The 57,671-nt window shown below is 43.6% G+C and carries 53 protein-coding genes (2 of these 53 only partly in view); 25 read left to right on the top strand and 28 right to left on the bottom strand.

The window, feature by feature from the left end:
- The 4 genes from ZOBGAL_RS08930 to ZOBGAL_RS08915 form a co-directional block, all read right to left on the bottom strand.
- Positions 1-357, bottom strand: partial view of a S41 family peptidase gene (locus ZOBGAL_RS08930; RefSeq protein ID WP_013993250.1) — the start only. Its footprint begins 1,269 nt before the window's first position; the window shows 357 of its 1,626 coding nt (coding positions 1-357); its start codon is at positions 355-357; the stop codon falls past the left edge of the window.
- A 3-nt stretch (positions 358-360) separates the two neighbouring features.
- The gene (locus tag ZOBGAL_RS08925; RefSeq protein WP_013993249.1) at positions 361-810 is read right to left on the bottom strand and encodes a deoxycytidylate deaminase; all 450 of its coding nucleotides are present in this window, start codon (positions 808-810) and stop codon (positions 361-363) included.
- A gap of 124 nt (positions 811-934) precedes the next feature.
- On the bottom strand, positions 935-1,519 hold the full coding sequence (locus ZOBGAL_RS08920; RefSeq protein WP_013993248.1) for a HupE/UreJ family protein: 585 nt from the start codon (positions 1,517-1,519) through the stop codon (positions 935-937).
- 45 nt (positions 1,520-1,564) lie between these two features.
- Positions 1,565-2,302 carry a tellurite resistance TerB family protein gene (locus ZOBGAL_RS08915; RefSeq protein WP_013993247.1) on the bottom strand — a complete coding sequence of 246 codons (738 nt, stop codon included), beginning with the start codon at positions 2,300-2,302 and terminating at the stop codon, positions 1,565-1,567.
- 208 nt (positions 2,303-2,510) lie between these two features.
- Between ZOBGAL_RS08915 and ZOBGAL_RS08905 the strand changes: the two genes are divergently transcribed.
- The 4 genes from ZOBGAL_RS08905 (at position 2,511) to ZOBGAL_RS08890 (ending at position 5,942) form a co-directional block, all read left to right on the top strand.
- Complete coding sequence (locus tag ZOBGAL_RS08905; protein ID WP_013993245.1) at positions 2,511-2,921, top strand: BrxA/BrxB family bacilliredoxin; 411 nt, start codon at positions 2,511-2,513, stop codon at positions 2,919-2,921.
- Positions 2,922-3,007: 86 nt separating this feature from the next.
- Positions 3,008-3,748, top strand: coding sequence for a lysophospholipid acyltransferase family protein (locus tag ZOBGAL_RS08900; RefSeq protein WP_046287417.1), 741 nt, complete (start codon positions 3,008-3,010; stop codon positions 3,746-3,748).
- Position 3,749: 1 nt separating this feature from the next.
- Positions 3,750-4,442 (top strand): HD domain-containing protein, encoded by a 693-nt coding sequence (locus tag ZOBGAL_RS08895; RefSeq protein WP_013993243.1) that lies wholly within the window; start codon positions 3,750-3,752, stop codon positions 4,440-4,442.
- Positions 4,443-4,517: 75 nt separating this feature from the next.
- A complete protein-coding gene (locus ZOBGAL_RS08890; protein ID WP_013993242.1) occupies positions 4,518-5,942 on the top strand; it encodes a Gfo/Idh/MocA family protein in 1,425 nt (474 codons plus the stop codon).
- A 94-nt stretch (positions 5,943-6,036) separates the two neighbouring features.
- On the opposite strand, the gene ZOBGAL_RS08885 is transcribed toward ZOBGAL_RS08890, so the two are convergent.
- The 6 genes from ZOBGAL_RS08885 to ZOBGAL_RS08860 form a co-directional block, all read right to left on the bottom strand.
- Complete coding sequence (locus ZOBGAL_RS08885) at positions 6,037-6,597, bottom strand: porin family protein (protein WP_013993241.1); 561 nt, start codon at positions 6,595-6,597, stop codon at positions 6,037-6,039.
- A gap of 66 nt (positions 6,598-6,663) precedes the next feature.
- Positions 6,664-7,737, bottom strand: coding sequence for a PA0069 family radical SAM protein (locus ZOBGAL_RS08880; RefSeq protein ID WP_046287416.1), 1,074 nt, complete (start codon positions 7,735-7,737; stop codon positions 6,664-6,666).
- A 58-nt stretch (positions 7,738-7,795) separates the two neighbouring features.
- Complete coding sequence (locus tag ZOBGAL_RS08875; RefSeq protein WP_013993239.1) at positions 7,796-9,346, bottom strand: hypothetical protein; 1,551 nt, start codon at positions 9,344-9,346, stop codon at positions 7,796-7,798.
- 35 nt (positions 9,347-9,381) lie between these two features.
- The gene (locus ZOBGAL_RS08870; protein ID WP_013993238.1) at positions 9,382-10,161 is read right to left on the bottom strand and encodes an enoyl-CoA hydratase/isomerase family protein; all 780 of its coding nucleotides are present in this window, start codon (positions 10,159-10,161) and stop codon (positions 9,382-9,384) included.
- Between the two features lie 61 nt (positions 10,162-10,222).
- On the bottom strand, positions 10,223-11,632 hold the full coding sequence (locus ZOBGAL_RS08865; protein WP_046287415.1) for a sensor histidine kinase: 1,410 nt from the start codon (positions 11,630-11,632) through the stop codon (positions 10,223-10,225).
- A 147-nt stretch (positions 11,633-11,779) separates the two neighbouring features.
- Positions 11,780-12,322 (bottom strand): CopD family protein, encoded by a 543-nt coding sequence (locus ZOBGAL_RS08860; protein WP_046287414.1) that lies wholly within the window; start codon positions 12,320-12,322, stop codon positions 11,780-11,782.
- A 230-nt stretch (positions 12,323-12,552) separates the two neighbouring features.
- Between ZOBGAL_RS08860 and ZOBGAL_RS08855 the strand changes: the two genes are divergently transcribed.
- Together ZOBGAL_RS08855 and ZOBGAL_RS08850 are read left to right on the top strand one after the other, a co-directional pair.
- A complete protein-coding gene (locus ZOBGAL_RS08855) occupies positions 12,553-13,368 on the top strand; it encodes an EcsC family protein (RefSeq protein WP_052725663.1) in 816 nt (271 codons plus the stop codon).
- Positions 13,369-13,427: 59 nt separating this feature from the next.
- Positions 13,428-14,756 carry an alpha/beta hydrolase family protein gene (locus ZOBGAL_RS08850; RefSeq protein WP_013993234.1) on the top strand — a complete coding sequence of 443 codons (1,329 nt, stop codon included), beginning with the start codon at positions 13,428-13,430 and terminating at the stop codon, positions 14,754-14,756.
- A gap of 32 nt (positions 14,757-14,788) precedes the next feature.
- Here ZOBGAL_RS08850 and ZOBGAL_RS08845 read toward each other — a convergent pair whose 3' ends face one another.
- Both ZOBGAL_RS08845 and hemH read right to left on the bottom strand, forming a co-directional pair.
- Entirely contained in the window at positions 14,789-16,177 is a 1,389-nt protein-coding gene (locus tag ZOBGAL_RS08845; protein WP_013993233.1) for an MATE family efflux transporter, read from the bottom strand.
- Positions 16,178-16,207: 30 nt separating this feature from the next.
- Positions 16,208-17,239, bottom strand: a complete 1,032-nt coding sequence (hemH, locus tag ZOBGAL_RS08840) for a ferrochelatase (protein WP_013993232.1) — start codon at positions 17,237-17,239, stop codon at positions 16,208-16,210.
- 261 nt (positions 17,240-17,500) lie between these two features.
- Between hemH and ZOBGAL_RS08835 the strand changes: the two genes are divergently transcribed.
- The 3 genes from ZOBGAL_RS08835 to ZOBGAL_RS08825 all read left to right on the top strand — a co-directional run bounded on the left by ZOBGAL_RS08835 (position 17,501) and on the right by ZOBGAL_RS08825 (position 23,104).
- A complete protein-coding gene (locus ZOBGAL_RS08835) occupies positions 17,501-18,577 on the top strand; it encodes a mechanosensitive ion channel family protein (RefSeq protein ID WP_013993231.1) in 1,077 nt (358 codons plus the stop codon).
- Positions 18,578-18,717: 140 nt separating this feature from the next.
- The gene (locus ZOBGAL_RS08830; protein ID WP_013993230.1) at positions 18,718-22,242 is read left to right on the top strand and encodes a TraB/GumN family protein; all 3,525 of its coding nucleotides are present in this window, start codon (positions 18,718-18,720) and stop codon (positions 22,240-22,242) included.
- A 16-nt stretch (positions 22,243-22,258) separates the two neighbouring features.
- Positions 22,259-23,104, top strand: coding sequence for an N-acetylmuramoyl-L-alanine amidase-like domain-containing protein (locus tag ZOBGAL_RS08825; protein WP_013993229.1), 846 nt, complete (start codon positions 22,259-22,261; stop codon positions 23,102-23,104).
- Positions 23,105-23,295: 191 nt separating this feature from the next.
- Here ZOBGAL_RS08825 and ZOBGAL_RS23040 read toward each other — a convergent pair whose 3' ends face one another.
- Together ZOBGAL_RS23040 and ZOBGAL_RS08815 are read right to left on the bottom strand one after the other, a co-directional pair.
- Entirely contained in the window at positions 23,296-26,103 is a 2,808-nt protein-coding gene (locus ZOBGAL_RS23040) for a ThuA domain-containing protein (RefSeq protein WP_013993227.1), read from the bottom strand.
- Between the two features lie 165 nt (positions 26,104-26,268).
- Entirely contained in the window at positions 26,269-27,162 is an 894-nt protein-coding gene (locus ZOBGAL_RS08815) for a helix-turn-helix transcriptional regulator (RefSeq protein WP_013993225.1), read from the bottom strand.
- A 205-nt stretch (positions 27,163-27,367) separates the two neighbouring features.
- Between ZOBGAL_RS08815 and hemA the strand changes: the two genes are divergently transcribed.
- From hemA to ZOBGAL_RS08785, 7 genes are all read left to right on the top strand, one after another.
- Positions 27,368-28,624, top strand: a complete 1,257-nt coding sequence (gene hemA / locus ZOBGAL_RS08810; RefSeq protein ID WP_013993224.1) for a glutamyl-tRNA reductase — start codon at positions 27,368-27,370, stop codon at positions 28,622-28,624.
- Positions 28,621-30,207, top strand: a complete 1,587-nt coding sequence (hemC, locus tag ZOBGAL_RS08805) for a hydroxymethylbilane synthase (protein ID WP_013993223.1) — start codon at positions 28,621-28,623, stop codon at positions 30,205-30,207. Before hemA ends, hemC begins: the two co-directional genes overlap by 4 nt.
- Positions 30,208-30,268: 61 nt before the next feature.
- Positions 30,269-31,303, top strand: coding sequence for a uroporphyrinogen decarboxylase (hemE, locus tag ZOBGAL_RS08800; protein WP_013993222.1), 1,035 nt, complete (start codon positions 30,269-30,271; stop codon positions 31,301-31,303).
- A gap of 13 nt (positions 31,304-31,316) precedes the next feature.
- Positions 31,317-31,868 (top strand): GNAT family N-acetyltransferase, encoded by a 552-nt coding sequence (locus ZOBGAL_RS08795; protein ID WP_013993221.1) that lies wholly within the window; start codon positions 31,317-31,319, stop codon positions 31,866-31,868.
- A gap of 105 nt (positions 31,869-31,973) precedes the next feature.
- Positions 31,974-32,876: an oxygen-dependent coproporphyrinogen oxidase gene (gene hemF / locus ZOBGAL_RS08790; protein ID WP_013993220.1), complete on the top strand. Its 903-nt coding sequence runs from the start codon at positions 31,974-31,976 to the stop codon at positions 32,874-32,876.
- 17 nt (positions 32,877-32,893) lie between these two features.
- Positions 32,894-33,064: a hypothetical protein gene (locus tag ZOBGAL_RS23675; RefSeq protein ID WP_013993219.1), complete on the top strand. Its 171-nt coding sequence runs from the start codon at positions 32,894-32,896 to the stop codon at positions 33,062-33,064.
- Positions 33,057-33,707 carry a hypothetical protein gene (locus ZOBGAL_RS08785; RefSeq protein ID WP_013993218.1) on the top strand — a complete coding sequence of 217 codons (651 nt, stop codon included), beginning with the start codon at positions 33,057-33,059 and terminating at the stop codon, positions 33,705-33,707. The genes ZOBGAL_RS23675 and ZOBGAL_RS08785 overlap by 8 nt, the downstream gene beginning before the upstream one ends.
- Here the strand turns inward: ZOBGAL_RS08785 and ZOBGAL_RS08780 are convergent.
- Complete coding sequence (locus tag ZOBGAL_RS08780; RefSeq protein ID WP_013993217.1) at positions 33,694-36,336, bottom strand: DEAD/DEAH box helicase family protein; 2,643 nt, start codon at positions 36,334-36,336, stop codon at positions 33,694-33,696. The two genes, ZOBGAL_RS08785 and ZOBGAL_RS08780, sit on opposite strands and share 14 nt — an antisense overlap.
- A gap of 72 nt (positions 36,337-36,408) precedes the next feature.
- On the opposite strand from ZOBGAL_RS08780, the gene hemB reads away from it, so the two are divergent.
- From hemB to ZOBGAL_RS08760, 4 genes are read left to right on the top strand one after another with little or no spacing between them, the layout of a single operon-like run.
- Complete coding sequence (gene hemB, locus ZOBGAL_RS08775; RefSeq protein WP_013993216.1) at positions 36,409-37,398, top strand: porphobilinogen synthase; 990 nt, start codon at positions 36,409-36,411, stop codon at positions 37,396-37,398.
- 24 nt (positions 37,399-37,422) lie between these two features.
- Positions 37,423-38,757 (top strand): serine hydrolase domain-containing protein, encoded by a 1,335-nt coding sequence (locus ZOBGAL_RS08770; RefSeq protein ID WP_231854806.1) that lies wholly within the window; start codon positions 37,423-37,425, stop codon positions 38,755-38,757.
- Positions 38,758-38,807: 50 nt separating this feature from the next.
- Positions 38,808-39,914, top strand: a complete 1,107-nt coding sequence (locus ZOBGAL_RS08765) for a CNNM domain-containing protein (RefSeq protein WP_013993214.1) — start codon at positions 38,808-38,810, stop codon at positions 39,912-39,914.
- A 49-nt stretch (positions 39,915-39,963) separates the two neighbouring features.
- On the top strand, positions 39,964-40,437 hold the full coding sequence (locus ZOBGAL_RS08760) for a methylated-DNA--[protein]-cysteine S-methyltransferase (protein ID WP_013993213.1): 474 nt from the start codon (positions 39,964-39,966) through the stop codon (positions 40,435-40,437).
- 177 nt (positions 40,438-40,614) lie between these two features.
- Here the strand turns inward: ZOBGAL_RS08760 and ZOBGAL_RS08755 are convergent, their stop codons facing one another.
- Positions 40,615-41,457: a hypothetical protein gene (locus tag ZOBGAL_RS08755; protein ID WP_013993212.1), complete on the bottom strand. Its 843-nt coding sequence runs from the start codon at positions 41,455-41,457 to the stop codon at positions 40,615-40,617.
- A 184-nt stretch (positions 41,458-41,641) separates the two neighbouring features.
- On the opposite strand from ZOBGAL_RS08755, the gene ZOBGAL_RS08750 reads away from it, so the two are divergent.
- Entirely contained in the window at positions 41,642-42,355 is a 714-nt protein-coding gene (locus ZOBGAL_RS08750) for a 3'-5' exonuclease (RefSeq protein ID WP_013993211.1), read from the top strand.
- 6 nt (positions 42,356-42,361) lie between these two features.
- Here the strand turns inward: ZOBGAL_RS08750 and ZOBGAL_RS08745 are convergent, their stop codons facing one another.
- Positions 42,362-43,336 (bottom strand): endonuclease/exonuclease/phosphatase family protein, encoded by a 975-nt coding sequence (locus ZOBGAL_RS08745; RefSeq protein ID WP_013993210.1) that lies wholly within the window; start codon positions 43,334-43,336, stop codon positions 42,362-42,364.
- 76 nt (positions 43,337-43,412) lie between these two features.
- Between ZOBGAL_RS08745 and hflX the strand changes: the two genes are divergently transcribed.
- A complete protein-coding gene (gene hflX, locus ZOBGAL_RS08740; protein WP_013993209.1) occupies positions 43,413-44,624 on the top strand; it encodes a GTPase HflX in 1,212 nt (403 codons plus the stop codon).
- A gap of 896 nt (positions 44,625-45,520) precedes the next feature.
- Here the strand turns inward: hflX and ZOBGAL_RS08735 are convergent.
- The 10 genes from ZOBGAL_RS08735 to ZOBGAL_RS08690 all read right to left on the bottom strand — a co-directional run bounded on the left by ZOBGAL_RS08735 (position 45,521) and on the right by ZOBGAL_RS08690 (position 53,973).
- Complete coding sequence (locus ZOBGAL_RS08735) at positions 45,521-46,453, bottom strand: DUF3078 domain-containing protein (protein ID WP_013993207.1); 933 nt, start codon at positions 46,451-46,453, stop codon at positions 45,521-45,523.
- A 66-nt stretch (positions 46,454-46,519) separates the two neighbouring features.
- Positions 46,520-47,026, bottom strand: a complete 507-nt coding sequence (locus tag ZOBGAL_RS08730; protein ID WP_013993206.1) for a DUF2480 family protein — start codon at positions 47,024-47,026, stop codon at positions 46,520-46,522.
- Between the two features lie 9 nt (positions 47,027-47,035).
- Positions 47,036-47,365, bottom strand: a complete 330-nt coding sequence (locus tag ZOBGAL_RS08725) for an SUF system Fe-S cluster assembly protein (protein ID WP_013993205.1) — start codon at positions 47,363-47,365, stop codon at positions 47,036-47,038.
- Between the two features lie 54 nt (positions 47,366-47,419).
- Positions 47,420-47,842 carry a SufE family protein gene (locus ZOBGAL_RS08720; protein WP_013993204.1) on the bottom strand — a complete coding sequence of 141 codons (423 nt, stop codon included), beginning with the start codon at positions 47,840-47,842 and terminating at the stop codon, positions 47,420-47,422.
- 74 nt (positions 47,843-47,916) lie between these two features.
- A complete protein-coding gene (locus ZOBGAL_RS08715; protein ID WP_013993203.1) occupies positions 47,917-49,131 on the bottom strand; it encodes an aminotransferase class V-fold PLP-dependent enzyme in 1,215 nt (404 codons plus the stop codon).
- Positions 49,132-49,210: 79 nt separating this feature from the next.
- Entirely contained in the window at positions 49,211-49,801 is a 591-nt protein-coding gene (locus tag ZOBGAL_RS08710; protein ID WP_013993202.1) for an outer membrane beta-barrel protein, read from the bottom strand.
- Positions 49,802-49,943: 142 nt separating this feature from the next.
- Positions 49,944-51,260 carry a Fe-S cluster assembly protein SufD gene (gene sufD / locus ZOBGAL_RS08705; protein ID WP_013993201.1) on the bottom strand — a complete coding sequence of 439 codons (1,317 nt, stop codon included), beginning with the start codon at positions 51,258-51,260 and terminating at the stop codon, positions 49,944-49,946.
- 73 nt (positions 51,261-51,333) lie between these two features.
- On the bottom strand, positions 51,334-52,086 hold the full coding sequence (gene sufC, locus ZOBGAL_RS08700; RefSeq protein WP_013993200.1) for a Fe-S cluster assembly ATPase SufC: 753 nt from the start codon (positions 52,084-52,086) through the stop codon (positions 51,334-51,336).
- A gap of 48 nt (positions 52,087-52,134) precedes the next feature.
- On the bottom strand, positions 52,135-53,580 hold the full coding sequence (gene sufB, locus ZOBGAL_RS08695) for a Fe-S cluster assembly protein SufB (protein ID WP_013993199.1): 1,446 nt from the start codon (positions 53,578-53,580) through the stop codon (positions 52,135-52,137).
- A gap of 63 nt (positions 53,581-53,643) precedes the next feature.
- Positions 53,644-53,973: a HesB/IscA family protein gene (locus ZOBGAL_RS08690; RefSeq protein ID WP_046287834.1), complete on the bottom strand. Its 330-nt coding sequence runs from the start codon at positions 53,971-53,973 to the stop codon at positions 53,644-53,646.
- Positions 53,974-54,317: 344 nt separating this feature from the next.
- Here ZOBGAL_RS08690 and thiL point away from each other — a divergent pair, with 344 nt between their 5' ends.
- A complete protein-coding gene (gene thiL / locus ZOBGAL_RS08685) occupies positions 54,318-55,367 on the top strand; it encodes a thiamine-phosphate kinase (protein WP_013993197.1) in 1,050 nt (349 codons plus the stop codon).
- 6 nt (positions 55,368-55,373) lie between these two features.
- Positions 55,374-56,405 carry an alpha/beta fold hydrolase gene (locus ZOBGAL_RS08680; protein ID WP_013993196.1) on the top strand — a complete coding sequence of 344 codons (1,032 nt, stop codon included), beginning with the start codon at positions 55,374-55,376 and terminating at the stop codon, positions 56,403-56,405.
- A gap of 204 nt (positions 56,406-56,609) precedes the next feature.
- Here ZOBGAL_RS08680 and ZOBGAL_RS08675 read toward each other — a convergent pair whose 3' ends face one another.
- The gene (locus tag ZOBGAL_RS08675; protein ID WP_038236978.1) at positions 56,610-56,828 is read right to left on the bottom strand and encodes a hypothetical protein; all 219 of its coding nucleotides are present in this window, start codon (positions 56,826-56,828) and stop codon (positions 56,610-56,612) included.
- A 379-nt stretch (positions 56,829-57,207) separates the two neighbouring features.
- Here ZOBGAL_RS08675 and brnQ point away from each other — a divergent pair, with 379 nt between their 5' ends.
- On the top strand, positions 57,208-57,671 hold the 5' portion of the coding sequence (brnQ, locus tag ZOBGAL_RS08670) for a branched-chain amino acid transport system II carrier protein (RefSeq protein ID WP_013993192.1). 823 nt of this gene lie beyond the right edge of the window; the window shows 464 of its 1,287 coding nt (coding positions 1-464); its start codon is at positions 57,208-57,210; its stop codon lies beyond the right edge, outside the window.

Below are 57,671 nucleotides of genomic sequence, written 5' to 3'. Positions count from 1 at the left end.
TCGTATGACCGAAATGGTATCTTTATAAGGGTAGAAATTGATGCCTATTCCCACAAAATCCCCCTTCATATTCTCCGAAACGCGATCCATCTCATTTTTAGGGATATAGACCGAATGCGGATCTAATTTTTCGAGAATTTGATTTACGGTAACATCAACAATACTATCGGTATCAACATCATCTACATACTCATAGTCGATATAATCGATCAAGCGGTTAAGCTTGTCTTTTTTTGAGTTGGTAGTGAACAGCCTTTCGGGGGTATCGGCAAAATGCAACTTTCCCCCAACAAAAATGCCCAAGGCAAGTGCCGCCGCTATAACCGTTGGCCATATATAGTTTTGCTTTCGCTTCATAAATTAGATTGTCTGGTCTACCTCGACCTCTATTTCGGGCATATGTACCAGTTCGACATTGGCACGTTCTAAAAAATCCAAGCCCGAATTGTCTTTGTAGGCCGTTTTGTATACAACACGTTTTATGCCAGACTGGTGGATCAACTTGCTGCATTCGCGACAGGGCGATAATGTAATATACAGGGTAGCCCCTTCACACGACTGGGTGGAAGACGCCACTTTACTGATGGCATTGGCCTCGGCGTGCAAAACATACCATTTGGTATATCCTTCGTCGTCTTCACAAATATTGTCAAAGCCCGTTGGTGTGCCATTATAACCATCGGAAATGATCATTCTATCCTTTACAATAATGGCGCCTACTTGTTTGCGTTGGCAGTACGACAACTTTCCCCATTCTTGGGCCATACGCAAATAAGCCTTGTCGTATTTGGTCTGTTTTGATTTTTCCATCTAATGCGAAGATACAACACTCTGTATCACTAGCTTTTATCTATTTGTAAGACTACTAAGATACCCGCTTTGAAAAAGACCGACAATAATTGGCGGTTAATTTTTAGTGAAAATAAATTAGTGACTATATCGGAAACGTACGAACCAGCATCGGTATTGTCAAGAGAAGGATTAAAATAGACGTAATACCCACATAGTACACTTTTTTAAGTTTTGCTCCGGAAACAACGGCCCAACCCAATACCAAAACGGACAGAACAACGGTAACCTGTGAAAGTTCAATGCCCGTGGCAAAGCCTAAAAGGGGCACCAACTTGTCGTCTACCTCGGCCATCAACATCCTAAAGTAATTACTGAAACCAAAACCGTGTATCAGACCGAACACAACTGTGGCAATGGCATGCCAGACTATGCTTTTTTGGGCCGTTTGGACCTTGAGATACACCAAATTAAACATAGCCGTAGCCATAATCGTCACGGGAATCAAGAACTCGATAAGGGCTACATCAACCCTAGCGACCCCATAAGCACTCAATGCTAAGGATAGGCAGTGCGCAATGGTGAAGACGGTAGCCAACAAGACCACTTTTTTCCATGTTTTGAATGAGAAGGGAACGGCCAATGCCGCCAAAAAAAGAATATGGTCGTACGCGTTAAAATCAAGTACATGCTCCAGACCCATCTTTATGTAAAACAGAAATTCTTGCATTTTCTACAATTTTATATGACTATGGGAAGAACAAAAATAGCAGGCCTACAAACCTCTTTCGGCCTGAATCTCCTCATAGGCTTTTTGCACTTCCTTAAATTTCTCCTCGGCACCCTTTTTAATGGCCTCATTCTGCGTGTTTACGCGATCGGGGTGATATTTTTTGGCCATCGTACGATATGCCTTCTTTACCTCGTCGTTAGTGGCAGACTTGTCGATCTCAAGAATTTTATAGGCATTGTTGACCGATTTTATGAACATGGCCTTGATGCTTTCAAAATCGCGCAAGTTTACCCTCAAATAACCCGCAATTTCACGGATCTTATCTATCTCCGGATTACTGACGGAACCGTCGGCCTGGGCAATTCCAAAAAGAAAGTGAAGCAACTGCAAGCGAACCTCGTAACGCGTTCTTTGATTTAAAAACGTACAAATACGTTCCGCCGATATCTCGTGTTTTTTGTTGATATCATTGAACGTCCTGAAAATGGCATTGGCCTTATCCTTTCCATAGGTGCTGACAAAATATTGCCGAACATAATCCAATTCACGTTGACTTACCGTACCGTCTGCCTTGATCACAATGGAACACAAAGACAACAAATTGAGCTCAAAATCGGCCGGCGACACTTTCTGTCTCGCCATATCCCCAAAAATGGCCTGCCCCCCTGCACTACCACTTATCTTAAAACCATCGATCAGACTTCCTACCAAGTAGCCCAAAATAGCGCCCGGAAACCGAAAGAAATAATACCCTATGATGGCCGCTAACCATTTGATCATGCCTTTTCTAAATTTGGGCAAAGATATTAAAAGGAGGCAGAACTAAGGCATCAAAAAAGCCGTGAGTCATCTTTGTTTCGGCAAAGAATGCCATTGCCCCACGGCCATAATCCCTCCCAAGATGCTTTTTCTCAAAGGAAACGTTAAGTCTATCAACAAAATGCGACAAATTAAGTATCTTTGTTAACCACATTAAAATTAAAGATTTATGTATCCTCCAGAATTGGTAAAACCTATGAGAGACGACTTGGCTTCCGCCGGGTTTGAAGAATTATATACGGCCGAAGCGGTCGAAAATGCAATTAAAAAAGAAGGTACCACCTTGGTAGTAGTAAACTCCGTGTGCGGTTGTGCAGCGGCCAATGCAAGACCGGCAGCAAAGTTGAGTCTTCGCAATGCCAAAAAGCCCGACCATGCGGTAACTGTCTTTGCAGGTGTAGATATCGAAGCAGTTAATGCGGCAAGAAACCTTATGGTTCCTTTTCCTCCATCATCGCCTAGTATGGCACTTTTTAAAGATGGCGAATTGGTTCATATGATAGAACGCCACCATATTGAAGGTAGACCGGCAGAATTGATTGCCGAAAACCTAATTAGTGCTTACGACGAGTTTTGCTAAGACTTTAATTTATTGCCCTTCCCTCGTAAAAGGGAAATAAAATAAAAAAACCGTTTCACAAAGAAGCGGTTTTTTATTTTTGCACCATGCAAAAGCTATTCGCATATCCGCTTACCTTACTCTACATGATTTTCTTCGGATTGTGTCTGTTGGTGTTTCACCCTATTCAGTGGATCTGCTTCAATCTTTTTGGATACAATGCCCACAGGGCCAGCGTTGCCTTGCTCAACCTCTCGCTAATGCGCTGTACCCATATTCTGGGAACTACCTATTCATTCAAAAACCCCTATAATATTCCCACGGACCGGCCCTTGATCATAGTGCCGAACCACCAGAGCATGCACGACATCCCTCCCATCATCTGGTTCATGCGGAAGCACCACCCTAAATTTGTCAGCAAAAAAGAACTCGGCAGGGGCATTCCTAGTGTTTCCTATAATCTAAGACACGGAGGCTCCGTACTGATCGACAGAAAAGACAGTCGCCAATCACTGACCGAAATCGCCAAGCTCGGACGCTACATAGAAAAGCACAAGCGAAGTGCCGTCATATTCCCCGAGGGCACCCGAAGCCGTACCGGGCACCCCAAACCCTTTAAGGCCACCGGTTTGAAACTTCTTATGAAAAATGCCCCTTCGGCCTTAGTGGTCCCGATAAGCATCAACAATTCATGGAAGATGCTCAAATACGGTAAATTTCCCAACGGTATTGGAAACCATATTAGCTTTCAAGTACACGAACCCATTGAAGTCACTTCTGATTTCGATTCCGTTTTGGCCGAAGCCGAACGGAAAGTCGTATCGGGCGTAACTTCCTTTAAATCATAAGATGAGCGACCCTGAAATTATAGAACAGACCATTGCTTTTGCAAAAGAGACTTTACAAGGGGCCGAAGGCGGTCACGATTGGTTCCATATCCAACGTGTTTTTAAGAACAGCTTGCTTATTGCCAAAGAAGAAAACGTAGACGTTCTTGTCGTTGGTCTTGGCGCCCTTTTACACGATATTGCCGATGCCAAATTCAACAGTGGTGACGAAAGTGTGGGACCAAAACTCGCCCAGCAATTTTTGGCCGAGCTCAAAGTAGACCCAAAAATCGTTGACCACGTGGTCAAGATTATCGAAAATATCAGCTTTAAAAATTCACTTGAATCACAACAGGGCCAAAAATTCGACTCCTTGGAGCTACAAGTGGTGCAAGATGCCGACCGCTTAGATGCCCTAGGTGCCATTGGTATCGCCAGGGCCTTTAATTATGGTGGGTTTAAAAACAGGGAACTCTACAACCCCGATATTGCCCCAAATCTAAAAATGACCAAGGAGGAATATAAAAAATCAAAAGCCCCTACCCTCAACCATTTTTACGAAAAGCTTCTTTTGCTAAAAGACAAAATGAATACGAAAACCGGCAAAAAACTGGCCGAAAGGCGACATCAATTTATGTTGGACTACCTTGAGGAATTCTATAAAGAATGGGACCCACTGGTCGCTACAACACCATTTAACAATGTAAACGCATAGGAAAGCCCTGCATTCCCTTTCTCTTTTACATTTTTTTGTACCTTCAATTCCAGAACCATAATCCAATTATTGAAGATGCAAAGAAGAAAGTTTATCAAGAATGCCGCTGCGGCCTCTACCGTATTTTCCATCGTACCCAGTTTTGTTATGGGCAAGAACCACGTTGCCCCAAGTGACACGCTCTATATGGGCGCCTTTGGAGTAGGAGGGCGAGGAGCAGGAGTAATCAGGGGTTTAAACGACACCGGAAAAGTAAAGTTCGTAACACTATGCGATGTTGATGACCGAAGGGCGGCAGGTACCTACGAGAAATACCCTAAAGCTAAAAAGTACAAAGATTATAGAAAGGTATACGATAAGCATCTTAAGGACATCGATGCCATTATGGTGGCCACTCCCGACCATATGCATGCCTCTATAGCATTACCGTTCATGCGCGCCAAAAAGCACGCTTATGTAGAGAAACCCTTGACGCATAACATCAATGAAGCACGTCTGATGACCAAAGTGGCCCAAGAACACGGAATCGTTACCCAAATGGGAAACCAAGGAGCTTCAAGTGATGGCAGCCGTGAGGCCAAAGAATGGATAGACTCCGGTATTATTGGAAAAGTATACAAAGTAGACTGCTGGACAAACCGCCCCGTATGGCCGCAAGGCGTTCCTGCGCCTACCGAAAAACAACGTGTTCCAAAAGGTCTTGATTGGGACCTTTGGCTAGGTGTAGCCGCACAACGTGATTACAACGCCGCCTACCTTCCCTTTAAATGGAGAGGTTTCTGGGACTTTGGAACCGGAGCCCTTGGCGATATGGGATGCCATATTATGGAAACGCCATTTAGCGTACTTGGCCTAGGTTACCCTACTGAAGCGGAAGCTAGCTGTACTACGAACTGGGTAGGCGATTTTATTGAAGCTGATTATAGCGAATCTTGCCCCGCTTCCTCCATAGTAAGATTAAAATTCAATACGGAACAGCATGGCGATATTGCCTTGAACTGGTACGATGGCGGACTTATGCCCGACCTACCGGATGAATTGGCCGATGGCGAAACTATCGGCGATGGCGGAGGAGGCTCGGTGTTCTATGGAACCAAAGGTATTTTGGTAACAGACACCTATTCCCGAAATGCCCGATTGCTCCCCAGCAAGAACATGGATATGTTCAAAGCGCCCGCACCCTACCTAAAACGAATTGATGGGGATGTAGAAGGCCACCAAAGAAACTTTGTAGAGGGTTGTTTAAACGGAAGCGAAACCTCATCGGACTTTAAAAAGTCAGGACCCTTGACCGAAGCTGTATTAATGGGCAATTTGGCCATTAAGGCATTCCAGTACAAGAAACTGAAAGAAGGTAAAAAACTCGGTGATTGGGATCCTTTCGATTATCCCGGAAGAAGAAAAATCCTATGGGACGGTGCCAACATGAAAGTCACCAACTGGGACTTGGCCAATGAATGGGTAAAGGGCAAGTACCGCAAAGGCTGGGAATTAAAATAGGAAATAAAAAACTTAACAAATAGTAATAAGCGCAATAAGGAAACCTCTCAAAAAGGAATCACTATTGCGCTTCTTCTATTTTACCTGAACCTGATTAAAAGGCGTAACCGGCCGAAAGCTGAAATACGTTGTTCTGGCTATTGCCCCCCGTATACGAATCGCCATTGATGTTGGCAATACCTTTGTTGTACCGAAGGCTGAAAAAGATATGGTCGTTCAGTTTGTACGAAGCCCCAATAGCAAAAGCAACGTCCAACTTATTAAAACGATCATCGTCATCTTCGTTTGTAGCTATCAAAAAGCCCACCAATGGCCCAGCTTCGGCACTAAGTCCCTCTAAAAAGTAATACTTCCCTAAAATCGGCAGGTTGATATAATCTAAATTCAGGTTATTATCTCCAGTACCATAACTCCAATTCGTTCCTTGGGAAGAGAACAAAAGTTCTGGTTGTACCGCCATTTTTTCCGATATAGAAAACTCGGCGACCCCTCCTAAATGAAAACTCACCTTAGTACCCAAACTACCTAGGCCCGAATAGGCGCTTCCGCCTATGGAAGCCACGTTAATACCTCCTTTTACCCCAATACCGAAATCTTGGGCATGGCCAATGGTCAAAGCGAAAAGTGCGGTCAATAAGAATCCTAGTTTTTTCATAATTTACATATTTTATTTAACTGTTTCCCTTGTTAGTGCCGCACAGATAAAAAGGTTAACATGAACTCAAAACAATTTTAACTGCCCATCTTTAAATTGCTCGTGCAATTCATGGTTTAGGGGAGGAAAAGACTTGTTTTTAAAATACGTATGACGCGCCAAACGCATCAAATCATGAATTTGCGTCGCTATCTTGCCCTCGCCCCGACTGCGAATTCCGAAACGACTATCGTTCAACGTGCCCCCGTGACATTCCTCGATTTGATGCAATACCTTATCAGCTTTATCAGGTAAGGTTTTACGGATCCAGTCCGTAAAGACCTCACCTATGGCGCCGTTTAAACGAACTACGGTAAAACCGAATGATTTTGCACCATTGTCGGAAACCGCCTTGGCCAAGTTCATGATTTCATGACTGTTGATTCCAGGAATAATCGGCGCCAGCATGGCGTTTACAGGAATGTTGTTTTCAGATAATACACGAATGGTCTCCAAGCGTTTTTTAATGGTGGTCGTCCTTGGCTCTAGAATGCGTCTTGTTTCCTCAGACAACGAAGTGACCGAAACATTAACGGCAATTAACCGGTCTTTCGCCAGTTCCTTCAGTACATCTAGGTCACGCAGGACCAAAGCGTTCTTGGTAATAATACCAACGGGATGTCTGTATTTCAGGAAGATTTTGAGGCAGGCACGGGTAATTTCAAACTTTTTCTCTGCGGGTTGATAGCAATCCGTATTGCCGGAAAGTACAATGGTCCTCGCTTGCCAGCGCTTGTTTCTCAATTGGGCCTCTAGCAGTTTTGGGGCATCCTTCTTAATTAAGATTTTCCGTTCAAAATCAAGTCCTGCACTATACCCCCAAAACTCATGGGTATTTCGGGCATAGCAATAAATACAACCATGCTCACAACCTTGATAAGGATTCATGGAATAGGCCATTCCCACATCGGGACTGTTGACCTTATTGACTATGGTCTTCGGAAAGATAGGAATGTATTGGGTCTTGTTCTTATCGGCTTCTTCTCCTTCTATCCGACAAAATTCAAGAAAATCATCTCGGGTTTCATAAATGTTCTGAAGAAATTTATTGGGCACATTCTGTTGTGCACCCCTCCCTTTAATATAGGATTTGGATTTCAATATAATTGGATTTACTCCAAATTTATGGAATAAATCCAATTATTGTTTATCCTTGTCCCTATTTAACAGTTACTTCCACCAATTGCTTTTTGGTACCGCGCTTGGCGTAGAACAACAGGTGATTTGAAGCCTCGCCAACAAAGGGCCTTGACACCATAATGGGCAATCGCACCTCTTTATCGTCTACCAATTTTTTATAGGAAAGGTCTCCTTCGGCATCTACCTTAATGACAAACATATTGGGGTTTCTGCTAAATCCTTGTTTGAACAGGATACGTTCTTTGCTCATTTTCTGTGGATTTTCCCCCGAATTGATAAAGAAGTACATGTCTTCCCCATGACCATACGCCGTGTAGGAAGCATAAGAGGCATCTCCTTGGGTCACCTCGGCCTTATTGATGTTACGGGCCCACTCCATTGTACCGGAGGCATCGAGTTTGGCCAATACAATATCGTTGTAATGGTAGCGATCTACTTTTTTGGTAGCCCCGGTACCGATATCTTCTCCCGCCGTTACAAAATACTCCTCGGCACTAAAGAGAATATCGTTGTTGGGGGTTATGTGCACACTCTTAAAAATAAGGTTCTTGATTTCCGCATCGACCTCACGACCGAATTTATCGAGCATAAACTGATCTGAAAACGGATTGTATTTTTTGGCCTTGATCACCAAAGAATTGGCATCTAAATTAAAATAGACCAAACCGTTGTACCGATTGTCTTTTCTATCGGCATAGAAACCGACAACTTTGAGGTCATTGCCCAACAATACCGGCTTCAACGATTCGGGAAATCTTCCGGCATCGGCAAATTCTTGGGTTTTGCTTCCTCCTTTGACCACACGCACCAGCTCATACTGAAACCTTCTTTCTTTGACATCGAACCTTCTTTTCTTGAAAAAAGCCTTCCCCATCAAATACAGTTCCTTAAGATCTTTGGACACCGCAATATTTTCGAAGGCATAGTTCTTTTCCTCTATATAATTGCTAAAGTCATAATCTAACTGAAGTTTTAAGTCGGTTCCGAAAAGATAAATATGGTATTTCTCATTTTTCCCTTCACGATGGTGCACGGTAACGGCAAAAGCCGATCGATCATCGGTAAAATGCGTGGCCGTGGAAAAACCGTTGCCAAAGCTCCGGTTGTACTTATTGACCGCAAGTGGGTTCAAAACCTCTTTGGAAGGAATGGAAAGCAGTTTTCTTTCGGTAAAGTTAAACTCGTCTAAGGGACTCTGGTGTACCACATAGTTATAGGCTTCGTCATTATGGTCGTACACCAATTCCAACAAATAAAGCTGACCGTTCTTTACAAAGCCGTCGACCATATGTTTGCCGGCATATTTGTAATTGTAGTCCGCCACCAAATTTAAATCGGTATCGTATACCTCGATAAAATGGCCCTTGGGCCTCAAGGGCATGCCGCCGAAATAGGTACGCACCAATACGGTCTGTTCTTGGGCGGAACGGTCGATTGTCAATACGGTAGAATATTTATACCTATCGGAATAATTCTCGCCAAGTCTATAGTCAACAGGAATCTCCTGTGCTTTTGAAAAAGTTAGGGCTGCCAAAAACAGCAGTACGGTCAAGCTTCTTCGCGTTCGCATAAGTAGGTTTTAATAAGTAGGGTTAAGGGGATATGCTACTCTCCAGGAAAATCGGCCTTCCGCTTTTCCAAAAAGGCGGAGGTACCTTCCTTAAAGTCCTCGGTTCCAAAACAGGCACCGAAAGCCTTTATTTCTTCGTCATATCCGTTACTGTTCTTAAAACCCGCATTTACCGCTTTTATTGCATAACTCAAGGCAACGGGTGAGTTATTCGATATCTTGCTCGCCAGCTTTTGGCAGAACTCGATCAATTGTTCTTGAGAAACGACATGGTTTACCAATCCGTAACCCAAGGCACGATCGACATCGATCATACTGGCGGTCATAATGAGTTCCATTGCCCTGCCCTTTCCGATAAGTTGTGGCAAACGCTGGGTTCCCCCATACCCTGGAATAACACCGAGTGACACCTCGGGAAGGCCCATTCTTGCGTTGTGGCTAGCCACCCTAAAGTGACAGGCCATGGCCAACTCCAATCCCCCTCCCAAGGCAAAACCGTTAACTGCGGCAATTACCGGTTTCGAAAGGTTTTCCACAAAATCGAAAAGTAGTTTATGACCCTTGGCCGACAACTTACCTCCCTCCTTTTCTGAAAAATCCGCAAATTCGGAAATATCGGCTCCTGCAACAAATGCCTTTTCCCCACTTCCCGTTAAAATTATGACTTTGACCCCTTTATCTTTTTCCAAGGCCTCGAACGCATCGTGCAGCTCTTGAATGGTCTCGCGGTTCAGGGCATTCAGTTTTGTAGGGCGATTAATGGTTACTATCGCCGTTGCCTCCTTATCATTTACCAAGATGTTATTGAATTTCATGAAGTGGGTTTTTGAGTGTTATGCTTGTTTAAAATTTCATTTTTTCGCTACAGCACCAAGGTTATTTTACCTGCGGGAATTTAACCGTAAATACCGTTCCTTTTCCGGGTTTTGAGGTAAATCCGATATAGCCGTTATAGGTTTCGACTATATTTTTGACCATGCCCAGGCCTAGGCCCATTCCACTTGATTTTGTGGTAAACTTTGGTTCGAATATTTTCTCCTTGAAGCCGTCTTCAATACCTATACCGTTATCTGCCACACTAATTTCAGCATATTTTCCATCTGAGACCACCGAGACCAAAATTCGGGGCGCTTCTACTTCCGGAACGGCCTGAATGGCATTTTTCACCAAATTGGTCACCACACGTATCAACTGGGTGCGGTCTAATTTCGTGATAATTTCTTCCTCCTGAGAAATAAAATGAATGTAATCTTCATTAAAAATATCCAAGGCCAAGCGTACTATTTCAACGATGTTCACCGTTTCGTTCTGCTGGGCAGGCATTTCGGCAAAGTTGGAAAAGGCCGAGGCTATACTGCTCATGGTATCGATTTGCTGTATTAGCGATTTTGAAAACTCGGCCACCTTGCTAGCAATGTTAGGATCTTTAGGGTCGAACTTGCGTTCGAAACTCTGTACCGTTAAGCGCATCGGGGTCAACGGATTCTTTATTTCATGGGCCACCTGCTTGGCCATCTCACGCCAGGCCTGCTCCCTTTCACTACGCGCCAATTTTACAGCACTTTGTTCCAGCTCATCTATCATGGCATTATAGGCCGTAACCAACTTCTCAATTTCCTCGCTGGGGTTGTCGATCAATATTTTTTGGTTTCTTTTCCGCAGCTCGGTCTTGCCCAACATATCTGAAATCGTCTGGAGCGAACGGGTAATATATGTAGATATAAAATAGGCCAAGCCAATGGCAATAAGCAACATCAGAAAATAAACCCCGGCCAAACGCAGCAAGAACTCCCTGAGTTCCATATTGTTGAACGAATCGTCTTCGTAATAGGGCAAGTTTAAAATACCAATCGGTTTAAACCGTTTGTCATTGATATAAGTATAGGAAGCCTTATAGTTGTCTCCGGCCAAGGCTTTTTGGTCTACGAAGCGTTTGGTCGGACTGGTCTCCAAACGCTCTAGGATATAAGGGTCTAAACAATTGGCTATCGAGTCTACCTCAAATATGGCACGGGAGCTTTTGATCAATTGCCCGTCTAGGTCGTATATGTTGAGCCTTTGGTTCTGGACATTGGCGATTTGATAAATCTCTTCGTTGAAAATCATTCCCAAGTTTTCCGTAGTAACCGGATAAGTTGTCTTCTTCAGCACGTAATCAACGCTTTGGCGTACCTGTTCCTCTTTACGCTCCAATCGGTCCCTGTGGTAATCTTCCGATTGTTCCTTATACTGATACACGGTAACGCCGGCAATCAGAATAGAAGCTACGACCACAAGTAGGATCATAGATAAGAAGATGCGCGACCTTAGCGATAGTTTTGTAAACAAAAGTCTGGAGTTTATATCAAAGGTAGCAAATATCACGCCATTCTATACACAATTTCAGGCCCGTAAAACGACTCCCCCGACCTGGGTCTTATAGAATTTACATCCCTATGCTTTCGGATTTTTAGCCCTGATACGCTTATACAACCGAATACCGAGCATCAACAAAATACCAAGTACGATAATGCCAACCACACCGAATACCCAATTAAAGGCATTCTTCAATATCACCAAGAAGACTATGGCGAACAAAATAAGGGTGGCCCCTTCATTGAATATACGCATGAACTTTGAACTGTACTTGACCTCATCGCGTTGCAGCTGCTTAAAAATTTGGTGCGTCTTCAGGTGGTATACAATCAACAAAAGCACAAAGGCGAGCTTTACGTGCATCCAAGGTTGCTGTAACCATGCCGGGACCAAAATCAATAACCATACGGCAAAACATACGGCCAATACGGCCGAGGGCCAGGTTATAATATACCAAAGGCGTTTGGCCATAAGCTGCAACTGCTTGGTCAGAATTTCCCTTTCGGGCGATGCTTTTTCCGAGGCTTCGATATGATAGATAAATAATCGAGGTATATAGAAAAGACCTGCGAACCATGTAATCACAAAAATCAGATGTAAGGCTTTAACGTATTCGTACAAAGGGCAGGGATTTAGTATTATCGACCAAAGTTAGGCAAAACTGCAAACACCGTTCATATAAGCATACAAGGTTTTTACATTAGGTTAGGTACCGCACCAAGCCCAAACCATAAGAAGGGAAGTTTTGTCAAGGCCGTGAAAAATATACAGTGGCAAAAAACACCTTATACCCCCCAATAAACTTCGGGAATGCTTATTTTAGTTCTGCCCGAACCCAAAATATAGACGCTTTGAAAATAGAGAACAAAAAATTGGCTCCTGATGACCTGCTCACCCTCCATAAGGCCAAGCAAAAAATGGAGCAAATCGGCTGGGCCATGCAAGGCCTCAACAAAATGGGCAACCTTATAGAAAGCCGCATTCAACTCCTTCCCCAAAAGCAACGTGACCGAATACAGCAAATTACCTACAAAGTGCTGCACACGGTGGTGAAGAGCAATCTGATCTCAATGGACAAAAACGCCAAAACCACGCCTTCGAACAAATTGTACAAGGCATTGGTGACCTCATCGGGCGCCATAGGAGGGGCCCTAGGCGTAACGGCCTTTGCGGTCGACCTTACACTGGCCACCAAGCTTATGATGCGTTCCATTATGGATATTGCCCGTAGTGAAGGCGAAGACCTGAACTCCCTCGATTCGCAATTAGCCTGCCTACAGGTTTTTGCCTTAGGAGGAAAAAGCAAACACGACGACCACCTTGACACCGGATATTACGCCACAAGAATAGCGATTAGCTCCACTGTTAAAGGAGCTAGTGGAATTGCCGGAAAAACACTGACCTCTCTTTTAAACACAACAGGAAACCCGCTTCTTCAATTGATTGCACAGGTCGCATCCCGTTTTAGTGTACAGGTCTCGGAAAAGTTCGTGGCACAAGCCATACCTATTGTAGGGGCGGCCGGTGGCGCTACGATCAACCTGGCATTTATCGACCACTTTCAAAATATGGCCCATGCCCATTTTAGTATCAGGCGGTTAGAGCGCAAATACGGGGAAGACCAAATTCGGTTAGCCTATGAAGAACTATCGATTACAAAAATTTAACACCGTATCGTCTTCTTGTGAAATTTCATTACATTTAGGTCTCAACCAATTGTAACACTATGAAAAACCCAGTTCCCGTTTTCTTGAAAAACACCTGTACGATTACAGCCCTACTCCTGTTTTTATGCGCGACCCTTAGCTTACAAGCACAGGACTTTCTATACGGCGATGCCCTCCCCGATGCCCCACAACTGGCGGAAAGGGGCGATTATACCGTTGGCGTACGCACCCTTGAGCTGATCCATAAGGACCAGGTCGATATCTTAAATTCAAAAGGAGGAAAAGACCCTTTGTACGACCGACCGCTCACCATAGAGGTTTGGTACCCTTCAGAAGCTCCTGACAAGAAAGGAAATACGGTAATCTATGAAGATGTAATGGGTACCCGTGGTGATTCTTTACGCCCCTTGATCCCTTTCTCCTTTAAAGGTAAGGCCTATCGTGATGCGACACCCAAGGCCACGACCGAGGGCTATCCCCTAATTGTAGTATCGCACGGCTATGTCGGATCTCGCTACCTGATGACCTATTTGACCGAAAACTTGGCTTCAAAAGGCTACGTTGTGGTCTCCATAGACCATACCGATTCTACCTTTAAAGATGCGAATGCTTTTCAAAGCACCTTGCTCAACCGGGCCAAAGACATCCAATTTGTCATCAATACGATTGCCGATAAGGGAAGCTCCTCGTCAAAGGACCAACTTTCTGGAATGGTAGATTCAGAAAATATAGGTATTGTGGGCTACTCCATGGGAGGTTACGGCGTGCTCAATGTGGCCGGTGCCGGTTATAGCGACGGCCTTACCGCCTTTTTCGGTCAGATGACCGGTGGAAGCACGGCCATATCGGCATTGGCGGCCAGCAACGCATCCTATCAAAAACAAATCGACCCCAGGATCAAGGCCGTAGTCGCCTTTGCCCCTTGGGGAATGGAACGCGGGGTTTGGGATGCCAATGGATTGGGCGGCCTAAAGAAACCCACACTATTTGTTGCGGGTGACCAAGACGACATATCAGGTTACGAAAAAGGAATCAAGGCTATTTACAAGGGAGCGGTCAATGCTGACCGATATTTGCTCACCTATAAGAATGCACGCCATAACGTAGCGCCCAATCCCCCTCCGGCCGAAGCATTACAACCCGGTTTGCATATCGATGAGTATTACCGATACGCAGAACCTTCTTGGGACCAACGCAAGATCAATAACATCAACCAACACTTTCTTACGGCTTTCTTGGGCATCTATCTAAAAAATGCCGATTACAGTGCGTATTTGAGCCTCCCCAAAGAATCGAACGACCAAGATTGGCACGGGTTCAAACCAAGGTCTTCAACAGGTATGCAGTTGTTGCACGCCAAGGCCTCGGAAGCCAACATGAAACAATAGGGACATTGCCCCTATCAGGTCTAAAAAAGAGCTTAAGCTCCCTTGGCGACCAAGGTATTCTTGATTTCCTTTCTCAGATAAAATCCGGTTACTATGGTAGCCAAAACATCCGCTATGGGAAAGGAAAGCCAGACCCCCAGTTCCCCGAAGTAATTCGGTAAAACCAATATAAGCGGGATAAAGAAGAAGCCTTGTCGCGATAGTGTTAGCAGTAAGGCCGGTATGGCCTTTCCGATGGCCTGAAAATAGGCCGCACCTATCAATTGTAAGGCTATAATGGGAGTTGCGGCGAACACCAATCGCATGGCCAAGGGAATATGTTCCAAAACATAGGCATTGGCCGCCAAATCATGTGCCGATTGGCCGGCCCTATCGCTCAAGAACAAAGAGGCTATTTCCTTTGGAAAGCCCATAAGACCGATAAAAACGATAGCCGCCAATAGCGATGCGTATTTGATGGCCGTGTTGATCGACTCTCGTACCCTTTGGTATTTTTTTGCGCCGTAGTTGAAACCGGCAATGGGCAGAAAACCTTGGGTAACCCCGAATATTGGAAATAGGGCAAACATCAGCATACGGCCAACGATGGCATAGACCGCAACCATAGCTTCACCTCCAAGGCCGAACAATATATTGTTCATCAAGAGATAAACCACACTTGTAGTAGCCTGGCGGGACAAGGTCACAAAACCCAAAGAACCTATTTCCTTGATTATGGGCAAATCCAACCGAAAACAGGCCGGTGTCAGTTTCAATTCCGATTTTTTCGATAGAAAAAAGTAAAAGATATAGGCTGCGCAAAGTACATTACCGATAGTGGTGGCCCAAGCCGCACCTTCCATACCCCAATCGAATATATAGATGAATACGTAGTCCATCACAAGATTACCCACAGAAGGAATGATCATGGCGATCATGGCAAACTTTGGTTTTCCTTCGGCACGGATAACCGTGTTTCCCATCATACAAAACGCCAAAAACGGCACCCCGTACAAGACAATGGTATAGTAAATTTTAGCGGGTTCAAAAATCGCTCCTTTTCCTCCGAAAGCCGGTATGAGCGAATCGACATAATAAAGCCCCAGTGCTACCATTGCAACGGTAATCAAAAGGGTTAGGGTAATCTGGTTTCCGAAAGTCTTAATGGCCTTTGCGTAATTGTCCGCCCCAAGCGCCCTAGAGATAATACTCGCACCACCGATGCCGATAGCCATACCCAATGCACCGATAAAAAAGGAAACCGGAAGTACCACATTGATGGCCGCAATGGCAATGGAACCGATCCAGTTGCCCACAAAAATCGAATCGACCAGTATATTGAGCGACATTACCAAGATACCAATAGAAGCAGGTAAAGCCTGTCTCACCAATAGTTTCCCTATTGGCTCCAATCCTAACTGTTCTGCCGATACTTTAGCCATCTATAGTCGATTATCCAATAGGCCAAAGATTTATGCGGGTAAGGCCCCCGTTTCTTGCCAATCTTTGATCCAAGAAGCCATAACCTTGACCCAAGAATCACTTTCGTTCAAACAGGGAATATGCTTGTAACCCTCACCACCAGCTTCCTGAAATTGATGTTGGCCCTCCATGGCGATTTCCTCCAAGGTCTCTAAACAATCGGCAACAAAGGCCGGTGTGATAACCGCCAAATTCTTTATTCCTTCCTTAGGAAAACGTTCAAATTCAAAATCGGTATACGGTTTTAACCAAGGGTCGTTCGGAAGACGCGATTGGAACGAGTTACTGACCTTGTCGGCCGGAAGGTTCAAATACGCCTTGACCGATTCGGTGGTATCAAAACACTGATGGCGGTAACAGGTGTTGTGTGCCACGGAATTCGTTTGGCAGCACTTCCCGTCTATTTTGCAATGAAAACGGGTAGGGTCAGACTTACGAATATGTCGTTCGGGAATACCGTGGTACGAAAACAGAATATGATCGTAGTCGAAGCCCTCAAGGCTTTCGGCAATTTTTTCTGAAAGCACACGAATGTACTCGGGATTTTTATAAAAAGGAGGAAGCGTGGTCAGCTTCATGTCGGGGAAAAACCGTTCTTGCTCTTCCATTACCTTAACCACGACCGTTTCATAAGATGACATGGCATAGTGCGGATATAAAGGAACCAACAATACCTCATCTACCCCTTTATCATTCAGCTCTTTCAAGGCATTTTTTATGGTCATACTGCCATAGCGCATTCCCAAAGCTATCGGCATATCGGAATGCTCCTTTAATTTCTCGGTAAATCTTTCCGAAATAACGATCAAAGGGGACCCTTCTTCCCACCATATTTTAGCGTAAGCCTCCGCCGATTTCTTCGGACGGGTCTGCAAAATAATTCCGCGCACCAAGATGTTTCGCAACCAATTGGGCACGTCAATAACACGTTCGTCCATTAAAAACTCGTCGAGATAAGGCTTTACATCTTTTGCCGTGGGACTGTCGGGAGAACCCAAATTGACCAATAAAACTCCTTTCATAGTTTAGCTACGCTTTTTTTTGGTTTCAAGATGCCCATTATGCCTTAAAGAACTTTCGGCTTTGAACAAATATGGCTATCTTCAAGTGCCCGTTTAAAGGGAAAAACCAATAATTTTTACAAAAATACGCCTTGAAACCTATCTAAAGTGCATGTTATCAAAATACTTTTTGATGCAGCTATAGATTCCGTCGATCTTACAAGCGATGTAGATATGCCGATTTGAAAAAACAACCTATTATTACTCTTTGAACGACTTCCTATGATAAATGATTTTTTCAACGAAAACTATCAATCGCTCCTTCTACTTTTAGGAACCCTGACCATCTTGATGGTGGCCTATTTCCTATTGATCAAAGTACTTCGGAAATTGGGGAAAAATCCAAAATATCTCATCCCGCCATCTTCGGTAAAGCAGGTAAGTAAACCTATTTTTCTCATTCTATTTTCCATATTGCTCAGAATGGGTTCCTTAAGGCAATTGCTCAACCTAACCCACCTCGAATTTTATTTTCGAAAGGCCAGCACCCTCCTTTTTATTTTCGCTTTTACATGGCTTGTGATCAAAGTAATCAAGATCGTCAAGCAACATGTCATGCACACCTACGACATGAATACCACCAATAACCTCAGGGCCCGAAAGGTCGCTACGCAATTCAACATACTGGAGCGCATCGTGATTTTTATCATCATTATTCTTGCGGTGGGTATCGCCCTTATGAGCTTTGACGGCATCCGTGAAATTGGGGTAAGTATATTTGCATCGGCAGGACTTGCAGGGATTATCATTGGTTTTTCCGCCCAAAAAATGATTGGTACTATTCTAGCGGGGATTCAAATCGCCATCGCCCAACCCATTAAATTAGACGATGTTGTTGTGGTCGAAGGCGAATGGGGACGTATAGAGGAAATTATGTTGACCTATGTGGTCGTGAAGATTTGGGACAAAAGGCGACTGATATTGCCGACTACCTATTTTATAGAAACTCCCTTTCAGAACTGGACCAAGTCCTCCGCCGACATTTTAGGTTCCGTTTTTTTATACACCGATTATTCGGTGCCTTTTGATGCCTTACGGGAAGAACTCACCCGGATCCTCAAAAACACAGAGCTTTGGGACGGGGAGGTCAACAATATCCAGGTTACCGATTCTAAGCCCAACCACATTGAAATCAGGGCCCTTATGAGTGCCAAGGATTCTTCCACAGCATGGGACCTTCGTGTCCTCGTTCGCGAAAAATTGATTACCTTCTTACAGCAAAATTACCCTGACAGTCTGGCCCGTACACGCCTGCAAATAGAAAATATGGAGGGCCGGGAAAATACAACCCGCGAATAGTCGTTATACCTTAAAACCAACATTTTTTAACGGTTTGTAGGGATATACCGCGCAAGGCGCTTTTCTATTTTTGTAACAAACGCCAGTTTTTTCGGCGTAAATTGAAGCTATTGCACATACCCCTCATCAAAAAAGCATTTATGCGGTTCGTATCGATTTTTCTATTGCTTATTTCTTTTTCGGTCAAGGCCCAGGAAGAAAACAGTCTCCTTTGGGAAATTTCAGGAAACGGCTTAGAGAAAACATCGTACCTATATGGCACCATGCACGTCAGTAAAAAGATTGCCTTTCGTCTAGACGATGTCTTTTTCGACGCCTTGGACAAAAGTGATATGGTCGCCTTGGAATCGGATCCGGGACTTTGGCTCGAAAAGGAAAACCTCATAGGCGGGAGTCCCTATGGCGCGGAAGCGGGATTTGTAACCAAAGGCTTCTACGCCCGATCGTTTAAAGTGGAAAACCCTAGAAAAGAAGTGTTGGGGGCCTACTTGGCCTACGAAGACCGCATTGTAAACAACATTCTCTATCGCACCAATGAACTTTCTCAAAACTTTGAAGAAGAAACCTATCTTGATATGTTCATTTATCAAGCGGGCAAAAAGTTCAACAAACCCATCATCGCCCTTGAAGATATGGAGGAATCCGCCGCCTTGGTAGGGCGGGCCAGTTTAAACGCCATAAAACAGAAACCCGACGAGTGGCTTCAAAAAAAGATGCAGCAATCCGACCCCATGTTTCTGCTTCAAGATGCCTACAGAACCCGAAACATAGCTTTATTGGACTCTATTGACCATGCCATGTATACCTCGCACTACATGAAGAACATGCTGTACATCCGCAATGCCAACATGGCCGAAAGAATGGATTCCATAATGCAAAAAGGAAAGGTGTTTGCCGGTATCGGTGCAGCACATCTGCCCGGGGAAGAAGGGGTTATTTCACTTTTAAGAAAAAAAGGATATACCGTAAAACCCTTGGTTTCGAAGGCTACTTCCAAAGGAAAGAGACTAAAACTGAAGTTTGAACAGAAGAAAAGAGAAAACCAATACAGCACTTACGGCCCGGAAGACGATTTTTTCAGCGTTGACCTGCCCAACAAATTATATCCGGTTTCCGATATCGGAAAAACTACCTATGTCTCTCCAGACTTGGCCAACGGGAGTTTTGTGGTTATCAACCGCATTCCTACCTATTCTTTTTTAAAGAAGGACGCCCTTTTCTCTTTAGAAGAGATCGACAAGCTGCTATTCGAGAACATTCCCGGAAAAATACTGGAAAAAAAACCGATCAAGAGGGGTCCGTTTGCCGGGCTTGACATCAAAAACTTGTTAAAAAACGGAGACCACCAACGTTATCAGATTTTCGAAACCCCTTTAGAACTGGTCATCATAAAAATGGGCGGGGAAGGCGATTACGTCACCCAATTTTCAGATCGGATTTTCAATAGTCTAGAATTTAGGGCCGATTCCATTCCGGATTCTAAAACGGTTTCCTCGGTCTACGACGATTTTGAAGTACGAATGCCCTCGCTGTACAGCTTTACCAATCGCAGTAGAAACGGTGACCGCTGGATAGAAGGCTATGACTCGATTGCGGACAACTACTACTTTCTCCATAAATCAGTTTTAAACGATTTCAATTTTATCGAAGTAGATACCTTTGAACTCAAGCAAATACAGAAACGCTTTTACCAAGACTTAGAGCTAAAACCCGACTACGGTCCGTTTGAAGGCAGGAAGCTCCTCTCATCGGCCGAAATTGACGCCATCCCTAAAAAACGCCTATATCTTATGACCACCTTGCGCCAGGGCGAATATTACCTTTTAGGCATGGTCGGTCGGACCCAAAAAGAGGCCGATGCATTTTTTGAATCCTTCAAACTCAAAGAAGGCAAAAGCACAAAACCTTTTGAAACCGTTATAGATACCGCCCTATACTTTAGTACAAAAAGCACGGTAAAACCACCTAAATTCGTAGAGAGCAGCACCAAGTATTACAGTGGCGCGCCCCAAGTAAAACCCTATGACCCCTTTTACAAAAAGACGGTCTACCAAAACGAAAATGGGGAAGCCGTGTCCGTAGAACTGAATAAATCGCACGATTTTTTAATGTTCAAGAATATAGATTCGGTCTGGGCCCTGCGTAAAAAGCTATACGCACATAAAAAATACAATATCATTGGAGAAGAGACCAAAACTTCCCCTAAAGGATATCACGAACTGCAAATGATCTTGACCGACACGGCCAGCACTAGGGGCATTTTGGTCAAGAACATCATCAACAACGGACTCCTTTACGAACTAAAGGCCGTAGTGGATACCATGGGTCAACCGAGTGCCTTCGTCAACGAGTTCTTTAACAACTTTGTGCCGAAAGACACCCTAATCGGACGGGATTTGCTTGAAGACAAAGTACCCGAGTTCTTTAAGGCCTTGAGCGAAAATGACAGTATAGCCCTTGACGGATACCGATTTATAAAATTCGAGCCCAAACATGCCGATTTACTCAAAAAGCACATTTCGGAATATGACCTAAACCGGGAAGACCGACACATCCAGCTGTACCTGATTCGGAAATTGGCCCAACTAAAAGGCCTTGACCTTACCGATTTCTACAAAACTTTCTATGCCAAATCATATAATAACTCCACAGCACAGGCCGTGCTCCTTCAAGAAATTGCCAAAAAGACCGATGAGGCCTCCACAAAACTACTGTTAGAATTAATGGAGACCGATTTGCCGTTGCTATCGAACACCTTCAACATCAGTCTTATATTCAAACCTTATAGAGAAAATTTGGAGCTGGCCAAAAAGTTGTACCCCAAACTATTGGATTATAGCTCCATCCCAGAATACAAGGCCCCTATTTTTTCCTTATTGGCCGAATTGCTCACCCAAAATACCATCAAACCCAAATTATACAAAAAGTACAAAACCCAGATTCTAAACGATGCCAAAACCCTTATCAAAAGACAACTGGGAAGCGACCTTGCACATATCAACGATGACTTCTACAAACTGGGTGCGAGTAAGGCCAATACAATTCTGTTAGAAAATTATATCACCTTGCTCTATCCCTTCCATACGGACAAATCGGTGGCACATTTCTTTGACCAACTCGAACTTGTAGAAGAACCTAGCGTACAAGCGACCTACCTTGCCTTATTACTGAAAAACGGGCAGCAGGTATCTCCCGAACGCTTATCGGACCTGGCTTCCGATATAAACGGCAGGCTCCCTTTGTTCAAAAAACTTAAGGAATCGCGAATGCTGCGTTATTTTCCCGCCGACTATAACTCCCAACAGCACTTGGCCGAAGCCCTACTATACGAAGACACAAAATATAACAAGGCTAAAGACTCGGTCGTCTTTACAGCCCATAAAACTTTACAGTTTCAGGGAAAAACATATGTTGGATACTACTTTAAAAAACGCACCAACGAAGATTACGACAAGAATTTCTCCATGCACTTATTGGTCTTTGAAGATGAAAAGGAATTACAGACCCAACCTTTTTATGAAAGTGAAGCCATGCGCATTGAAGATACCGACACCGAAGAAGAGGTCATTGGCTATATCACCGAAGCCTTTGAATTAAAGGACCGAAGACGTGCCGATATCTACAGACCTAATGGTTATGGACTCTTTGGCCATCACGGGTTTTAATTTGTATTTTTATACTATGTCTAGATGTATCTTTTTTTTATGCTGTATTCTAAGCCCTATTCTAGGTATAGCCCAACAAATCACCTGTTCGCCGGCCGATAAGCAAGCCGTAGAGAACAAACTCATTGCTATTGACGGTCTATTGGAAAAGGACTTTGGAAAAACCATTGTGGCCATTGGCAAAACGTTTATGGATACACCCTACGTTGCCAAAACTTTAGAGATCGGAGAAACGGAAACCCTAGTGATCAACCTGCAGGGCCTAGACTGCACCACTTATGTCGAAAACGTCTTGGCCTTTGGCCTTATGCTAAAAAAGCAAAAAACAGGCTTCCATGATTTTACGGAAACCCTTGAAAACATTCGATATAAAGATGGTAAGCTTGATGGCTACGCTTCACGGCTCCATTACTTTTCGGAGTGGATCGCCAATAACGAAAAGAAAGTCTTATTAAGGGATATTACCTCTGAAATTGGCGGGAAGGAAATCACCAAACCCATCAATTTTATGAGTACGCATCGCGACCTTTATCCGTTTTTAAGCGATGATAAGAATTTTGAAAAAGTAAAGGCTTCCGAAAACTACCTTAACCATCAACCGATTTGCATTCTGCCCCAAGATGAAATTGAGGCCAACGAACATTTGATCCAAACCGGAGATATCATCGCCTTGACCACATCCATTAACGGATTGGACGTTACCCATACCGGAATTGCTACACGGGAAAAAGACGGACGCATTCATTTGCTACACGCCTCAACAGGGTCGATGAAAGTAGAGATCTCCGAAAAACCCCTTGCCGAATACCTCAAGAAAATCAAGAAAAATACGGGAATTATGGTGGCTAGACCTACCAAATAATGCCCTTAAGACCCCAACACAAACCGACCGATCAGTTTGTTGTTGGTAAGACAGAACCCAAAATACCCTTCTATTTACCTTTTGACGAAAGTTTAACAACGCTCATCGCCCCGTTGACCGTAGCCGTTTAGGAAAATTCATCACAACACCGACTCTCCGGTCGGTTGTAGCTTTTCGCCCCTTTTAAAGCATTATCGACCCAAACAGTAAATGAGCCCCCCAAGTAAATGTTGTTTAAACTCCGGTTCGTCGTAAGATGCATTGGAATGACCGCCCGCTGTATAGAAAGCCCTTCCCCCATCATAAACATGGTACCAAGAGAACGGATGATACGCACCATTGGTCCCTCCTTTATAAGTAGACTCGTCCAATTGTATCAACGGAGTTATATCGGTATTGATGTCTTTAAAGTTATACCACTCTTCCGTTCGCACCCAATTGCTTGGCAAATGACTAGTAGAACCATGGTTGTGATCGATTACGTTCAAGCTAGCTTCCTGTATGCTAGGGTGACCATTAAAATAAGCACCTACCAGCTTGCCATACCAAGGCCAATCATATTCGGTATCGGTTGCCGCATGTACCCCCATAAAACTACCCCCAGATCGAATGTAATTTTCAAAAGCCTTTTGTTGAACGTCGTTTAAAACATCGCCCGTAGTATTTAAGAAGACCACGGTCTTGTATCGCCTTAAGTTGTTAAGGGTAAAATCGTCTCCATTTTCGGTTTGGTCCACTTCAAAATCATTGGCATCGCCCAAAGCCTTTAAGGTAGCGACCCCTTTATCTATCGAACCATGACGGAAAACGCTCGTTTTGGTAAACACCAAGACCCTGTCCGTTGTTTCAGGTATTGGCAAGGTAGTAACACGAATCGCCTCACTTTGCCGCGATTCATTTTGTGCGGCATCAACGGCCGAAACGGTAAAACCATATAAGGTAGCCGGTGCGAGTCCGTTTATAGATGTGCCCGTAGCGGTAGCCGTCTGGATCTTTTGTCCGTCTTGGTAAATGATATATTCGGTGATACCGATATTATCGGTAGCGGTACTCCATGAAAGGGCAACACTGCCCTCGGTGATATCTTCCGCCCTTAAATCGCCCGGCGCCGAGGGAGGCACGTCATCAACGTACACCTCTGCCTCAGTCGTCACTTTCAAAAGTCCACTTTGTTGAGATTCGTTTTCAGCCACGTCAAAAGCTGAAACGGAAAACGCATATTCCGTTCCGGGGGTCAAGTTCAACACTCGGTACCGCGTCTGGGTTACTGTCGCAAAAAACTCCCCGTTCATATACAACTTATAGCCCGACACGCCCACACTATCCGATGCCTCATCCCAACTCAAATCTATCGCAACCTGACCAATTGTATCGGCAGTCAAAGAGCCTGGCACCGTGGGAGCGGTGGTATCCTCCTCTTCTTGAGCTTCTTCTTTTTCGGTTCTTACGGAAAAGGGCACGCTCGCCGGCGATTCGTTTTCGGCGGCATCTAGTGCCGATATCGTATACACATACTCCGTATCGGCATCAAGCCCCGTTATGGCGTAATGGGTATCAACCACCAATGTTATAGGTTTTCCATCTTGAAAAATTCTATAATTGACCACACCGACACTATCGGTCGATGCCGCCCAATTCAATTTTAAAGAAGAGGACGTAAGGGCTTCTACACTAATATTTTTGGGTACCGTAGGAGCGATCGTATCTTTCGACACCACTCTTTCACTTAAGGTCGTAAAACTTAAGGGATCACTTTTTTCCGATGTATTGCCTGAATTATCATTAGCCACCACCGAAATGGCATATGCCGTATTAGGACTTAGTTCTTTGGCCATATATTCGGGTTCGGGCGTCTTGGCCACAAGAGCTGCATCTAGATAGACCGAATAGCCCGAAATGGGTATGCTATCATTGGTCTCCGACCATGTAAAACTCGCCGTAGTAGCTCCCAATTCGGCAAGGCGTACATCTTTGGGCGCCCTTAATACGATGCTATCGGTTTTGGTATCCTCCAAGGTTTTGACCATAAGAGCTTCACTGCTTTGGGATTCATTTTCGGCAGCATCTAAAGCACTTACCCTAAAATGGTATTCCGTGCCCCCCTCTAAATTATCAAGCAACAAAAGCGTATCACCAACCTTACCGACCAAGGTAGTATCCTTATAGACCGAATAGGAAGTAACTCCCACATTGTCGGTAGCGACCTGCCAGTATAGTTTCAGACCGTTCTTCTTTACCTCGGCCACGCCAAGCCCAACAGGAACGGAAGGCGATATGGTATCTTTCTGCGGAAGCTCTTCGAGAGGAAGCTCGACTTCCACCACATTACTCGGTTTTGAAGCCTTACCGATCAAATCGATCGCCGCCACGCTAAAACTATACGTATCACCGGCATTAAGCTGGGGCACTTGATACCACTTTCTATCAACACTGGCGATTTGGACCGTATCTTGAAACACCCTGTATTCCTTGACCGCCGAGGCATTAATATCTAGGGCCCACTTGAGCCTGACCATATTTGACGATACACTATCGACCGACAGTATTGGCGCCATGAGCACGGAACTATAATCGTTAAGGGTATCGTTTTTTATCAAGGTATCTTCTTGTACGGCCGCCTCGGTAAGCACTTTTATTTTCTCACTGAACTTAGAACTGTTACCTGCGGCATCGGCAGCACGAACGGCGAAAATATACTCGGTAGCTGCCTTCAGGTTTTTGGCATGATAGGTAGTAATAGAATCGCGAGACACCTCAACACTATCTAGATAGACCACGTATTGTACCACCTTAACATTGTCTTTTGAAGCTTGCCACGCCACGGTGACGGAAGAATCGGTAACATGAACAGGTTCTAGGTTTTTGGGAGGATGGGGGGCCTCTACATCGGTTGCCACGGTAACGGCATCGTCACTCTTGTCCTTTTCACAGGCAACAAAGAAGAAATATATACATACAAACAATGCGGAAAGCAGGCCTACAAAGGGTCTTTCTTTCATTTTCAAAGGGAAGTGTTTAAGATGAATTAGCGACTATAGTTTCTCTAAATACAAAATTCAGGAATTTCATCGATAAAAATATGCGTTTTATCGAAGGTTATTAACAAAATCGCCAACATTTGAAATCGGAGCACCGGTTTTAAGGAAGAAGTAAACCCATAAAAATTATCCATTGTTGGCCAAAGCCATCAAATATTTTTTAGGGGTGGTACCGTATTTCTTTTTAAAAGCCGAAATAAAGTGACTTGCCGTGCTATAGCCAACTTTTAGTCCCACTTCATTTACATTGTGCTGACCCGTTTCCAGCATTTTACGGGCATATTCCATTTTATAGTCGAACAAGAAGCTAAACACCGAGTCGCCATATATTTGCTTAAAACCCTCTTTCAATTTTTTGAGCGACAAACCTATTTCTTCGGAAAGTTCCGTAAGCGTAGGTGGTTCCGCCATACGTGCAATGATTATTTCCTTGGCCTTTCGAATACGCCTCACGTTATCTTCATCTACCAAAAACGGACACTGTTCAATATCGGCATCATCACTTTTGTTGAAGTATAAGGAAATCAGCTCGTAAACCTTACCCTTGATATAGAGTTCTTTAATGGAAGGATGAAGATTGTAATTCATCATCTGGCTTAAGATTACAGCTATGGCCGGGCTCACCCCTTCTTGGGCATAGTACTTTTTATCTTTGTTCTCCGCACTTAAAAACGGTATGTAATCCGCCTCTTTCGAAAACAGGGAATGGAACTTCCGGATCGTCATGACTACCGAGACCAACCACGAATTCGGCTCCAATTTCAAATCCATGGGCAAATCGATCTGCGTATTGTAAAGCAGTAATGAATTCTCTTCAGAAACCTCAAGATGGTAATTGCCCTGATTGAATACAAATCGGGCCTTTCCCTTCAAACAAAAATGAAACTGAATATAACTACTGTCGATATCACGCACTACATGTTGGGTTTCAGCGGTATCGTTTTGAATTTTAAGCACATAAAACCCGTCTTCGATAAGCACTTCCTGAAATGAACCTTGAGCGATATTTTTTCCTTCCATATAAAACAAGAATTGGCAGGTTTCTATTTAGAAACGTTCTAAATAGATGCACCGTAAAGCGCAGTGTTTCCTACAAAATTACTGGTTTTCAACGGATTTATATCCATATACAACTAAAAAAACCCTAAACGACACTTATTGTTCCTCTAGCGTTACTTTTATAAGCATAAGCCTCTTATTTTTGTGTGCGCTTTGAAAAGCTTTCATGAAAGATTACCATATTTCAAAAAACAACTCGTTCTATACCATTGGCCTTAGCTACTTAAAAGCTGACGCCGAGGTACGTGGCAAATTCAGCCTAAACGATGCTGCCATGGAGAACATTTTGGTGGAAGCCAAAAAATTGGGCATTGACGGCCTCTTAGTAACTTCCACTTGTAACCGCACCGAACTTAACGGTTTTGCCCAGCACCCCTTTCAACTGATCAAATTACTTTGCGATAACACCTCCGGCTCCGTCGAGGAGTTTCAAGAGGTAGCCTACATCTACAAGAACAACGATGCCATCAATCATCTGTTTCGGGTAGGTACCGGTTTAGATAGCCAGATTTTGGGCGATTTTGAAATCATCAGTCAATTGAGGGCCAGCTTCAACCGCTCTAAAAAATACGGCATTGCAAACCCGTTCGTCGAACGCCTTTGCAATTCGGTCATTCAAGCCAGCAAGCGCATCAAGAACGAAACCGAAATTTCTTCGGGCGCCACATCGGTCTCCTTTGCATCGGTACGCTATATTATGGAGAACGTTGCCGACATCTCGGCGAAGAACATCTTGCTTTTCGGTACGGGTAAAATTGGCCGGAACACCTGTGAGAACCTGATCAAGCATACGAAAAATACACATATTACCCTTATTAACCGTACCAAGGACAAGGCGGAAAAAATTGCGGGTAAATTTCATTTGGTGGTCAAGGATTACGGAGACCTACAAACCGAGATTCGTTCTACCGACGTGCTTATCGTAGCAACAGGTGCGCAATCGCCCACCATATCAAAAGAGCTCATCCATACCAAGAAGCCCCTTTTGATCTTAGACCTTTCCATTCCGAAGAATGTTTCCGACAATGTAGAGGATTTTGACAATGTTACTTTGGTACACTTAGATCAGCTTTCCCGAATTACCGACGACACCTTAGAGCGCAGAAAGCAATTTATTCCCGAAGCGGAAATTATTATAGACGAGGTGAAAGGTGATTTCATCCAATGGCTTGAAACCCGTAAATTCGCCCCCGTCATCAAGGCCTTGAAAAAGAAGCTCAAAACAATGAAAGACGAAGAAATGGACTATCAGTCCAAAAAATTATCGGACTTCAACGAGCAACAGGCCGACGTAATATCCAATAGAATCATTCAAAAAATAACAAAGCAGTTCGCTAATCATCTCAAAGACGACAATGTCGATTCTGACACCAGTCTAGAACTCATTCAAAAAGTCTTCCAACTCGAACTCGACACTCCATGAGCAAGGTCATACGAATCGGTACACGCGATAGCGAATTAGCGCTATGGCAGGCAAATACCGTTAAAAACAAACTTGAAGCTTTAGGTCATAAAACTACATTGGTTCCCGTAAAATCTACAGGAGACTTGGTTCTTGACAAACCACTGTACGAACTGGGCATTACCGGTATTTTTACCAAAACCCTTGACGTGGCCATGCTTAATGGCGATATCGATATAGCCGTACACAGTATGAAAGATGTTCCGACGGCCCTTCCAAAAGGCATCGTACAGGCCGCCGTATTGGAGCGCGCCAACTTTCTTGACATACTGGCCTTTAAAAAGAACGAAGAGTTCATGGGCGAAAGGGATGCTATAATCGCTACCGGAAGCCTTCGCCGAAAGGCACAATGGCTCAACCGCTACCCGACCCATACAGTGGTCGACCTTAGGGGCAACATCAATAGCCGGTACGAAAAACTCGAGAACAACGATTGGAACGGTGCCATTTTTGCCGCCGCCGGGCTTGAACGCATCGGTCTCGAACCCGAAAACACCATTGGCCTCACCTGGATGGTGCCAGCACCCGCACAAGGTGCCATAATGGTCGTAGCCAAAGAAGATGACGAGTTTATTCGCGAAGCCTGTGCCGAAATCAACCATGAGCCAACGGAAATATGTACCAAACTCGAACGTGAGTTCCTTCGTATTTTAGAAGGAGGCTGTTCGGCTCCCATAGGGGCATTGGCGACCATTAGCAAAGAAAACGAAGTAACCCTTAAAGGGGTGCTCCTGACCGTTGATGGCAAGAAAAAACTAGAGGCCGAGTTCACGGCCCCCTTGGGCAAGCATTCCTACTTGGCCAAAGACTGTGCGAACAGCATCCTTAGCCGCGGAGGGAAGTTACTTATGACTTACGCAACGGACATTGTTGAAAACACCAAAATATTTTCAACGAGAACCCTCACCCCTGATCAAATCAACCTTTTTGACCAAGACATCAAGGTGAAATCGGAAGATTTTATCAAAATCAGTCCCAACCGAATTTCCAGTCTTATCCTAAAGAAAGAAATTCAAAACGTAATCATCACGAGCCAGAATACGGTAGAGGCGATTTTAAAAAGCGTATCCCCCGAAGAATTAAAGTTTAAGAATATCTATTGTGTAGGCGGAAAGACCAAACGCATGATCAAGCGTTATATCGGCCCTGTAAAGCACCAAGAAAAAGACGCTAAAAATTTGGCCAATTATTTGGTGGAGTACATGGAAGGAACCGAGGTTACTTATTTCTGTAGCAACCTTAGACTTGACCACCTGCCCACTGTCTTGGCCGAGAACAATATTAAGGTAAGGGAAATCGAAGCCTATACCACCAAACACGCTCCCGCAGAAGTGGAGGATAGTGTTGAAGGTATTATGTTTTACAGCCCCTCGACCATTACCAGCTATTTGCTAAAGAACAGCCCTGACAACAGAGTGGCTTACTGCATTGGGGATACCACGGCCGAGGAGGCAAGAAAACACTTTGAAACGGTTTATGTAGCCAAAATTCCTACGGTAGAGAGCGTTATCGAGTTGGTGAACCAGACCTACGGTAAGGATTAATTTGTTTTACGATTGGAATAAAAAAACGGACTTCCCCTTCTAAGGGAATCAAAATACACCTATGTCACTAAAGAACGACCTTTTTCTTAGGGCCCTAAAGGGCGAAACGGTTGATCGTCCACCGGTTTGGATGATGCGCCAAGCCGGAAGATTTCTTCCCGAGTTTATGGAAATCAGAAAGAAATACGATTTCTTTACGCGCTGCCAGACCCCTGAATTGGCTTCGGAAATTACCGTACAGCCGATTCGCAGGTTCGGTATGGACGCCGCGATTCTTTTTAGCGACATCCTGGTCATACCCCAGGCCATGAATATCGAAGTAGAGATGAAGCCGAACTTTGGCCCCTACCTACCCAACCCTATTCGCTCTCAAAAAGATCTTGATAGCGTTATCGTTCCCGATGTGAACGAGGCTTTGGGCTATGTAATGGACGCCATAAAGCTTACTAAGGAAAAACTGAACAACGAAGTACCTCTAATCGGTTTTGCTGGATCACCCTGGACCATTCTGTGCTATTGTGTACAAGGACAAGGAAGCAAGACCTTCGACAAGGCCAAAGAACTTTGCTTTACCCAACCGGTAGTGGCCCACGAACTTTTACAAAAAATAACGGATACCACCATTGCCTACCTAAAGGCGAAAATCAGGGCCGGCGTAGACGCCGTACAGGTTTTCGATTCTTGGGGCGGTATGTTATCCCCCACCGATTACAATGAGTTTTCTTGGCAGTATATCCAACAGATCATCGACGCCCTAAAAGACGAAAGTCCCGTTATCGTATTCGGTAAAGGTTGCTGGTTCGCCCTAGGCGACATGGCCAAATCGGGAGCGGCCGCTCTTGGTGTAGATTGGACCTGCTCCGCGCGAAACGCACGATACCTCACTGGAGGAAAAGTTACCTTACAGGGTAATTTTGACCCGGCCCGATTGCTCTCTCCTCCTTCCGAAATAAAGAAGATGGTGACGCAAATGATCAATGAATTCGGTAAAGACAGCTATATCGCCAATCTCGGCCATGGTATTTTGCCCAACGTTCCCGTAGAGAACGCAAAAGCTTTTATCGACGCGGTAAAAGAGTGGAAGCCCGTAAGCTAGACCCGCACCGACTATGGAAAACGAAAACACCCAGATTGCCCTTTTCGAACACTTTTCCATAGAACCCATACATGAAAAGTACGCTTGGCGTATGTGCGACTTCGTAACAATAAACACCAAGCGTTTACAGCGCTACTTTCCAAAAACCTTGGCCGCAAACCTAAATCCCACCCTTTCGCAAATCTTTGTGGAAGAAAAGGTACGCGAGTACATGAAAAGGGAGGAGTTTCTTTTTGTGCTAAAAGACAATGAAAGCCGAGCCCTTATCGGACTTGTCTATATCAAGGAACTGGACTGGGAAAAACGACAGGCCGAATTGGCCTACTGCATCGGATATCAATACGAAGGAAAGGGCATCACTTCGCTGGCCGTAGATACCTTATCGAAATACGCCATTAAGGAATTAGGACTCAAGACACTCAACATCATCGCCCATAAAACCAATACAGGTAGTGTAAGAGTTGCCGAAAAATGCGGCTACACATGGCGAAAGCAACTCCCCAAAGAACACACCCCGCCTAATGAAGCCCCTCTTGACATGGAGCTCTATGTGCTTTCGGTATAAAATCGCAGCTTACTAAAATAAACCGCTTTTGTCGAGCATATCGCTTCATAGCTTCCCCCGTAAGTCGTAAATTTACAGCCGATTCGCATAAAACCATTTCTCTTGATGAAAGACAAATTCTTTAGCTACATTCAAAACCTTCAAGATTCGATTACCAACAAACTTGAGGAAATCGATGGTAAAGTCAAGTTCCACGAAGACCTATGGGAGCGGCCGGAAGGTGGCGGTGGACGTACCCGCGTCATCGAGAACGGAGACGTTTTTGAAAAAGGAGGGGTAAATATATCTGCCGTACACGGCGCTTTGCCCAAAAGCATGCAAAGCTACTTTGGTGTTGAAGATGCCGATTTTTATGCCTGTGGATTGAGTTTGGTGCTACACCCGAAAAATCCCATGGTACCCACCGTTCATGCCAATTGGCGGTATTTTGAAATGTACGACAAGGAAGGAAACATTGTAGATCAATGGTTCGGCGGCGGACAAGACCTAACCCCTTACTACCTTTTTGATGAAGATGCCATTCATTTTCATACCGTGTGCAAGGCCGCCTGCGATGCACATGACCCCAATTTCTACTCGACCTACAAGAAGAAATGTGACGATTACTTTTGGAATGCCCACAGAAATGAAGCTCGTGGTATAGGCGGACTCTTTTTCGACTATTGCAAGGCTACCGAAGGGATGGACATGCAGAATTGGTACAATTTCGTAACCGAAGTAGGCAACAGCTTTCTAGAAAGTTATGTACCGATTGTTTTAAAAAGGAAAAATCTGGACTACACCTCTGAACAAAGGGACTGGCAAGAAATCAGAAGAGGACGTTATGTTGAATTCAACTTGGTTCACGATAAAGGCACCTTGTTCGGCCTAAAGACGAACGGGAGAATAGAAAGCATTTTAATGAGTTTGCCTCCCCATGTTCAATGGCGCTACGATCACCAGCCGGAAAGCGGAAGTGAAGAAGAGCGCTTACTCAACATTCTTAAGTCTCCCAAGGACTGGGTATAAATTTGTAAGGCCTCATTATGTCAAAAAAAGGCAAAGAAAAGAACAAGGCCAACAAGGCCAAACACACCAAGCTTCTGAACCGAAAGAAAAACAAGCTCAAATCAGAAAAGCTGAACCGTAAGCAGCGTCTAAAAGAAATCATTTCGCTGAGTAAGCAAAAAGAAAATCGATCCGGGGACCATGAGTAAGCAAAAACCGTTGCGTTTTTTCTTTTCGGGGGTAGTCCATTCTACCACCTACCTCCTTATTTCCCTATGTTTTTTATCGTCTTGCCAGTCGAAAAAAACGAAAAGCGACCTAGACATTGTCTTTACCCAAGACACCCTAAACGTTGGCTACACCTATTGGTGGGAAGAATCAGGCCCCTTCATCGGCTACTGCGGAAAAGAATACGGATTGGTATTTTCTGGTATCGTCACACAAATCGACTCCCCGACCAATGAAGCCGCCCCACTGTATATCTCCCAACGCGGGACCATAGCCATTGAGGAAGTCTATAAGATAAAGCCTTTGGAAAGTCACGGCTACGCCAATCAAAAATACTTTGTTTCCGATTGCTTTAACAACCTAGATGTGTCAGTAGGGGATAAAGTACTGGTGTTCTGCTACGATTATGAAGATCAAATCAGCATCCCAGGACCCAACTCGATTGTCCCAATCAGTGATTTCGACCACCCTTTGGTTCAAGCGACCAAACGGTATATCGATGAAGATGAAGATGGGGCGGCCATAAAAAGGGATTCCAGCCTATGGTCGGCCTATGGTTATGGTAAACAAGTGGACCAGCTGCTACGCTGTAAAGAACATACCGAAGATGCTATTTCCAAGTAATCGTCTTTTCGGAAACCTCCTTAAATTGATAAACCACATGGGCCAAACGCGCCTTTAGCAGTTCCCTTCTACCCGACCGGGTTCGTGTATACAGGAGTTCTGAATCGTCTACGTGCTTCTTCCAAAAGCGATGAAAGCTTAAGGCATCTTCTTTTCGCCTCCCTAAGCTTTGTGGTACTACATAATACTTGCGGATACCCCATTTTTTCTTTAACCCATGGTTGCCGATCAATAAGTACCTCGGATTCTCAACAGGGGCCAGTATTTCGTGCAGCAATTGTACAAATAAATTACATTCGTAATTACTAGCTCCTTTTAGGTAACAAACAAAGGCACCATTGGCCTGCTGTTCGGCCGAAACGGAAACCCTAGAGTCTTCCGTATGGATCTGCCCTGTTTGCATGAGATAGTCTAACAAAGCATTAGCTATCTTCTTGGTCTTCTTAAAAGCGTTTCCGAATAAGAAATACAGCTTTAGGGCCTTATAGGTTTTTGGGGCAAAACCAATGATTATACCCGCCAATAAAAAATACATAAAGGCAAAAACACCCTTGTTCAGTAGCGTTGTTATATTCTTCATCAGAAACTCAGGCAGAAAGAGCCCCAAACCGGCGACCACCTCAATAAGCAGATATTGTGCCGCATCTACCGAACGCATTTTTTTGGCTTTTCTAAAAGGCGTTTTTCCCGCATAGGGTATCTTCACCTCCCTTACCAGCACACTACCCTTATCTATAGCCTCATGCCACCTCCCCTTTAACGTTTCGCGATTTGAGGCCGAATCAACCATGGTTTTGTTCAGTTCGTCAAGCTGGGCTTCCCCACTAAAGAGTTCTGGCAGCTGCAGTCTATCCAGTCCATTTTCAATATAAGCCTCGCCCACTATAGAAACCCCTGAAAAAGCGGTAAACCTCCGCTTTAGTTTTTCCAAGTCCTTACCGCCATCGGTCGCAGTAGGGTCCAAACAAGCCAAGTGCCAAATGTTTCCACTCTTGTCGGGGTCATTGGTATCGGTTCGAATCGCCCTACCCCGCATTTGGTTTGAAGACACAAAAGACCCAACATAAGACGCCAATACCAAGGTATTTATAGCAGGGGCGTCCCAACCTTCCCCCAAAAGGGATTTTGTACCAATGAGTATTTTTATTTTCCCTAACTGAAAAAGCCGGGTGACCACCCCTACAATCCTATTCTTGTGAGTCCCCGAAACCGAAATCTCTACAAAATCGCGATCCGAAGACATGGGTTTCATACCAATGGCCCCATCATCGCCCAACAACGCTTCAAAATCGGCGGTTAGTTTTTTATGAAGCACCACTAGAGAGCCCGTAAGAATGGCCAAATCATCCTTTTGCCCGAATTTTATCCGGAGGTACTGAAAAATAGATACCACTCCCAATTTATTGAGTGGGCGCGTCGCCTCCCCTTTAAATTCTAAAAATTCCTTTCGTATAAAATCAGTAAGTACTACCGCCTTCAAGCGATTGCCTAGCACCTTGTGTTCTTCCTCAAGAATATTATGAATACTTCTCAATTTACTAGAACTACTCGCCAAAGTCCTATAGAGCCGCTCATCTCCAACAAAATTCACCCTTTTCTTTTCGTATACCCCAATACGGGCCAATCGCTTTTCAATCTTATTCAAGATGGACTCGTATGTGATCAACCCTTCACGCTGGACCACCAAGAGCTCTTGCAACAACAACTCTATCCATTCATACGTAAGCGCGGGAAACTCAACCGTTTTCCCCTCAAAACCGAGAAATAGCAATTTCTCTTTATCAATCTGAACCCCTGCGGAATTCAGAAAAATCAAGATGGTCGACAAAAACGAAGGTTTGGCATAAATTTCCTCAAGTCTATCTTCGGTTTCCGCATAAAAGGGATGCTCCAAAAGAAGCTTTTGAAACCCTATATCGGCCTTCAGTTCACTCATAAACCGAATAATATTCTCCCTATACGTGACAATAGATTTTATCTGTGCCTCTGAAGGTTTGGAGAAATACACAAAATCTTGATGCGGACAAAGGTCTCCGTTCTTTATAAGATCAGGTACGGCAATTTCATCATCTATAGGACCACAGAGCTCAAAGTACTTTTCGAGTTCCCCTCCTGAACTATCATAGGGCGGTGTTGCCGTCAACGCGATAACGGTCAAGCCCTTGATTTTCTTTAAGGCCATCAGACATTTATACCATTCGTTTTTTAAATGATGTGCCTCATCCAGCACAATGGTTTTTATACCATTCTTCGTGATGAATTGCAACAGGGAATCCTCTCCGTCGCCAGCAAAACGTTTGCTTAATGCATGTAACGACTGGTAGGTAGAAAAAGTCAAAAGTTGAGGCACCCTAAGATCCATGCTATAATCGGAAAACGAAGGGTCTTTTAAAAAAAACGATACCAATCGGTCTTTCCATTGGTTCCTAATAGTCAGTGTGGGCGCCAAGACCAAGGTGCGCTTATTGACCCTACGCAGCACTTCCAATCCTAAAATGGTCTTTCCTGAGCCAGGAGGGGCCACCACATGCAAATGACTATCCTCTATATGGTCTTCGAAATTATCTAGAAAACCCTGCTGATAGCTACGCCATTCAAACTTAAATTTTAGGAGGTCTATAAGTTGCATCAAGAGTTGGTCCGTTTTCTGTTTTTTAGGAGGATAATAAGTAACTTTGGGTATTCAAAAATAGGCAAAAGTATGTACCCACTTAGAAGAAACCGTAGATTAAGAACAAACGATTCCATCAGACATTTAGTACGCGAAACCATTTTATCTCCCAAGGATTTTCTGGTACCGCTTTTTGTGACGGAAGGCAAGGGCATCAAAGAAGAGATCGCCTCTATGCCGGATTATTACAGATTGAGCCTCGACCTTCTAGAAACCGAGATCAAGGAACTATGGAATATGGGCTTACATGCCGTTTTGCTTTTCGTAAAAGTACCGGACGAGCTCAAGGACAATAAAGGCACCGAGGCCCTCAACGATGACGGACTCATGCAACGTGCCATAAAAACCATAAAAAACGCATGTCCGGACATGTTGGTAATGACCGATGTCGCCATGGACCCCTATTCTTCGTTCGGCCATGATGGTATAGTCGAGAACGGATTGATCCTCAATGATGAAACTTCAGAATTTTTGGCAGAAATGAGCGTTTCCCATGCCTTGGCCGGGGCAGATTTTGTTGCGCCGAGCGATATGATGGACGGCCGTATCCTTTCGATTCGTGAGGCCTTAGAAGATGAAGGCCTTATCAATACCGGAATCATGAGCTACAGTGCCAAATACGCCAGTGCCTTCTATGGCCCCTTTAGAGACGCCTTGGATTCGGCTCCCGTGGATGTCAAGAACGTCCCCAAGAACAAAAAAACCTATCAAATGGATTATGCCAATCGGTTTGAAGCCCTAAAGGAAACCGAAATGGATGTCGATGAAGGAGCGGATATCGTTATGGTAAAACCCGGACTCTGCTACCTAGATATCGTACGTGAAATTCGCAATGAAGTAGATGTACCCGTTGCCGTATACCAAGTAAGCGGCGAGTATGCCATGGTAAAAGCAGCCGCAGAAAAAGGATGGCTAGACCACGATGCCGTAGTAATGGAGCAACTGACCGCCATGAAAAGAGCCGGCGCCAATATCATTGCGACATATTTTGCCAAAGATGCCATTCGCTTGTTAGATTAAACCGACCCACAAAGTGATGCGATCGTGAAACAGCTATATTCCATCTTCCTGATTTTCGCACTAAACGTAATGTTAGCGCAGGAAGACGGACCTATACCCCTTAACTTGGGCAAAGGCGGGGATGTACTCACGTACGCACATCCATCGGAGGTGGGTTTGGACTCTTCCTATATACACTCCGAGGTCTCAAAAATCATAACAAACGGTATAAAAAAGAAGGCCTTTCCGGGTGCCCAAGTATTGGTCGCCAAGAACGGGAAGATTATCTTCCACCAAGCCTATGGCTATCATACTTATGACAGCATTCGGGCCGTTGCTCTGAACGACATTTATGACCTAGCCTCGGTCACCAAAATTACGGCGGCCCTTCCCGCCTTGATGAAACTCGTTGACGAAGGCGTACTCGACCTTGACCAAGCTTTTAGCACCTACTGGAAACCCTGGCGCAAGAGGAAGGACAAACGCGATATTACCCTACGGCAAATCTTGGCGCACCAAGCCGGCCTAGAACCTTATATCGTGCTACTGAACACCGTGCGAAAAAAAAATGGCACCTTAAAAAAACGCTTCGTGAGAACCAAACCAAATCCACGCTTTCGACGACGCGCCTATGATAACATTTATGTTAAAAGCAGATTTATAAAAAAAGCACATCGTCTCATCGACCGATCTCAGGTTTCAGATAAAAAAAGCTATAGATATTCCGGATTGGCCTTCCTTATTTTTCCTGATCTCATACAACAACTAACTGGCCAATCATTCTCCGAGTATTTACAAAGTAATTTCTATGGCCCAATCGGCTTAAATACCGTAAATTTTAATCCTAAGCTAAAATCGTATACGAATTTTATCGTGCCTACCGAGCAAGATTCCACCTTTAGAAAGGCCCTGACACACGCTTGGGTACACGATGAAAACGCAGCCTTGCTGGGTGGGGTGTCGGGCAATGCCGGGCTCTTCGCTTCCGCTACCGATTTGGCCCAACTAATGCAGATATACCTGCAATATGGCGTGTATAACGGCAAACGCTATTTCTCAAAAGCTGTCATCGAGGAATTTACCCGTGTACAATTTCCAGAAAACGATAACCGAAGAGGCTTAGGCTTCGACAAGCCCTTATTGAACAATGCGGAGCTAGCCCTCTCCAAGGCATACCCAGCTCCCGAAGTAAGTCCCGACAGTTTTGGACACAGTGGTTTTACAGGCACTTTCGTATGGGCCGACCCCGAAAACCAATTGGTATATATTTTCCTTTCCAACCGGGTATATCCCTCCCGTTCCCATCGACAGATCTACGACCTCAATATTCGTCCGGCCGTGCAACAGGTTTTCTATCAAGCTAGGCTCGCTATCGAATAAGTGCATTTCGTTTTCTAATAATTGGTATCTTCGTAAGATAAAACCGATTTATGGGCTTACTAATTTTTTACGCTTTCGTATCGATTTTCTTTTCTTTCCTCTGTTCCATTCTTGAAGCTGTGTTACTAAGCATCAACCCCACCTTCGTAAACGTCAAGAAAAAGGATGGAAAAGCCTATGCCTTAATTTTGGAAGAACTAAAGAAGGATGTAGACAAGCCACTAATCGCCATTTTGACCCTTAATACCATTGCCCATACCGTTGGAGCCATTTTAGTAGGGGTACAGGCCAAGGTAGCCTACGCGGAACTGTACGGCACCACCACACGCCGTATATTCGGAATTGCTTTTACCGAAGACCTCATGGTAGGTGTGGTATCTACTTTGATGACCATACTCATTTTGGTAGCCTCGGAAATCATACCTAAAACCATTGGCGCCACCTATTGGCGACAATTGGCCAATTTTACGGCCAAGGCCCTACGTGTTATGGTCGTTGCCTTAAAGTATACGGGACTCTTATGGGTTCTGCAGATCTTTACCAAACTTGTAGGCGGCAAAGGCCACCACGGCAGCGTCTTAAGCCGGGAAGATTTTACCGCCATGACCGATATGGCCCGCGAAGAAGGTGTTTTCGAAAAATCTGAATCGACCATAATAAAAAACCTATTACGTTTTGACCAAGTATTGGTCAAGGATGTAATGACACCAAGGGCCGTGATGAAAATTGCTCCGGAAAGTAAAACAATAGCGGAATTTTTTGCGGACAACCCTAAAATGCGTTTTTCACGTATTCCGGTATATGGCGATAAAATGGACCATATAGACGGTTTTGTGCTGAAGGATACGATTTTGGAGGAAATGGTAAATAACAATGGGAACACGCCTCTTTCAGAAATAAAACGAGAAATTTTAATCACCGAAAGAAATACACCCATACCACGCCTTTTCGATACATTCATTTCCAAAAGAATACATATTGCCCTTGTTGTGGATGAATATGGCTCAGTAAGTGGATTAGTGACTATGGAAGATATTATAGAAACCCTTCTCGGCTTAGAAATAATGGACGAGAGCGACAATGTTGCCGACCTGCAGGAGCTAGCTCGAAAAAATTGGGAAACCCGCGCAAAACGCACTGGAATACTCGACAAGTAGATTTCGGGGCCGTTCCAATGGCCCACCAACACCAAAAATACCACAAGCTATGGAAACCGCCTTTATTCGCACCCCCCTCGGCATAGCCAAACTTGAAGGTGATGCCAATGGCCTGGCTTCCATAATTGTGCTGAATACCGAAGAAAACGTTTCATCCGTCATTCCGAAAAACCTTGAAGCGGCCGTAAGTCAACTGCAAGAATATTTTGCCGGCGAACGGAACAACTTTGATCTTGCGTTAAATCCCACGGGTACCGACTTTCAAAAACGTGTTTGGAAGGCCTTATCAAAAATACCCTACGGCAAAACGGTCTCTTACCTTGAACTTTCCAAGACCTTGGGCGACGTAAAGGCGATTCGGGCAGTAGCTTCCGCCAACGGAAAAAATCCTTTATGGATTATAGTTCCCTGTCACCGTGTCATTGGCACCGATGGCTCCTTAACCGGTTATGCCGGCGGTCTGCACCGGAAAAAATGGCTGCTAGACCATGAAAATCCCGTAAAACAGCAATCGCTCTTTTAAAAAAACCGACCCCCTGGTCCGTTGTTCCAAAAAATTCGCCCGATGCGTTCGCCGTTTGGCCAATCATCGATCAAAACGTATATTTCATTTGCATTCGACCTAACCCAAGAACATTCGCAAAAAAAGAAACCGACGCTAGGGTCGGTTTCTCTTAAAACGGTAAAAAAGACCTTCGGCTTAATTACACCTCGTCTCGCTTAAGTTTGCATCGTCGGAAATGGCATCCGCTTGGGTAATTGAATCATTAAAAAGTATGAATCGATCGATACCATGACCGGAAGACCTCGCTGAGATTTCCATGGTATAGACTCCCGCTTTCGCAAACACCACATAAATATTATGCCCATTATTATCGAAAGTACTGGACTGCCACTTAAAATCGAGATTATTTCCGCTACGGTAAATTTTAAACCATCCGTCTTTTGATGCACCTTCCGGGTTGGGAGTTTTTCCGGTGTCCTTCGGATAGACGATACTGTCGTCCTTCTGGGCATAAAAATCATCGGCATCGTTAAATCGTAGCCACGTATCGTTGTGGTCTGAGCCACTATTTCCCGATTTTACCGCAGATTTCCACAAAAATCGATAGGTACCCGTATTTTTTATCTCAATTTTAAAACTGGTCTTTCCATTACCTGGGCTTCCTAAATACTGATCTCCTTCCCAAACCATATAGCCTTTTCCCGAAAAACTATCACCATCGTCCTTTAGCACCCAACCATCAGGGAACTGTGCATTTTCAAACTCGACATTCACCAAACCGTTCTTTTCCTTAAAAATATAATTGGCAACATCGGTACATGGCGAATTTCCAACTCCCTCGGTTTCGTCAGTCTCATCGCTCTCGTCAGTTTTATAGGTATCATCGGCTTCGTCGACCACATCGATTACATCGGTTTTATCTTCGGAATCATTGTCCATATCGGCATCTTTACTACAAGCCGCCAAGACCGTTAACAATACCAACACAGACAAGCCGCCCATTAATCGGCACCCTGTTTTAAAGCGATTTTTCATCATGATAAATACGTATAATTATAGTTTACAAACCCCAAACGTTACAATTTCAAAAAAAAGTGGACGCGCTTCCATTATTTCGATGAACACCCACCAGGATCAGAAAGGAAGAAGGTGGTATGGGAACAAATTTGGCGGCAAACAGGATTAGTTTGTATATTTCAGTTGCTATTAAACAAAAAATAAGGTGCTATATAAAATCAATCTTGAACACATTCTTTTCCTTGATATCGAAACCGTTCCCGAAGAGCAGAATTTCGAAGCCCTGAACGATGAGAAAAAGGAGCTATGGGAGCAAAAATCAAGATACCAACGCAAGGATGAATTTACCCCCGAAGAGTTTTACGAGCGCGCCGGCATTTGGGCGGAATTCGGCAAAATCGTTTGTATCTCCGTCGGTTACTTCAGATTTGTAGGGGAGAACAAAACTTTTAGAACCACCTCCTTTCACGGTGACGAGGCCACATTATTAAAAGAGTTCAAAAACCTCTTGGACGGTCATTTTAACTCCCCAAGACATTTACTTTGTGGCCATAATGCCAAGGAATTCGACTTTCCCTATATCGCACGTAGAATGATCATACACGGTATACAGTTACCTTACAAACTCAACCTGTTTGGCAAAAAACCTTGGGAAATCCCGCATTTAGACACCATGGAACTGTGGAAGTTCGGCGACTATAAAAACTTTACATCCTTAAAACTATTGGCAAATATATTGGGCATACCGTCGCCCAAACAAGACATTGATGGCAGTATGGTACGCCACGTCTATTACGAAGAAAACGACATCGACCGTATTGTTACCTATTGCGAACTTGATGTGGTCACTACTGCCCAAGTATTCTTGCGCCTACGCGGGGACGACCTTATCGATGAGGCCTACATCAAAAGTATATAGGCGTTATTAAGCGTTATACTTTAGCTGGATATAGACAGGAAAATGATCACTATACCCTCCTAAGTACCTATTCCCAACATAGGTGCGATAGGGCGAACCCATATATTTCCCTTTAAATTCAGTCAAAAAGTGCTCATCAAAAATATTGGCATGGGCAAAACTATGGGTACCTTTTTCAAAATTCAAAAAACTGTGCGAAACCATAATCTGGTCAAACAGCATCCACGACCTCTTATAATTGGCGCTACCCCTATCGGGTGTCAATAATTTTTCCATGGGATTGTAGAGGGTCTTGGTGTCGATAAGCTTTTTGATACTATCCGATTGCGGACCATCATTAAAATCGCCCATAATTATATAGTTTGGCTCGGCCTCATCTTCTTCGATACGTGCCATAAACCGGATCATGGTCTCGGCGGCAATCATCCGCTTGTGCTCGGTAGTGGTATTTCCGCTTCGACGCGACGGCCAATGGTTCACGAATATATGCACTTGTTCGTTATTGAGCTTGCCTTTAACGTAAAGAATATCACGGGTGGTATCCCGTCTTTCATCCTCCTCATAAATCAACACGGCTATCGGTTCGGAGTACAATACCTCAAAATGATCTTTGTGATAAATGAGCCCACAATCAATACCCCTCTCGTCGGGCGAATCGTAATGGACATAATCGTAACTGACGTTGGCCAGAGGCTCGCTCGCTAAAAGGTCTTGCATCACCTGTTCGTTTTCAATTTCGGCCACACCGACCAGGACGGGCGGACTTTGGGTCTCCGTATTCCCGATTTCCGCTATAGTCTTGGCCAATTTGTACAGCTTTTTTTTGTACCTTCTAAGAGACCACTTTTTGCGCCCCTTTGGCGTAAAATCGTCATCAAGGGTTTTAGGGTCGTCTATCGTATCAAATAAATTCTCGAGGTTATAAAAGCTAATGGTGTTTAAATGGCTTCCCTTTTTCTTTCTGAAAAATGAAAAAATCATAAATTTCTCGATTGGAACCTTAAATTTACGAAAATAGCTCGGTCGGTATTACTTAAATTTGCATTTTAGTTTCGATATGTTAGAAAAGAAGACCATAGATCACGAAAAGGCCGTATTAATCGGCATTATAAACCGCGAACAGAGCGAGGGCAAAGTTACCGAGTATCTCGACGAGCTTGAATTTTTAACCTATACCGCAGGTGGCGAGGTAGTTAAACGATTTGTGCAACGCATGGATGTTCCCAACCCCAAGACCCTAATAGGTACCGGTAAGATGGAAGAAGTGGAAGCCTTTGTCAAAGCGAACGATATTGGTTCGGTAATCTTTGATGATGAGCTTACCCCGGCCCAACAGCGAAATATAGAAAAGCTACTACGCTGCAAAATTGTGGACCGTACCAGCCTTATTCTCGATATTTTCGCCCAACGCGCTCAAACGAGCTATGCACGCACCCAAGTGGAGCTGGCCCAATACGAGTACTTATTGCCCCGTTTAACGGGACTTTGGACCCACTTGGAACGCCAACGTGGAGGTATCGGGATGCGCGGACCCGGTGAAACCGAAATTGAAACGGATAGACGTATCGTAAGGGACCGTATTTCTTTATTGAAGAAGAAGCTCCTAAAGATCGATCGACAAATGGAAACCCAACGCGGTAACCGTGGTGCTTTGGTACGTGTGGCACTCGTAGGATATACGAATGTGGGTAAATCTACCCTGATGAACGTTATCAGTAAGAGCGACGTATTTGCGGAAAATAAGCTTTTTGCCACATTAGATACCACAGTGCGCAAGGTTGTTATAGGCAATTTGCCGTTTTTACTCAGTGACACGGTCGGTTTTATCCGCAAACTCCCCACCCAACTTGTGGAAAGTTTTAAAAGTACCCTAGACGAAGTTCGCGAAGCGGATCTTTTGCTACATGTTGTCGATATCTCCCACCCACAGTTTGAAGAGCATATTGAATCGGTAAATAAAATATTGGACGAAATCGATAGTGCCGACAAGAATACTATCATGGTTTTTAACAAAATCGACCTCTACAAACATGCCGAAATAGATGAGGACGATTTGGTTACCGAACGCAGCGAAAGACATTTTACGATTGACGAGTGGAAAAAAACGTGGATGCAGCGTGTGGGCGACAAGGCCCTCTTTATATCGGCCCTGAACAAAGAAAACCTAGACGAGTTCAGAAAAAGGGTCTACGACGAAGTACGCGACATTCATGTGACGCGTTTTCCGTACAACAACTTTTTATACCCCGAACATTTAGACGAGTATTAGAATTTATAGGTTTTTGGCTTACCGTTCGTCGGATATACCGAACCGCTGGTATTTTTCACAACAAGCTGCCTAACGTACACAACAATAATTTAGACAGCTAGGTATTCCGACGTAGGTTTACAGTGTAATTAAGTGATAGTAATGACCCCAAATCGACTCTTGAACTTAACCCCAACAGCTAACAACCCCCAAATGTGTTAACTGACCTAAAAAGACAAACACCAAATTGACCAAATCTACTTGATAAAAACCTCTTTATAGAGGTTTTTTTTATGCCCTTACTTTCATAAAAAATACGCTTTGCCACTAGGGGATGCCGTTCATCGGATATACCGAACCACTGGTATTTTTCACAACAATTTGAGCTGTGTACACAACAATAATTTAGACCACAGGGCAAACCTATGTAGATTTACACTGTAATTAAGTGAGAGTAACGACCCCAAATCAATTCTTGAACTTAACCCCAACAAGTACGAATCCCAAATCCGGACTTGACCTACGAAACGCTTATAAACCGTGACCCCAAATCACGACCAAATCTTACAAGAATACCTACAAAACAAAAAAGCCCGTTCACACGGGCTTTTTTGTTTTTGCATTTAACGCTCTTCTTACCCGAGGGAAGAAATAAGCTGCATTTCATCGAACAAAAGTACATTTTAACGAGTTACACCACAAATTGGGCATGCTTTACAACAAAAATTTAGTGTTCACGACCTTGCCGATTACATTAGTCTTGTATTTGAAATTTAGTGTACGTCCCAAATAAATTACTTAATCAAGGTTTGATTTATTATTGACTGTACAACCAAACTTAACGTATCCTACTTAAAAACAAAACGCCCCGACAAATGTCGGGGCGTTTCGTTTATACTGAAACAAACAATTCTCGATTAGAACGAATAGTTAAGACCGAAAAGGTAGTAACTCTGCAAATCATTATCGATATTATCAAAAGTCGGGGCAGGAGTTGGAACCGGAACGGCGGCCAATGCATTACCCAAAGCCTCTTGCTTATTGTTTCTCAATCCGAATTCAAAACCTACACCAATACCTTTCCAAAGTGTGTAACCAAAAGAGTTGATCCATGTCCAGTTTGAAAGGTCTCCACTCTTATAACTTTGAAATGTAGAGAAATTGGTCTTAAAGTTGATAGCACCCAATTTTTTGGTATAATCCACAACAATCTTAGCACCCGCAGATGATTCGTAAGCCGCATCGTTATCGGCAAAGACAAAGTTGTAGTTCAATGGGTGAATAACCACTACCATATCAGGAATAGGAGTCCATGTAGCACCAACACCAAAATCGAGGTAACCCGGGTCATTGAAATTGTTGATAATAGACGTTCTGTATTCCCCTAAGGCAGAAATTGCAAAGTTCTTGTTCAACTTATACCCGTAGAGGGACACAATGTTAAAAACATCGGTAGTTCCGTTAAATCCTTCTTCGTCTGCAGGGTTATCCTTATCATCGAGTTTTACCCACTGCAAGTTAACATTGGCAGAGTTCTTCCAGAAGAACTTCTCTCTATCTAAATTGGCATATGCGTTTACCGTAACCCCTATGTTTCCAGAAGAGTTGTTCGGTGTTCCTTGCGAATACCAATTGTTGAATTTTGAAAGATTGGCTCCAATGGTACCAAAAGCACCGATTTTCCATCCTGGAAAAGCATCGATTTGACCTTGAAGGGCATCTACCCTAGCCTGTATGGCGCTGATAGAATCTTTTTTAGCGGCCTGTTCCGCTTTTAATTCATCCACTGTTTGAGCAAAACCGAACGAAAATGTCAGAATTGCCATAGATGATAGAAGTAATTTTCTCATGGTTAATGTGTTTATTAGTTAAGACACGCAAAAGTACTAATTGTCACATTTCTTTGAGAAAAAATACTACTTTCTTTTATATAAAGGTACCGAAGAGCAGGCTTCGCCATACATAAGGGACTTAACAACAGGCTGTAACTTGCTTGTTGCTAGAAGGTAAGCATTTGAAGGAACAGGTTTATTGCTACACCCCTTGATGATTACCATCTTATCTTTAAACTCCGAAATTTCCAAATTGGAAAGGGTTTCGGTGTACAAAACGGTCTCCAAATCCTCTAAAGAGCCTTGAACACACTTTTTGGCAAAGGGATGTAGGTGTGTAGCCAATAACATATAAGCCCAACCCGGCACAATGGCATCGGTAGAACAATGTAGGGCCACATAGGCATCTTGATATTGAGACCAATCATGCTCCGCCGCACGGGACCGAAAATCCTTTTCCTTCAAAAGAAGTCCCTCAAACAGCCAGTTCGAAATATCAAAAAGCACACGCCTCCCCTGAACATAATAATCTTCCAAGTTAAACGTAACCAATTTGCTTTCGGCTACCCTATTGATGATTTCGTCAGACATAATCAACTTTTATAATAAGCCTAGTTCCAATTTAGCCTCTTCACTCATCAGATCTTGGGTCCATGGGGGATCAAAGGTAATCTCTACCTCGGCATCGCTTACCAAATCCAAAGATTTCACCTTCTCCTCGACCTCGGCAGGCAGTGACTCCGCAACCGGACAGTTGGGTGAGGTAAGGGTCATTAGAATTTTAACCTCATTTTCTTCGTTCACGAATACATCGTAAATCAACCCTAGTTCATATATATCAACAGGAATTTCAGGGTCGTATATCGTTTTAAGTACGGTTACTATTTTTTCGCCCAATTCTTGGCTATCTACTGCTATTTCTTCGCTCATGTTCCTTAGATTAGTTCTTTTAAAATTCAGGCAGGTCACCCATCGGCCCACTACCTAGTTCAATTGGGTTTGGTACGCCACCGCATACAATTTCAATTGTTTTATCATGCTTACCAGACCATTGGCCCTGGTAGGCGAAAGGTGCTCTTTTAATCCGATTTCATCAATAAAATCGGTATTGGCGTCGATAATATCCTGTGGTTTTTGGTTGCTAAAGGCCCGAATCAAAATAGCGATTATACCTTTCGTTATAATTGCGTCGCTATCAGCGGTGAACACCAATTTATCATCATCGAGTTCCGCATGTACCCATACTTTGCTCTGGCATCCTTTGATGATATTGTCATCGGTCTTATATTTCTCGTCTATGAGCGGCAAGCTCTTGCCCAGCTCGATCATATACTCGTAGCGCTGCATCCAATCATCAAACATTGAAAATTCGTCTACTATTTCGTCTTGTATTTCCTTTATCTGCATTATCGCTATTTTCGGTAAAAATACAACAAGTATCTATGGATTTCAATACTTTAAGAGAATGATAACGCCCTAGGCTATTCCAACATCGCTTTTGCGCGTGCTACAGCCTTGACCAAAGTATTTACCTCATCCTTGGTATTGTAGAAACAAAAACTCGCCCTTACCGTGCCTGGAATCCCGTAAAAATCCATTATAGGCTGGGCACAATGGTGGCCTGTACGCACGGCAACCCCCAGTTTATCTAAAATAGAGCCGATATCATAGGGATGGAGCCCTTCAATATTAAACGATATCACCGAAGTTTTGTCTTTGGCCGTTCCGTAAATTCTAAGTCCCTCTATCTTCAGAAGTTCTTGGGTAGCATATTCAAGCAGACCGTGTTCGTATTCGGCAATTTCGTCAAAACCGATATGGTTCATGTAATCGAGAGCGGCACCAAAGGCGATACCTCCGCAAATATTAGGCGTTCCGGCCTCAAACTTATGTGGCAAATCAGCATAAGTCGTTTTCTCGAAGGTTACTTCGGCAATCATCTCCCCCCCTCCTTGATAGGGTGGTAACTTATTTAGCCATTCTTCCTTTCCGTAGAGCATACCTACACCCGTCGGTCCGCACATTTTGTGGGCAGAAGCTGCGTAAAAATCGACATCCAGTTGTTGCATATCCGCTTTAATATGGGGAGCCGCTTGTGCCCCATCGATTAAAACAGCAGCGCCGACCGCATGTGCCTTATCTATAATTTCCTTGATAGGGTTAATGGTCCCCAATGCGTTCGAAATATGGTTACAGAATACCAGTTTGGTCATATCGGAAAGTAATTCATCATACACCTCCATCAACAACTCACCCTCCATATTCATCGGGATTACCCTTAAAACAGCACCCGTTCTTTCCGCCAACATTTGCCATGGCACGATATTAGAATGGTGCTCCATAGCCGACACCAGTATCTCATCACCTTTTTTCAATAAGGTGGTAAACCCATTGGCAACGATGTTAATACTGTGCGTTGTACCTGAAGTAAATATAATCTCGTATGATTTCCTTGCATTGAAGTGCTTTTGGATTTTCTGTCTAGCTACTTCATACTTATCAGTTGCTTCTTGCGAAAGCGCATGTACCCCCCGATGTATGTTGGCATTGTAATTATGGTAGTAATCTACTATAACATCTATAACCTGTTGTGGGGTTTGAGATGTAGCGGCATTGTCTAAGTATACCAAAGGCTTTCCGTTCACTTCTCTTTTCAGAATGGGAAAATCTTCTCTTATTTTTGTTATATCTAACATAGTCGGTCTTCTTAGATACAAAGATACCCGATCGTAAAAACAAATCGGGTATTAGAGTACTTGAATTTGTATCTGAGGATTAAAACCTAAAACCAACTCCAAATTTTAAATAACCCCGATTATAATCTACTCCTACGTTAGACCCATCATAATCATATGTATCCTTATCATTGATATAATCATATTGAGCTTGTAAAAAAAACCTATCCGTTATATCGTAGGAAAGTCCTAGGTTCAAATTAAACCCACCTGATGACACAGTATTTTCGTACGGTTGACCAGAAACCAATCCATCGTACTTAGATTCAATAATAGCATATCCTAATCCAATACTAGGGTGAAGCTTTTTTATTACCGGTATGTTGAACTCAGCGAAAATTTTAGGCTGTATTAACCAATTAGTTTCGTCAAAATCCATATTAGCTGGACTGACTTGATCATTTATATTTTCTTTAAAAACCCCTGTATTAATACCGGCACCAATTTTTACAATACTTAAATCTAAAAATCGATATTTTATACCAAGATCTATAATGCCTGGCGCATCATTTCCTAATTCATCTCCAATGGATAGTGGATAATTTGCTTCCACACTCCATTTGTAATCCTGAGCAAATAAACTGGCTCCTAGAAAGAAAATTAAAACAGATAAAAAGTAGATTTTTTTCATACGAACGATTCATTAATGATTTATAATTCGGTCGTAAATTTATACGAAAATTCCTTCAAAAAAATAACGACACTATTAAAGTGCCGTTAAAAAAATTCTATGTTTTAAGATAATTTCTTGTTAAGAAATCAAACAATTCTCTTTATAAGTCAAACCCAAGATTAACCCCCAACTTTTTGGCTATCAATTTATTGATTCGCGCTTTAAGTTCAGGGATGCGTACACTCTCCAAAACATTATTGGCAAAGGCATACATTAACAAGGCTCGTGCTTCTTTCTTAGGAATACCACGGGATTGTAAGTAGAACAAAGCGTCTTCATCTAACTGCCCTATGGTACAACCATGGGAGCACTTTACATCGTCGGCAAAAATCTCCAACTGTGGTTTGGTATTGATAGTTGCCTTATCGCTTACCAAAATATTATTGTTCTGTTGAAAGGCATTGGTTTTCTGTGCAATCTTATCTACGATGATCTTACCGTTAAAAACCCCTGTGGAACTATCCCCATAAATACCTTTATAATCTTGGTGACTTTCGCAATTGGGCTCTATATGATGCACTAGGGTGTGGTGGTCAACATGCTGCTTATCTCCCAAAATGGTAACCCCTTTCATGGTAGAATCGATATACTCGCCGTTCTGATAGAAATTGAGGTTATTACGGGTCAATTTGCCCCCAAAAGAAAAGGTGTGGATTTTTACCACGCTCTTGTCTTTTTGATCGATATAGGTGTTGTCTATCAAAGAAGCCGAAGGCGCATCGTTCTGGATTTTATAATAATCGACAATGGCGTTTTTGGCCGCAAAGATCTCGGTAACCGAATTCGTCAAAACTTCATTGGAAGTCAAACTCTGGTGACGTTCTATAATTTGAACTTCGGCGTTTTCTTCAGCAATGACCAAGTTTCTAGGCTGCAACAAAAGGGAAGCCTCATTACCTGTAGCGAAATGAATAATTTCGATAGGCTTTTTAGGCATTTTGTTTTTTGGGATGTATATATACGCCCCTTCCCTACTGAAGGCCGTGTTCAAACTTGTGAGCGATTCGTCTTTAGAGGCTACTTTATTGAAATATACATCAATGACAGGCCTGTACATGGGCTTGGTAAGGGCAGCGCTCATAAGGCAGATATCTACCCCATCATGGGTAGTTTCAGAAAGATAAGAGCTGTAAATACCGTCTACAAAGACAATTTTATACGAATCGACTTCGTGTAAAAAGTACTTTTTAACGTTTTTATACTCAAGGGTATTTTCTTCTCGTGGAAAAATGCTGAAATCTATCTTTTGAAGACTGTTCAAGGAAGTATACTTCCATGCCTCCTCCTTTTTGCTGGGAAAGCCTTTGCGTTCAAAATTCTTCATGGCCTCGGTTCGAACGTCGTGCACGGGGTGCTCGATATCTACGTTGTTTTCGAAGGCCATAAAAGATGATATCAATTTGTCTTTTAAATCCATATTTTCTAATATTTAGCAACAAGCACAAAGTATAAAGTCCTTTGTCCTCTTTACTAGGTACTTCCGTACTATTTTAAACCGCGGTCTCTTGCTTTAACCAATCGTAGCCTTTTTCTTCTAGTTCCAATGCCAATTCCTTTCCTCCGGACTTAACAATTTTACCATTGTGCAGTACGTGGACAAAATCAGGAACGATGTAATCCAACAAACGCTGGTAGTGCGTAATCACTATTACCGCATTGTCTTTACTCTTGAGCTTGTTTACCCCATTGGCCACGATGCGAAGGGCATCGATATCCAAACCTGAATCGGTCTCATCCAAGATGGCCAATTTAGGCTCTAGCATAGCCATTTGAAATATCTCGTTTCTTTTCTTTTCCCCTCCGGAAAAACCTTCGTTCAATGAGCGCGACAAGAACTTACGGTCAATTTCCAAAAGCTCCGATTTTTCACGTATCATCTTCAACATCTCGTTAGCGGGCATATCGGCAAGACCTTTGGCCTTTCTAGATTCGTTTATGGCGGTTTTCATAAAGTTGGTAACGGAAACCCCTGGAATCTCAACAGGATACTGAAAAGAAAGGAAAACCCCTTTATGGGCGCGCTCTTCAGGAGAAGTTTCTTCCAAATCCTCACCTTCCAACATCACGCTGCCTTCAGTTACCTCAAATTCCTCTTTACCTGCAATAACAGATGCCAAGGTACTTTTACCGGAACCATTAGGCCCCATTATGGCATGAACCTCACCGGCTTTCACCTCAAGATTGATCCCCTTTAATATTTCTTTGTCCTCTACACGGGCGTGTAAATTTTCTATTTTAAGCATTTTACGAATCTTATTTATTATTCAAACTATAAACTGCATTTGGCAAGATTAACCTACCGAGCCTTCTAAACTAATTTCCAACAATTTTTGGGCCTCTACGGCAAACTCCATAGGCAACTTGTTCAATACTTCTTTACTGAACCCGTTTACGATCAAGGCTATGGCTTTTTCGGTGTTGATTCCCCTTTGGTTACAATAGAAAATCTGGTCTTCGCCAATTTTACTAGTGGTCGCCTCGTGCTCTATTTGGGCGGTCTTATTCTTCACCTCGATATAGGGAAAGGTATGCGCCCCACATTCGTTGCCCATTAAGAGCGAGTCGCATTGTGAAAAGTTTCGCGCATTCTCCGCACGGCTGTTCACTTGTACAAGCCCCCTATAACTGTTCTGTGATTTTCCGGCCGATATACCTTTGGAGATAATGGTACTACGGGTATTTTTACCCAAGTGTATCATTTTGGTACCGGTATCGGCTTGCTGATAATTATTGGTAACGGCAATGGAGTAGAATTCCCCAATTGAGTTATCGCCTTTCAATATACAAGAAGGATATTTCCAAGTAACGGCGGAACCGGTTTCTACCTGTGTCCAAGAAATCTTAGCGTTTTTCTCGCATAGCCCCCTTTTGGTCACAAAGTTGTAAACGCCCCCTTTTCCTTCCTTATTCCCAGGGAACCAATTTTGTACCGTTGAGTATTTTATCTCGGCGCCATCTAGTGCAATAAGCTCTACGACCGCGGCATGCAATTGATTTTCATCCCTTGACGGTGCCGTACAGCCTTCTAGGTAACTTACATAACTTCCTTCGTCGGCTATGACCAAGGTTCTTTCGAACTGGCCCGTACCCGCTTGGTTGATCCTAAAATAGGTAGATAGCTCCATAGGGCAACGTACGCCTTTTGGAATATAACAGAAAGAACCATCTGAAAATACGGCCGAGTTCAACGCGGCGTAAAAATTATCTTTCTGAGGCACTACCGAACCAATATATTTTTTGACCAATTCGGGGTGCTCTTTGATTGCCTCCGATATGGAACAGAAAATTATCCCTTTTTCGGCCAAGGTCTTTTTAAAGGTAGTGGCCACTGAAACGGAGTCCATAACGATATCCACCGCAACACCTGCCAGCTTCTTTTGTTCGTCGACCGAAATCCCTAATTTTTTAAAGGTGTCCAACAATTCGGGATCCACCTCGTCCAAACTATCGTATTTGGGCTTTTTATTCGGGGCCGAATAGTATGATATGGCCTGAAAGTCGGGCTTCGTATAATTGACGTTCGCCCATTCGGGCTCCACCATTTCTTTCCAATGTTTAAAAGCTTCCAAGCGCCAAAGCGTCATCCATTCGGGCTCTTCCTTCTTTTTTGAAATGGCGATAACGATTTCTTCACTCAATCCTTTCGGAAAGGTGTCGGAATCGATATCCGTATAGAAACCGTACTCGTACTCCTTGGTTTCAAGTTCTTTTTTTAGTTCTTCTTCTGTATATGCCATCTTTTCCTGTTAACCAATTACCCGGAGTAATTGCATAAATATTTCGTTTTTTTGCTTTTCGCCCTATAACGAAAAACTCTCACCACAGCCGCAAGTACGTTGTGCGTTCGGATTGTTGAAGACAAAGCCTTTTCCGTTGAGTCCGCCCGAATATTCCAAAGTGGTGCCCACTAAATAGAGAAAACTCTTTTTATCAACGATAATACGTACTTCGTTATCTTCAAAAACCTTGTCGGTCTCCCCCATTTCCTTGTCGAAATCGAGTTCATACGACAGGCCACTACAGCCCCCGCTCTTGACGCCTACGCGAACAAAGTCCTTAGAGGCATCAAAACCTCCTTCGGTCATCAAGTCGATCACTTTCTTTTTTGCTGTCTCAGATACTTGAATCATAAGCATTTGGATTTAATCTAAATAGTTCACAAATATACAGTATTAGTAGGGTTTTACCATAAGAACTAACATTATTATAACGCATATCTACATAAGCATTTTCTATAGTTGCCTCAAAATTTGCACATTAAGCAAAAGACAGGCTTCCCACCACCAATACACTTATTATATTCTAAAATAAACAAGATTATCGAAGTGTTTTATAAGCTGCCACACTCAAAAAAACCGTTTTTGCGTTACCATAAAGCATTACGACCCTACCAGACTGTGCCCAGAAAGATATTTATTGTACGCTATTGCCTTAAAATTAGGTCTATGAAGATTTTCATTCTTACTTTTGCAAAATGTTAGAAGATAAAAATCCACAACGTACATCTTTGGAGAAATTGGGTGAGTTCGGACTCATTGACCATTTGACCAAAAATTTCGAAATAAAACACAAATCGACCTTAAAAGGGATTGGCGACGATGCCGCGGTCTTTGACCATAAGCAGCAGACGGTATTGACCACCGACTTTTTAATTGAGGGCGTACATTTCGACCTTAGCTATATGCCCCTAAAACACTTGGGCTATAAAGCGGTAATGGTCAACCTTTCCGATGTATACGCCATGAACGCCAAGGCGACCCAAATTACGGTATCCTTAGCCGTTTCGAACCGCTTTCCGTTAGAGGCCCTTGAAGAACTCTATGCGGGTATCGCCCTGGCCTCCAAGGTATATAATGTAGACCTCATCGGAGGCGACACGACCACCTCAACTTCGGGCATGCTTATCAGTATTACGGCCGTAGGCGAGGCTAAAAAAGAGGAAATCACATACCGTAGCGGCGCAAAACCAAACGACCTTCTTGTGGTCAGTGGTGATTTGGGAGCGGCCTATATGGGACTGCAGGTTTTAGAGCGGGAAAAAGAAGTCTTTAAAGTGAACCCGAACAACCAACCTGACCTTTCCCCCTATTCGTACATAGTAGAACGTCAGCTTAAACCGGAAGCGCGAAAAGATATCGCCGAGCTATTGAAGCAACTCGATGTGCTACCGACGGCCATGATAGATATAAGTGACGGACTTTCTTCGGAAATTCTCCACCTCTGCAAAAACAGCAAGGTCGGGTGCAATCTGTTTGAAGAGAAAATTCCATTAGACCCTACCGTAATAACTACATGCGAAGAGTTTAATATAGATAGCACCATGGTCGCCCTTAGCGGAGGCGAAGACTATGAACTCTTATTTACCATTGCTCAAAACGATTTTGACAAGATCAAAGGAAACCCCAACCTGACCGTAATCGGACATATGACCGAACCCAGTGAGGGAGCACACCTGGTTACAAGGGCCAATACCAAAATAGAATTGACCGCCCAAGGCTGGAATTCGTTCAAATCAAACGATTAGACCTTTATGAAAAGGCATAAAAGCACTGTAAAATGGGGACTACGGTTTTCTGTTTTCACCCTAGTTTCACTTTTCTTTTATGCTTGCGCATCGGTACCCAAACTATCGGATGAGACGGAAAGTATGATCAAGGAAGTCTTGCACCAACCCGTGCCCGAAATGGTTAAGGGCCATACCGGTTACGCGATTTCGAACGGATGGAAAGTGTGGTACGAAAGTATTCCTCCCCAAGACCCCAAAAAGGGAAGCATTATTTTGATCATGGGCGCGGCCAATGACGCATTGAGCTGGCCTTCGGACTTTATCTCGAAACTTACTGATGCCGGATATGAGGTAATCCGTTACGACCACAGGGGAACAGGACTGACCGAGCGCCTAAAAAAAACGGACAAGGACTATTCCCTTACCGACATGGCCCACGACCCTATCGCCATTCTCGACAGCCTGAATATAAAAAAGGCTCATATTTTAGGGGTTTCCATGGGAGGTATGATCGCACAAGTGGCCACTATTCAAAATGAAGGGCGATTTGAAAGTTTGACTTCCATAATGTCATCGGCCGATCTCTTCGACAACTCACTACCGACCCCATCTGCCGAAGTACTGCCCAAAATGATCAGTGCAGTACTGAAATACGGTATTTTCGGAGGCAAGAAAAGCCAAATAAAACTACAGTTCGTTCACAAGAAAATCCTAATGGGTGAAGCTACGGGCGATATCGCCAGCCGAGAGCTTGCCGAAGCGGCCCTGTACACCTTAAAGAAGCGCAGCGGATACCATTTTATCGCGGGCAGGCAACACCAGAAAGCTATTGAAGGCTCCGAATCGAGATATACGCCCTTATCAAAACTGAAGATTCCCGTACTGGTCATCCATGGCGAACAAGATCCGGTCATACCTGTTTCCCACGGCAAAAAAATGGCTTCGATCACACCAAATGCCGATAGCCTTTGGGTAGAGAATATGGGCCATGACCTGCCAGAAGCAAAAATGGACCTGATATGTGATAAGATTTTAAGGGGAATGGAAAAGAAATAATACGCTACCTGTTGATTTACTATTAACTACAAACAGATTCCGTGCGATTTAAAAACAAAAAATTCCCGAAAATAAAGGACATACCTAACTTGTACTGTTGTGGGGCGAACGACAGTGGAGAACGAGGCTGTTTCCTAAATTTCCGGAAATAAGTTTAAAATCCCGATACCTTTTAAAGCTCAGGATTTCGGTGCCAAAGCATAGTTAAGCGGCATGCTCTGCTGCCCTATGTCTTTTTTGAAATATATTTTCTAAAGTTTTATTGATGTCTTGCAGTTCTGGGGTAAGCGTCGAGAGGTTACCGCTTACATCCGTTGTTACTTGCTTGCCACAATGGATACATTTATACTCTTTAATGTGTAGGGTTACTTTCTTAGACACCGTGTAATGATGCCCGAATAAACTGCAAAAAAACTTCTTCATGATTGTAGGTTTTAAAACGCATCATCGGTTTTTGGGAAACCGCTTACTGCAAAAATTTGGGTCTAAAATTAAAAGTGTTTCCAATTACTTTATTACATCAACGCACACCTATCTTTTTTTATTGGATGCTATACTATCATTGCACGATTTTTTCGATGAAATACATTTTTTTCGACAAACGGAACACTAAAATGGATGAAGCCATCATTTGTTATCAAGTGAATTTACGGTATCTTTCCACGATTTTATCACTAAAAAAACAACCTCACGATTTAAGGGTATCCGTTCGTCGATTTCGATGAACAACCACCCTTTTTTCGATGAAGTGCCAAGCAAGCAATGGATAGTTAGCCGTGAAGTACCTTAATATTTTTTCTCGATGTATCTTATAAGAAAGGAAACCAAAGAGGTTTTAGTAACCGCATTTGCGCTATTCTCTTTATTCTTTGGGGCCGGCAATCTCATACTACCTCCCTTGTTAGGAAATCAATCGGGGGACCTGTGGTGGCTCGTTGCCTTGGGCTTTTGTGCCTCCGCCGTACTCATTCCCATTATGGGCATTATGGCACACGCCAAACTTCAGGGCACCATATTCGATTTTGGCAAGAAAGTGTCCCCCACCTTTAGCCTTGTCTATTCTTTGTTAATTTACGCCATCTCCATTAGCCTGCCTTCACCACGAACGGCAGCGGTTACCCATGAAATGGCGATCGAACCTTTTTTCAACTCGCCTCCCCTACTCACCAGTATTATCTATTTCTCCCTGGTATTCGTTTTCGTAATCAATCGCTCAAAAATTCTGAATATTCTCGGGAAGCTTTTAACGCCGGCCATTATCCTTAT

Origin of the sequence: Zobellia galactanivorans (assembly GCF_000973105.1) — a bacterium.
Taxonomy (GTDB): domain Bacteria; phylum Bacteroidota; class Bacteroidia; order Flavobacteriales; family Flavobacteriaceae; genus Zobellia; species Zobellia galactanivorans.
The sequence above is the reverse complement of the archived record's forward strand: the minus strand, read 5'-3'. Positions and strand labels throughout refer to the sequence as shown.

What these genes read in the sequence shown, in the direction of transcription:
- ZOBGAL_RS08925 (WP_013993249.1), bottom strand. Translation starts at nt 810, where the DNA reads ATGGAAAAATCAAAACAGACCAAATACGACAAGGCTTATTTGCGTATG.
- ZOBGAL_RS08920 (WP_013993248.1), bottom strand. Translation starts at nt 1,519, where the DNA reads ATGCAAGAATTTCTGTTTTACATAAAGATGGGTCTGGAGCATGTACTT.
- ZOBGAL_RS08915 (WP_013993247.1), bottom strand. Translation starts at nt 2,302, where the DNA reads ATGATCAAATGGTTAGCGGCCATCATAGGGTATTATTTCTTTCGGTTT.
- ZOBGAL_RS08905 (WP_013993245.1), top strand. Translation starts at nt 2,511, where the DNA reads ATGTATCCTCCAGAATTGGTAAAACCTATGAGAGACGACTTGGCTTCC.
- ZOBGAL_RS08900 (WP_046287417.1), top strand. Translation starts at nt 3,008, where the DNA reads ATGCAAAAGCTATTCGCATATCCGCTTACCTTACTCTACATGATTTTC.
- ZOBGAL_RS08895 (WP_013993243.1), top strand. Translation starts at nt 3,750, where the DNA reads ATGAGCGACCCTGAAATTATAGAACAGACCATTGCTTTTGCAAAAGAG.
- ZOBGAL_RS08890 (WP_013993242.1), top strand. Translation starts at nt 4,518, where the DNA reads ATGCAAAGAAGAAAGTTTATCAAGAATGCCGCTGCGGCCTCTACCGTA.
- ZOBGAL_RS08885 (WP_013993241.1), bottom strand. Translation starts at nt 6,597, where the DNA reads ATGAAAAAACTAGGATTCTTATTGACCGCACTTTTCGCTTTGACCATT.
- ZOBGAL_RS08875 (WP_013993239.1), bottom strand. Translation starts at nt 9,346, where the DNA reads ATGCGAACGCGAAGAAGCTTGACCGTACTGCTGTTTTTGGCAGCCCTA.
- ZOBGAL_RS08870 (WP_013993238.1), bottom strand. Translation starts at nt 10,161, where the DNA reads ATGAAATTCAATAACATCTTGGTAAATGATAAGGAGGCAACGGCGATA.
- ZOBGAL_RS08865 (WP_046287415.1), bottom strand. Translation starts at nt 11,632, where the DNA reads ATGATCCTACTTGTGGTCGTAGCTTCTATTCTGATTGCCGGCGTTACC.
- ZOBGAL_RS08850 (WP_013993234.1), top strand. Translation starts at nt 13,428, where the DNA reads ATGAAAAACCCAGTTCCCGTTTTCTTGAAAAACACCTGTACGATTACA.
- ZOBGAL_RS08845 (WP_013993233.1), bottom strand. Translation starts at nt 16,177, where the DNA reads ATGGCTAAAGTATCGGCAGAACAGTTAGGATTGGAGCCAATAGGGAAA.
- hemH (WP_013993232.1), bottom strand. Translation starts at nt 17,239, where the DNA reads ATGAAAGGAGTTTTATTGGTCAATTTGGGTTCTCCCGACAGTCCCACG.
- ZOBGAL_RS08835 (WP_013993231.1), top strand. Translation starts at nt 17,501, where the DNA reads ATGATAAATGATTTTTTCAACGAAAACTATCAATCGCTCCTTCTACTT.
- ZOBGAL_RS08830 (WP_013993230.1), top strand. Translation starts at nt 18,718, where the DNA reads ATGCGGTTCGTATCGATTTTTCTATTGCTTATTTCTTTTTCGGTCAAG.
- ZOBGAL_RS08825 (WP_013993229.1), top strand. Translation starts at nt 22,259, where the DNA reads ATGTCTAGATGTATCTTTTTTTTATGCTGTATTCTAAGCCCTATTCTA.
- ZOBGAL_RS23040 (WP_013993227.1), bottom strand. Translation starts at nt 26,103, where the DNA reads ATGAAAGAAAGACCCTTTGTAGGCCTGCTTTCCGCATTGTTTGTATGT.
- ZOBGAL_RS08815 (WP_013993225.1), bottom strand. Translation starts at nt 27,162, where the DNA reads ATGGAAGGAAAAAATATCGCTCAAGGTTCATTTCAGGAAGTGCTTATC.
- hemA (WP_013993224.1), top strand. Translation starts at nt 27,368, where the DNA reads ATGAAAGATTACCATATTTCAAAAAACAACTCGTTCTATACCATTGGC.
- hemC (WP_013993223.1), top strand. Translation starts at nt 28,621, where the DNA reads ATGAGCAAGGTCATACGAATCGGTACACGCGATAGCGAATTAGCGCTA.
- hemE (WP_013993222.1), top strand. Translation starts at nt 30,269, where the DNA reads ATGTCACTAAAGAACGACCTTTTTCTTAGGGCCCTAAAGGGCGAAACG.
- ZOBGAL_RS08795 (WP_013993221.1), top strand. Translation starts at nt 31,317, where the DNA reads ATGGAAAACGAAAACACCCAGATTGCCCTTTTCGAACACTTTTCCATA.
- hemF (WP_013993220.1), top strand. Translation starts at nt 31,974, where the DNA reads ATGAAAGACAAATTCTTTAGCTACATTCAAAACCTTCAAGATTCGATT.
- ZOBGAL_RS23675 (WP_013993219.1), top strand. Translation starts at nt 32,894, where the DNA reads ATGTCAAAAAAAGGCAAAGAAAAGAACAAGGCCAACAAGGCCAAACAC.
- ZOBGAL_RS08785 (WP_013993218.1), top strand. Translation starts at nt 33,057, where the DNA reads ATGAGTAAGCAAAAACCGTTGCGTTTTTTCTTTTCGGGGGTAGTCCAT.
- ZOBGAL_RS08780 (WP_013993217.1), bottom strand. Translation starts at nt 36,336, where the DNA reads ATGCAACTTATAGACCTCCTAAAATTTAAGTTTGAATGGCGTAGCTAT.
- hemB (WP_013993216.1), top strand. Translation starts at nt 36,409, where the DNA reads ATGTACCCACTTAGAAGAAACCGTAGATTAAGAACAAACGATTCCATC.
- ZOBGAL_RS08765 (WP_013993214.1), top strand. Translation starts at nt 38,808, where the DNA reads ATGGGCTTACTAATTTTTTACGCTTTCGTATCGATTTTCTTTTCTTTC.
- ZOBGAL_RS08760 (WP_013993213.1), top strand. Translation starts at nt 39,964, where the DNA reads ATGGAAACCGCCTTTATTCGCACCCCCCTCGGCATAGCCAAACTTGAA.
- ZOBGAL_RS08755 (WP_013993212.1), bottom strand. Translation starts at nt 41,457, where the DNA reads ATGATGAAAAATCGCTTTAAAACAGGGTGCCGATTAATGGGCGGCTTG.
- ZOBGAL_RS08745 (WP_013993210.1), bottom strand. Translation starts at nt 43,336, where the DNA reads ATGATTTTTTCATTTTTCAGAAAGAAAAAGGGAAGCCATTTAAACACC.
- hflX (WP_013993209.1), top strand. Translation starts at nt 43,413, where the DNA reads ATGTTAGAAAAGAAGACCATAGATCACGAAAAGGCCGTATTAATCGGC.
- ZOBGAL_RS08735 (WP_013993207.1), bottom strand. Translation starts at nt 46,453, where the DNA reads ATGAGAAAATTACTTCTATCATCTATGGCAATTCTGACATTTTCGTTC.
- ZOBGAL_RS08730 (WP_013993206.1), bottom strand. Translation starts at nt 47,026, where the DNA reads ATGTCTGACGAAATCATCAATAGGGTAGCCGAAAGCAAATTGGTTACG.
- ZOBGAL_RS08725 (WP_013993205.1), bottom strand. Translation starts at nt 47,365, where the DNA reads ATGAGCGAAGAAATAGCAGTAGATAGCCAAGAATTGGGCGAAAAAATA.
- ZOBGAL_RS08720 (WP_013993204.1), bottom strand. Translation starts at nt 47,842, where the DNA reads ATGCAGATAAAGGAAATACAAGACGAAATAGTAGACGAATTTTCAATG.
- ZOBGAL_RS08715 (WP_013993203.1), bottom strand. Translation starts at nt 49,131, where the DNA reads ATGTTAGATATAACAAAAATAAGAGAAGATTTTCCCATTCTGAAAAGA.
- ZOBGAL_RS08710 (WP_013993202.1), bottom strand. Translation starts at nt 49,801, where the DNA reads ATGAAAAAAATCTACTTTTTATCTGTTTTAATTTTCTTTCTAGGAGCC.
- sufD (WP_013993201.1), bottom strand. Translation starts at nt 51,260, where the DNA reads ATGGATTTAAAAGACAAATTGATATCATCTTTTATGGCCTTCGAAAAC.
- sufC (WP_013993200.1), bottom strand. Translation starts at nt 52,086, where the DNA reads ATGCTTAAAATAGAAAATTTACACGCCCGTGTAGAGGACAAAGAAATA.
- sufB (WP_013993199.1), bottom strand. Translation starts at nt 53,580, where the DNA reads ATGGCATATACAGAAGAAGAACTAAAAAAAGAACTTGAAACCAAGGAG.
- ZOBGAL_RS08690 (WP_046287834.1), bottom strand. Translation starts at nt 53,973, where the DNA reads ATGATTCAAGTATCTGAGACAGCAAAAAAGAAAGTGATCGACTTGATG.
- thiL (WP_013993197.1), top strand. Translation starts at nt 54,318, where the DNA reads ATGTTAGAAGATAAAAATCCACAACGTACATCTTTGGAGAAATTGGGT.
- ZOBGAL_RS08680 (WP_013993196.1), top strand. Translation starts at nt 55,374, where the DNA reads ATGAAAAGGCATAAAAGCACTGTAAAATGGGGACTACGGTTTTCTGTT.
- ZOBGAL_RS08675 (WP_038236978.1), bottom strand. Translation starts at nt 56,828, where the DNA reads ATGAAGAAGTTTTTTTGCAGTTTATTCGGGCATCATTACACGGTGTCT.